A 57,541-nucleotide genomic window follows, 5' to 3' on the forward strand; every position below is an offset into this window, starting at 1 on the left:
TGGCGGCCTGGGTCGAGTGGGAGGAGCTCCCGGCCGCGGGTCCGTGGCCGTGGGCCTCCTCGCTCCTGGGCCACGCGGCCACCCCGCTGCGGGCCCGGATGGGCACGGTGGACGGGCTGCGCGTCGTCGCCGGGGAGATCGTCTGGTCGGGCGACGCGCTGCCCCGCCTCACCGAGCAGGAGGGCACCGGCGTCTTCGCGGCGGTGCGCCTGCCCCGCACGCTGCCCCGGGTGGCGGTGCTGCGCCGCAACCACCCGAGCGGCAAGAAGTTCGAGGACCGCTTCGACATCGTGGGCGAGCCGAGGCTGATCGACGACGTCCTCCGCCACGTCCACTTCGAGGAGACCGTGCCCCCGTGGTCGATGGGCGGCGACGAACTCGTCCTCGTCCTCCGCATCAAGGAGCCGATCCGCCCGAGACACATCCGCGACGCCGCCCAGCGCGCCGCCTGGGTCGCCCAGCTCCTGCTCCTCAACGACTCCCGCCTGCGCCTCCCCGAAGCGCCCGGCCCCCCGTCCCACCGGCCGCACTCGCCCACCCCGCAGCCGCCGCGCCCGCCGGCCGGCGCGGGCACCTCGAGGCCGCCGGCCGCCGCGAGCACCCCGGGCCCGCCGGCCGCCGCGAGCACCCCGGGACCGCCGGCCGGCGCGGGCGCCTCGGGACCGCCGGCCGCCGCGAGCACCCCGGGCCCGCCGACCGGCGCGAGCACCCCGGGACCGCCGGGTCTGCCGACCAGCGGGAGCATCTCGGGAGGCTGGCCGGCCGGCGCGGGCACTCCTGGGCTACAGAGCCGGTGGCCGGATGCGGACGTCTCGGCGTCGCGGAGCCGGGCCACCGATGCGGGCACGCCCGAGTGGCACAGCCTCTTCGCCGGACCGGGCACACCGGACCCGACAGCTCCGGCCGCCGGCCCGACCGACCCGACCGCTGATCCGGGCGCCGGTCCGATCGCCGGCCCGGGTGCCGACTCGGGCGCCGGAACGGATGCAACGAGCAGAGACGGGACAACGCCGCCCCTGCGGCGCCAAGCCCCGCCCGAGCACGACGATCGCTGAGGCGAGCCGGATGAGCAAGCCGACCGCCAAGCCCGGCCCAGGCGGTGAGCCCGATCGGCGACGGCAGCGGTGCGGAGTTCGCGCTGGGTGGATCGTCTGGGGCTGCTGGGGCTGTCGTGCCGGGTCACCCGTCACGCGCCGGTGACTCCGGCGCCCCACGCCAAGGGCCGGGCGGCGCCGGTGGGAGGCGGGTGACTGAGTGCCACGCGCGCCCCCGGCGCCGCGGGCGGTGTGAGGGGGAGCGAGAGCCGCGGCGGGTCAGCGGCGGAGGTCGGCGCCCACGGCGTGGAGGTGGCGCAGGGCGGTGGCGTAGGACTCGGCCAGGCCGGTTTCTTCGTAGGGCACCCCGATCTCGTCGCAGTAGGCGCGGACGATGGGCTGGGCGCGGCGCAGGTGGGGGGTGGGCATGGACGGGAAGAGGTGGTGTTCGATCTGGTAGTTGAGGCCGCCCAGGGCGATGTCGGTCAGTCGCCCGCCGCAGACGTTGCGGCTGGTGAGGACCTGTTTGCGGAGGAAGTCCTCGGTGCCGGTCGGGTGCGGCATGCCCTTGTGGTTCGGGGCGAAGGTCAGGCCGAGGTACACCCCGAAGAGTCCCTGGTGGACCGCGAAGAACACCAGCGCCTGCAGCGGCGTCAGCACCAGCAGCAGGGCCGCGGCGTAGGCGGCGAGGTGCGCGCCCAGCAGCAGACTCTCGCGGGTGCGGTGCTTGATCGGGCCGGTGAGCAGGGCCCGGATGCTGTCCTTGCGGAGGCTCAGGCCGAGCAGCGTCAGCAACGGGAAGAACAGCCAGGCCTGGTTCCTGGTCAGCCAGCGGTCGAAGCGGCCGCGGCGGGCCCGGGCGGCCTCGGGCGACCAGACCAGCACGGCCGGCGCGACGTCCGGGTCGAGGTCGTCGTGGTTGGGGTTGGCGTGGTGCTTGGTGTGCTTGTCCGTCCAGTAGCCGTAGCTCATGCCGATCGCCAGGTTCGCGGCGATCATGCCCGCCCGGCCGCTCGCCCCGGCGCGGCGGAACACCTGGCGGTGGGCCAGGTCGTGGGCCACCAGCGCCACCTGGGCGTACGCGACGGCGAGCACCACGGCGACGGCCGCACTCCACCAGGTGGCGCCGGCGAGCGCGAAGGCCGTCCAGCCGCCGCCGAGCAGCAGGGCCACGAGACTGAGCCGGATCGTGTAGTAGCCGGGCCTGCGGTGCAGCAGGCCGGCCCGGTTGATGCGCCGGGCCAGTTCGGCGAAGTCGCTGCCGGCCGTACGGGGCAGGGTGGAAGTTGTCATGCCCTTGACGGTCCCGTGCCCGGGGCCGCGCGTCAGGAGTGCGAGGTCCCCGCGGAGAGGGGTGCCAGCACTACCGACCGGGGGCGGGTTCACCCCCCACAATGGCGGCATGGAAACGCGGTCGTGGGTGACGGACGGGGTGCGGGCCGTCGGGTTCGGGGCGCTCGGGATCCTGCTGTCGGTGCTGAACTTCCCGCTGCTGGTGCTCTGGGTGCTGGCGCTGGCGCTGACCCCGGTCGCCGGGGTCGGGATGGTGGCGCTGCCGTTCATGACGTGGGCCGTGCGCGGCCGCGCGAACCTGGCCCGCCGGCTCGCCGCGCGCAGTGGCGTGCCGATCGCCGAGCCGTACGCTCCCCGCCCGCAGAAGTCGCTGCCCGGCGGCTGGCGGCGGTACAAGTGGATCCTCACCGACCCGGCCACCTGGCGTGACCTCGCGTGGCTGATCCCGGGTGCGGTCTCCGGGCTGGTGCTCGGCATCGTCGGACTGGCGCTGCCCCTCTACGGCATCGAGGGGATCACGCTGCTGCCGCTCTGGCTCTACCTGGGCGTCGACTGGTACGGCTACGGGCTCTTCTGGCCGATCCAGTCCTTCAGCGAGGGGCTGCTCTCCCTGCCCCAGGGCGTCGTGATCCTGGCGCTCGGCATCGCCGCGGCGCCGTGGCTGCGGTGGACCGATGCCCACTTCGCCCGGTTGTTCCTGGCGCCGACGCGGGCCGCCGAGCTGCGGCTGCGGGTGGCGCAGCTGACCGAGACGCGGGCCGGCACGGTCGACGCGCAGGCCGCCGAGCTGCGGCGGATCGAGCGGGATCTGCACGACGGCGCCCAGGCCCGGCTGGTGTCGCTGGGCATGACCATCGGCCTGGCCGAGGAGCTGCTCGAACGCGACCCGGCCGCGGCCCGCAAGCTGCTCGGCGAGGCGCGCGAGACGAGCGGTGACGCGCTGACCGAGCTGCGGCATCTCGTCCGCGGCATCCACCCGCCCGTCCTGGCCGAGCGCGGGCTCGACGGGGCCGTCCGCGCGCTCGCGATGAGCCTGCCGCTGCGGGTCGGGGTGGACATCGATCTGCCCGGACGGCCGGAGACGCCGGTCGAGTCGGCGGCCTACTTCGTGGTGGCCGAGGCGCTGACCAATGTGGTCCGGCACAGCGGCGCGCATACCGCGGCGGTCACGTTGCGCCACGCCGACGACCGGCTGCTCATGGTGGTGCTCGACGACGGCCGCGGCGGCGCGGACGCCTCCGGGGGCACCGGGCTGCGCGGCATCGAACGCCGTCTCGCCGCCTTCGATGGCACGATGACGCTGTCCTCCCCGCCGGGCGGGCCGACTGTCGTGACTCTGGAGCTGCCGTGCGTGTTGTCATCGCCGAGGACCTCGCCCTCCTCCGGGACGGCCTGACCCGCATCCTGGAGGCCTTCGACTGCGAGGTGGCCGAGGCGGTCGACAACGGGCCCGCGCTGCTCCCGGCCCTGCTGCGCCACCGCCCGGACGTGGCGGTCGTGGACGTACGCCTGCCGCCGACCTTCACCGACGAGGGCCTGCAGGCCGCGATCGCCGCGCGCGCCGAGCTGCCCGGCCTGCCGGTGCTGGTCCTCTCCCAGCACGTCGAGCCGCTCTACGCCCGCGAGCTGCTCACCGACGCGCGCGGCGGCGTGGGCTATCTGCTCAAGGACCGGGTCGCCAACGTGAGCCAGTTCATCGACGCGGTCCGCCGGGTCGCGGGCGGCGGCACGGCCATGGACCCCGAGGTGGTGTCGCAGCTGCTGGCCCGCCGCGAGCCGCTGGCCGCCCTGACCGTACGCGAGAAGGAGGTCCTGGGGCAGATGGCCGAGGGCCGCTCCAACGCGGCCATCGCGGCCAAGCTCTTCGTCACGGAAAAGGCGGTGAGCAAGCACATCAACAACATCTTCACCAAGCTCGCCATGCCCCCGTCCGACGACGACAACCGGCGGGTGCTTGCGGTGCTCGCCTTTCTCCATGCATGACCATAAAGATTTTGTACGCGTGCCCCCTGCGCCGCGAAGCCCGGGGCCGGAGCATCGGGACGGGCGCGATCCCGCCGGTGGTCCGGCCGCGTGCACGCGACTCCAGGAGACGTCCGGGAAAGGTGACCCATGCGCATCGCGGTCCAGATCGCTCAGGAACGAGCCGATTACCCGGCCATCCGGGAGGCGGCCCGCGCGGCGGACGCCCTCGGCGCCGACGCCATCGTCAACTGGGACCATTTCTTTCCGCTCGGCAAGGACCGGGACGACAAGCACTTCGAGGCGTGGACGATGCTCGGCGCCTGGGCGGAGTCGACGATCCGGGCCGAGATCGGCACGATGGTCAGCTGCGTCTCCTACCGCAATCCCGATCTGCTCGCCGACATGGCCCGCACGGTCGACCACATCAGCGGCGGCCGGCTCGTTCTGGGGCTGGGCGCGGGATTCCGGGCGTGGGAGGCGGAGGAGTACGGATACGCGTTCGGGTCGCCGGCAGAACGCGTACGCGAGCTGGGTGAGGCCTTGCGTCGCATCGAGCACCGGCTCACCGTCCTGAATCCGCCGCCCACCCGCAAGATTCCGATCCTGGTGGCGGCCGACGGGCCGCAAGCGCTCCGGCTCGTGGCCCGGCACGCCGACATCTGGCACACCTTCGCGGAGGGGGAGCAGCTCGGCGCCAAGAGCCGGGAGCTCGACGGATACTGCCGCGACCTGGGCCGCGACCCGGCCGCCATCACCCGCTCGACCTTCGTGCGCGGCGACCCGGAAACGGTCGGTCCCGAGCTCGTGAAGCACGGCGTCGGCATGGCCACCGTCATCACCTCCGGCCCCGATTACGACCTGACCGAGCTCCGCCGCTGGCTGGAATGGCGCGACGCGACCTGAGAAGGAACGGTGCGCGAAGGCGCGCGGCGCCGGGGCCGAGCCGTTACGTTGGTGGTCATGGCCTCGAAGACGCCCGCGGTGGAGCTGGAGGCGGGGGAGCACTCGGTGCGGATCTCCAACCCGGACCGGGTCTATTTTCCCGAGCTCGGCCTCACCAAGCTGGACCTGGCGAAGTACTACCTCTCGGTGGGCGACGGCATCGTGCGCGCGCTGCGGGAGCGCCCGTGCATGCTGCACCGCTTCCCGGACGGGCTGGCCGGCGAGAAGGTGCATCAGAAGCGGGTTCCGAATGGTGCTCCGGCGTGGCTGGAAACCGTGCGGGTGACGTTTCCGCGCTATAACCGGCACGCCGACGAGTTGTGCGTGACGGGGCTGGGGGAGGTGGTCTGGGCGGTGCAGATGTCGACCGTCGAGTTCCACCCGTGGAATTCGCGGCGGGCGGACGTCGAGCGGCCCGACGAATGGCGGATCGATCTCGACCCGATGCCGGAGTGCGGCTTCGACACCGTACGCCGCACCGCGCACGTGACCCGCGAAGTGCTCGGCGAGCTGGGCATCACGGGCTTTCCGAAGACGTCGGGCGGGCGCGGGATGCACGTCTATGTGCGCATCCGCCCGGAGTGGGGCTTCGGCGACGTACGCCGGGCTGCTCTGGCCTTTGCCCGTGAGGTCGAGAGGCGGGCGCCCGGGGAGGTGACGACGACGTGGTGGCGCAAGGACCGGGATCCGAAGGCGCTGTTCGTCGACTACAACCAGAACGCGCGGGACCACACGATCGCCAGTGCCTATTCGGTGCGCGGCAACCAGCGGGGAACCGTGTCGGCGCCGATCCGCTGGGACGAGATCGACGACGCCGAGCCGGACGACTTCACGCTGCTCACCATGCCCGCACGGTTCGCGGCGCTGGGCGATCTGCACGCGGCGATCGACGACACCGCGTACGACCTGGGCCCGCTGCTGGAATGGGCGGAGCGCGACGAGCGCGCCGGTCTGGAGGGGCCCGCCGCCCCCGACTGAGCCGTGTCCACATCGCGCCATGGCTACTTGTGACCAGCGAGACGAAACATGGATGTCAATTCGGGGACCCCATGATGCGTGGCAGTGAACCACGCATGAAGGAGTCCCTATGCTCGGCCGACTGCTAGCCGGCGTCCTGATCGGCGCCGCCGCGATACCGGCTCCCGCCGTCGCGGGCCCCCTCGATGCCGCACCGGCGACAGGCAAGGATGTCGCGCCGGCGACCGACAAGCCCGCCCCGGCCGGGACGATCACTCTGGTCACCGGCGACCAGGTGCGCGTGACGCCCGCGGGCGGGAAGGCCGCCGTCGCGGTCACCCCGGCGCCGGGGCGGGAGCGGATCACGTTCCACACCTTCGAGGGCGACGGCGGCCTGCGGGTCGTCCCGGCCGACGCCATCCCGCTGCTCCAGGCCGGCCGCGTCGACGCCGAGCTGTTCGACGTCGAGCACCTGCTGGCCGAGGGCTACGGCGACGCGGACTCCGCCACGCTGCCGCTGATCGTCAGGAGCGCGAGCGCGACGGCCCGTACGGGCGGTCTCGGGTTCACGCCGGTCGAGCCCGCGAAGACCGAGCTGGCCGCCTGGTGGCAGCGGGAGGGCACGGCCCGCAGCACGGGCCGGACGATCTATCTCGACGGCAAGGTCCGGGCCGTCCTCGACCGCAGCACCGCCCAGATCGGCGCCCCCACCGCCTGGCAGCAGGGGCTCGACGGGCGCGGCGTCAAGGTGGCCGTCCTCGACACCGGTGTCGACGCGACGCACCCCGACCTGGCCGGGAAGATCGCCGAGGCGGCCAACTTCAGCACGAGCCCGGACACCGTGGACCGCTTCGGCCACGGCACGCACGTCGCGGCGACCGTGGCGGGCACCGGCGCCGCGTCGAACAGCTCGCGCAAGGGCGTCGCGTACGGTGCCGACCTGCTGATCGGCAAGGTGCTCGGCGACGACGGCTACGGCCAGGAGTCCGAGATCATCGCGGGCATGCAGTGGGCCGTGGCCGCGGGCGCCAAGGTCGTCAACATGAGCCTGGGCGGCGGCGCCACCGACGGCCTCGACCCCATGAGCCTCGCGGTCGACGAGCTCAGCGAGTCGAGCGGCGCCCTCTTCGTCGTCGCCGCCGGCAACGACGGGGGCGAGTCCACCGTCGGTACGCCCGGAGCCGCCGCCGACGCCCTGACGGTCGGCGCGGTGGACCGCGACGACAAGCTCGCCGAGTTCTCCAGCCGCGGCCCCCGCCTCGGCGACATGGGCCTCAAGCCGGAGATCACCGCCCCGGGCGTCGACATCGTGGCCGCGCGCGCCAAGGACACCGCGATGGGCACCGTGGTCGACGACTACTACACCGCCGCGTCCGGCACCTCGATGGCCACGCCGCACGTCGCCGGGGCCGCCGCGATCCTGGCCCAGCAGCACCCGGACTGGTCCGGCCCGCAGCTCAAGGAGGCGCTGGTCAGCACGGCGAAGACCGGTTCGGACGTCACCGTCTACGGCCAGGGCGCCGGCCGCACCGATCTGGCCCGGGCGACCACCCAGAAGGTCGTCGGGACCGGAATCCTCGACTTCCGGGAGCAGCCGGCCGAGCCGAAGACGATCACCTACCGGAACTACGGCAGCACGCCGGTCGGCCTGAGCCTGGCCGTCCCGGCCAAGGTCAAGATCAGCGCCACGAAGGTGACCGTCCCCGCCAACGGCACGGCGACCGTCACGGCCACCGTGGACACCACCACGCCCGGCCAGGTCAGCGGCTGGATCACCGCGACCGCCGCCGGCGTCAGCGTCACCACGGCCGTCGGCGCGGTCGTCAACGGCCCGATCCACCGGCTGACGGTCAAGGCGATCGGCCCCGACGGCAAGCCGGCCCTGGTCCCGGCGCTCGAGCTGCGCGGCGACGACAGCCGCTTCGACACGCTCACCTCGCAGGGCGGGCAGGCCACGTACGAGCTGCAGGAAGGCTCCTACATCGTCGACGCGACCCTGGAGAGCTCGACCTCGCGGCCGCAGGACGAGCAGGCGTGGTTCGTCGCGCTGCCCGAGGTGAAGGTCACCGGCGACATGACCGTCGTCCTCGACGCGCGCAAGACCAAGCCGATCGTGATCAAAACGCCGAAGCCGTCCGAGCAGCGGGCGGTCCTCAACTATTACTACTACCGGGAGACCGCCACGGGCCGGAAGCTCTCGCACGGCGTCATGCACTTCAGCGCGGTCGAGAAGGTGAACGTCGCCGCGACGAAGAAGGTGACCGAGGGGACGTTCGAGTTCTCCTCGCGCTGGCAGCTCGTCGCGCCGCTGGTCCGCACGAACCAGGCGATCGACGCGAACCTGCTCGGCCTGTCGCCGTACTTCGACGGCACGCGGCACTACCCGCTCGTGAAGTGGGGGACGAAGAACGTCCGGGGCAAGGCCGTGGTCGTCTCGGGCAGCTGGGAGCAGGACGAGAGCGAGCAGGTACGCGCGGCGGCCGAGGCGGGCGCGGCGGCGGTGCTGCTGATCCGGCCGGCGGACTTCACCACGTGGACCGTCTTCGACCCCACGATCGAGGAGCGGCTGCCGATCGTCACGCTGGTGCTCAAGTACGACGAGGGGCAGCGGCTGCTCACGAAGCTGTCGTCCACGCTCGACCTGACCCTCACCCCGTCGAGCCCGTACCTCTACGACGTGCTGCAGGTCTCCTCGGGCAGCATCCCCGACCAGATCGTCTACCAGGTGACGACCGCGAACAGCGCACGGATCACGACGACGTACGCCGACAACGGCGGCTTCGACTGGGTGCGCGAGCAGCGGTACGGCTGGCGCCCGTGGCAGGACTACACGCTCGACGAGTCCCGGCCGGTCCGGACGCCGTCGACGCGCGAGGAATGGGTGACCACCGGCGACACGACGTGGCAGCACCAGGTGCACGACGCGTACCCGCTGATGATGCTCGGCGGCGCGCTGCAGGGCGGCTTCTACGACGAGCCGCGCCGCTTCCGGGCGGGGACGTCGCGTGAGTCGTGGGCGGCTCCCGTCGTACGTCCGGCCGACCTCGGCTCCACGCGCACCGGTGACGTGCTCAACCTCAGCGTCGGGATGTTCGTGGACGGCAGCGGCCACGTGCAGGCGGCGAAGCCGTCCGACACCGTGTCGGCGACCCTGGCCCGCAACGGTACGACGATCGCCGAGCTGCCCACCGGCACGGCGGACGTGACGACCACTCCCGGGCAGGCGAGCTACCGGCTGACCGTGACCACGGCGCGGGGCGGGGACGACTGGGCGTTCGGGACCCGTACCGAATCGGTGTGGGGCTTCTCCTCCGCCCAGGGCAAGCAACCGCACCTGCTCGGGATCGGCTACGAGCCGGGCCCGCTCGGCGTCACGCTGAAGCCGACCGCCAAGCTGGCCTCGCTCAAGGTCGAGTTCTCGGCCGACGGCGGCGCGAAATGGCGGCAGGCGGCGGTCGTCGGCACCACCGCGCTCGTCACGCCGGGCCGGACGCCCGTGTCGCTGCGGGTCACCGCCCGGGACACCGGCGGCAACACGCTCACCCAGACGGTGATCGACGCCTGGGGACGCTGACAGGCCCGAGGTCCGCCGGGGTGGTGAGCCAGCCCCGGCGGGCCGCCTGGAACGCCAGGCCGGTCCGGGTGTCCACCCCGGCCAGGTCCATCAGCCGGTCGATGCGCCGCTGCACGGTGCGCTTGCTCACGCCGAGGTGCGTGGCGATCGACTTGTCCGGCATCCCCGACACGAAGAGCGACAGCAGCAGCACCTCCGACTCCCGCAGGTCCGAACGCGGCGAGCCGTCGGTGGTCAGCGGCGTCGCCCGCTCCCAGTAGCTCTCGAAGAGCGCCACCAGCGCGTCGAGCAGCTCGCTCGACCGGATCAGCGCCGCGGTCGGCTCGCCCACGCCGCGCGACTCGTCCGGCACGAGCGGGCAGATCGCCAGGGACCGGTCGGCGATCGCCAGCCGGACGGGCAGCACGGGCAGCGTGCGCGACTCCTCGCCCGCCGCCACCGACTCGAGGATGCTGTCCAGCTCGCCGGGCCGCTCGAGCAGCTCCCGCTCGTAGATGGCGCGATAGCGCACGCCGCGGGCCAGGGCCGAGCCCTCCTCCGCGTTCTCCGGGCCGGCCATGGCGAGCGGGTTCGCGCGGCAGAACCACAGGATCTCCTCGCGCGCCGAGTCCTGCATCTCCCGGATCCGCTGCCGCAGCGCCTTGGCGCCCACCACGAGCTCGACCAGGTGCTCCGCGTCCCGCCGGCGCGCGTGCGCCCGATAGTCCTCGCTCAGCGCGGCGACCACCTGCCGCGCGTTCTCCAACTCCTGCTGCCGCCGCAGGAGCGAGTCCCCGAGCGCCACGTCGGGCGGCAGCGGGTGGAACACCGGCCCGGGACCGGCCAGGCCCTTGACGCGCAACGCCTCGAGGACGGTCGCGGCCTCGCCGGGCGGCATCGCGTCGTGCGCGGACAGCTCCTCCGCGCCGGCCGCCCCGAGCCGCACGAGCAGGCGGTACGCATGCTGCTCCGCCGGCGACAGCACGCCCAGATCAACGTCCATGCGGCCCACTGTACGAAGCCCCGGCGCTCATATCACATGCGAATTCATCGATCAAGCGGCCGGCGGCCGGGCGGATGTTCCCCCGAACGGGGTACTCGTCCCGCTTCGCCCGGCGCGGGATGGTCCAGGTCAGGGCCACTTTCCGGGCCTGGCCGGGTGCGCCGCGCGGGTGGCCGCGGCCTGGGGGCGGTGCCAGCATGTGTCAATGCGCCCCGACCCCCGCGAGACCTCGCCCGAGCCGCCGTCCTGGTTCGCGCCCGACGCGCCGGTGGCCGGCGAGCCGCCGCCGAGCTGGCCCATCCCCGGCGCGCCCATGTCCCCGGCCGCTCCTGCCGCTGTGTCTCCAGCCGCTCCTGCCGCTGTGCCGTCGGCCCCTCCTGCGGCTGTGTCCCCGGTTACTCCCGCCGCTGTGTTCCCGGCCGGCGGCGGGCGGGTGCGGCCGGCTGCGGGGTCGCGGGCGGCGGCGATCCGCGGGGTGGCCGCGGCGACGGGCGGCCGCCGGGTCTTCGCGGGCGAGCTGCCCGCCCGGCCCCAGCAGCGCCGCATCTCGGAATGGTCGGCGGCCCGCTGCGACGAGGTCGCCGGCGACGTGGCCCGGGGCGGCCTGTGGCGCTTCACCGAGGTGGTCGCCGACGTGCTCTACCCGGGACTCGGCACCGCGGTGGCCGCCGCGCAGCGGGTCACCAAGTGGGGCCCGGAGCTGCTCGGCCTCAACGACGACCGCGGCGCCGACGTCAAGGTCGGGCTGGTCGGCTCGGACAACCTGGGCCTCTGGGTGCTCTTCCGCACCCGCCTCGGCCAGTCCGACCTCGGCCCGCGCCCGCCCTGGTGCACGGACCTGCCCGTCGGCCCGGTGGGCACGCTCGGCGGCGAGGGCGTACGCCGCGACTCCACCGTCATCTCCGGCGTCGAGGACGTCAAGCCCGCCGACGTGGCCGGCCTGCTCCTGGTCCCGCCCGCGGCCGGCGCCGACACCCGCCTGCTCGCCCGCGTCGACGTCGGCCGCCGTGCCGGCATCGTCGCCGTGGACTCCGGCGACGGCTCCTGGCAGCGGCGCCTGTTCTTCACCGTGGTGCACCCGCCTCGCCGCGAGGACGGCCATCACGAGCGCTACCGGGTGGTGTGCCCGACCTGCGGGCGGCGGCGGCTCGCGCAGTTCCGCGGCTTCGACGTCTGCTCCGACTGCGGCTGGCTTTCTCTGGCCGGCTGAGCGTTCGTCGGCCGGCTCTTCCTGGCCGGCTGAGTGTTCGTCGGCCGGCTCTTCCTGGCCGGCTGAGCGTTCCTCGGCCGGCTCTTCGTCGCCGGCTGCGGTTTCGCCGGCGGGCTAGAGGTCGATGACGACCTTGCCGTGCACGTGCCGCCCGGCCTGGAGCTCGACCGCGTCCCGGATCCGCTCGACCGGGAAGCTCGCCGCGATGGGCACCCGCAGCCGTCCCGCCGCTATTAGCCGCGCGATCTCCTCGAGGGCGCCGGGAGCCGCGTTCGCGCCGTTCGCCGGGGTGATCCCGGCGATCTGCGTGGCGATGGTCGTGATGCGCCCGTCCGGGACACCGAGCTCCCGTGCCGCCTGCGCCGTCTCCGTGCCGTGCAGGTCCATGGCCGCGGTGACGCCGCCGGGAGCCAGGGCCCGGACCCGGCCGGCCAGGCCGTCGCCGTAGGTGACCGGCTCGGCCCCGAGGGCGCGCAGGGCCGCGGCCGACGCCGCCGATCCGGTCCCGAGCACCCGCGCGCCCGCGAGCCGGGCGAGCTGCACGGCGAACACGCCGACCCCGCCTCCCGCCCCGCCGACGAGCAGCGTGTCGCCCGGGCCGGGTGCGACGACGGCGAGCGCGGCCGACGCGGTGGATCCCGCGATGGCGAGGCCGGCGGCGGTGCGGTCGTCGACGCCGTCGGGGGTGTGGTGCGCGTCGCCGCCCACCGCGATGGTGCCCGCCACGTCGATCACCACGTGGTCGGCGACCGTGCGGGAGAGGGCGCCGCCGAACACCCGGTCGCCGGGCGCGAACCCGGTCACCCCGGCGCCGGCCTGGTCCACGACGCCGGCGTAGTCGGTGCCGAACCCGCACGGCAGGCTCAGGCCGAAGCGGGCGGCGGTCGCGGCGTCGGAGGTCATGAACCAGTCCATCGGGTTCAGGCCGGCGGCGGTGACGCGTACGCGGATCTGCCCCGGGCCGGCCTGCGGCGCGGGCACCTCGCGGAGGATCAGCATCTCCGGGCCGCCGAACGACTCGAACTGGACCGCGCGGCTGGTGGTGGTCTGGTGCATGGGCACGTGTCTCCTCGGCGAAACGCTCTGGCGCAGGAAATGGACTATGCTCCGTTTCCGTGGGCCACCGTAACACAGAAACCGGAGCGTGATCCGTTTGTCGGCAGCAGAGCCCCGCGAGCAGCGTGCGGACGCCACCCGCAACCGCAACCAGCTCCTCGAGGTCGCGACCCGCGTGTTCGTGTCCGCCGAGACCGAGCCCTCGATGCGCGCGATCGCCCGCGAGGCCGGAGTGGGCATCGCCACGCTCTACCGGCACTTCCCGACCCGCGAGTCCCTCGTCGACGCGGTCTACCGCGACCAGGTCACCCGGCTCACCGACGGCGCCCGAGAGCTGCTCGCCGAGCTGCCCCCGCCCGCGGCGCTGCGCCGCTGGGCGGAACTCTTCGGAGACTGGATCGCGACCAAGAGCGGCATGCTCGACACCCTGCTCGCCATGATCGAATCGGGCGAGATCGCCCACGCCGAGACCCAGGCCGCGCTGCTCGCGGCCATCGACGCCCTCCTCGACGCCGGCCGTACGACGGGAGAACTCCGCCCCGACGTCACCGCCGAGGACATCGCCGCCGCCCTCATCGGCATCGTCACCGTCGCCCACCCCCGCACCCACGCCGCCCGGGCCGCCCGCCTCCTCGACCTCCTACTGGACGGCCTCCGAACCCGATGATCCGCGACCTCGTCACCCCCTTCGCCGGCCTCGACCCCGATCAACCCGGCGACCGCCTCGTCTCTCAATGGCGTGACAAGGTCGTCGGCCCACACGCCGCACTCTTCCGCTCGGTGGAGGCGTGGATCGACCCGGCCGATGCCGGAGAGGCCCTGCCCGGGCTGGTGGCCCGGCGCGAGGAACTGCTCAGCCGGGCGCCGCGCGCCCGCGATGCCGTACGCAAGGCTCACGAGCTGCTGAGGCGCCTGCTCCCGGACGCCGGACCGGTCGACGCGGTGGTCCTCGCCGGGCTCGGCAAGGCGAACGGCTGGGCGACCCGCGTGGACGACGTACCCACGCTCTTCCTGGCCGTCGAGCATCTGCCCGGGCCGGGGTTCGATGTCGTGCTGGCCCTGCACGAGCTGCTGCACGTGGAGCACCTCCGGCGGGCCGCACGCGACTGGCCCCCGGACGGGTTCGCCGCCGACCTCTTCCGGGAAGGGCTGGCAGTCCACGTCACCACGCGTCTGCTGCCCGACATCGATGCGAGTGGTCATTTGTGGTTCGCTCCGGGCTACCACGAGTGGCTCGCACGATGCCGGCAGCAGGAACCGGCGCTGCGGCGGCGGGCGGCGGCCGAGCTGGGCCGGGAGGAGGTCGCACGCGAGTGGTTCGCCGGCGGCCCCGACGGGCGTGGCGAGCTGCCGGGCCGTTGCGGCTACTGGCTGGGCCGGGGCCTGGTCGGCGAACTGATGGCGGACACCTCCTTGGAAACCGCATTGCACTGGTCCCTGGCGGAGGTGTCGTCGAAGCTCCGCCGTCTCCTGGCGTCCTGACTGCCCGACCCGGACGCGGCGCGCCCCGAGCGGCGCGCCCCGGACGCGGCCCGCCCCGAGCGGCCCGCCCCGAGCGGCCCGCCCCGAGCGGCCCGCCCCGGACGCGGTGCGCCACGGACGCGGCCCGCCCCGGACGCGGTGCGCCACAAGCGGTGCACCGCGTGGCCGTGGCAGGCGTCGGCCAGATGCGCGCCGCCTCGTCGGCGGGGTCGCGCGGGGACTGCCGAGACGGCGAACCGGCGCCCCGGTCAGACCAGGGTGACGGCTCCCGTGTCGAGGTCGTAGCGGGCGCCCACGACGCGCAGGGTGCCCGCGCGGACGTGGGTGGCGATCGGCTCGCTGCGGTGCAGGAGGGCGTTCACCTGCGCCCGGATGTTGGCGCGGACGGCGTTGTCGACGACGTCGCCCGGGTGGTGCAGGACCGGCTCGACGATCGGGCGCAGGGCGTCGACGATCGTGCCGATGTGGCCCGGGGCGGCGGCGCCGGTCTCGATGGCGTCGATGGTGGCGTTGATCGCGCCGCAGCGTTCGTGGCCGAGGACCACGATGAGCGGGGTGCCGAACTCCTCGACCGCGAACTCGGTGCTGCCCAGGAGCAGGTCGTCCACGATGTTGCCGGCGACGCGGTTGTCGAAGATGTCGCCGAGGCCCTGGTCGAAGAGGACCTCCGGGGACACCCGGGAGTCCGCGCAGCCGACGGTGATCGCGAACGGGTGCTGGCCGGCGGCGAGCTCGTGCAGGTCGGCGAGGGTCTGGTGGGGGTGCCGGGCGTGCCCGGTGACGAAACGGTGGTTGCCCGCGAGGAGCCGGTCGAGGGCGGCGCGAGGCGTGACGGCCTCGGGGTCCGCGGCCGCTGCGGGTGACGCGCCGAGGAGCAGACCGGCGCCGGCGGCACCGCCGGCGAGGAGCAGGGAGCGACGGGAGGGGTGCACGACGGTCTCCTTGAGAGAGAGGGATGGCCGTCGATCTGTGTAGCAGACCCGGGCACGGGCCGCGCGACCGAATCGGCCGCGCGGCCCGTGGGTCACACCGCCGGATCCAGGTCGCGGCCCGTCGGCGCCGGGGACACCGGCACCGGGGACTCCGGGCGCCGGGCGAGCCTGCTGGGCCACCACATCACCCGGCCCAGGTCGAGGGTCAGGGCGGTGACCAGCACCGAGCGTACGATCAAGGTGTCGAGCAGCACGCCGAAGGCCACCGCGAAGCCGATCTCGGCGAAGGCCACCAGGGGCAGGCTGCCCAGCGCCGCGAAGGTGCCGGCGAGGACGATGCCCGCCGACGTGATCACGCCGCCGGTCGCCCCGAGGCCGATGAGGGCGCCCCGGCGGGTGCCGTGCTTCTGGGCCTCCTCGCGTACCCGGGTCATCAGGAAAATGTTGTAGTCGATGCCCAGGGCGACCAGGAACACGAAGACATAGAGCGGGAACGACGTGTCCTCGCCCGCGAAGTCGAAGACGTACCGGAACACCAGGGCGCTCACGCCCAGCGCCGCCGCGAAGGACAGCACGACCGTGGCGATCAGCAGCAGCGGCGCGACGATCGCGCGCAGGAGCAGGCCGAGGATCACCAGGACCACCAGCAGTACGAGCGGAATGATCAGCCGGTTGTCGTGCGAGTTGCTGGTGTTGATGTCGAGCGTCATGGCCGTCATGCCGCCGACCTGCGCGTCGCCGATCGGGTGCACGGCGTCGCGGACGCGCTCGACGGTGGCCATGGCCTCGTCGCTGTCCGGGGCGGAGGCGAGCACCGCCTCGTACATGACGAGGTCGCCGTTGGTCACGGGCTGCCCGACCTCGCTGATGCCGGGTGTGGCGGCGACCGCCTCGCGGATCTGCGCGCTCTGGCCGCTCGCGCCGATGACGACCAGCGGCTGCCCCTGACCGGCCGGGAAGTGCCGGGCGAGCGCCTCCTCGCCGGTGACCGACGACGGCGTGTTGACGAACTGCTCGGCCTGCGGCAGCCCGTCGGCCTTCAGCTGGAACAGCCCCAGCGACATCGCGCCGAGCGCGAGGGCGGTGACGATCCACACGGTACGTGGCCGGCGCGCGATCCGCGTCCCGAGGCGCGCCCAGAGGCCCGTCGCCGTCGGTTCCGGGGTGCCCTCGCGCGGCCGGATCGGCCAGAAGATCCACCGGCCGAAGATCACGAGCAGCGCCGGCAGCAGCGTGATCATCGCGAGCAGCCCGACGACGATGCCGAGCGCGGCGACCGGCCCGAGCCCGCTGGTCGAGTTGACCTCGGCGAGGACCAGGCAGGACATGCCGATCGCGACGGTGGCGGCGCTGGCGATGACGGCGGGGCCGGCCCGGTGCAGGGCGAGGGCCATCGCCTCGTGCCGGTCGTGGTGGCGCCGCAACTCCTCGCGATAGCGCGCCACGAGCAGCAGCGCGTAGTCGGTCCCGGCGCCGAAGACGAGCACGGTCAGGATGCCGGCGCTCTGGGCGTTGACGACCAGGCCCGCGTACTCGGCGAGCAGGTAGATCACCGCCTGTGCCGTGATCAGGGCCACGCCCGCGGAGACGATGGGCAACAGCCACAACACCGGGCTCCGGTACGTGATCAGCAGGATGATCGTCACGATCGCGAGCGTGGTGTAGAGCAGCGTGCCGTCGATGCCCTCGAACGCCTCGGCGCTGTCCGCGGCGGTCGCCACCGGGCCGGCGAGGTGCATGTCCAGCCCCTCGGTGCCCGTACCCGCGGCGGCCTTGATGTCGTCGGCGACGTCGGCGAGCTTCTCCCAGCCGTCCTCGTCGAACTTGACCGGCACGATGATCTGCAGCGCCCTGCCGTCCTGCGCCGGCACCGGCCCGGTCACCTGGCCCTCGACGCCCGGCACCCGCTGCAGCCGCGCGACGGCCTCCTTCGCGGCGGCCTGGTCCGCGGGCGTGATCGCCGACCCGCTCTCGTAGACGACCACCGCGGGCGCGACGTCGTCCGGCCCGAAGCGCGCCTGCAGGTCCGCGACCTGCGTCGCCTCGGCCTCCCCGGGCAACCACGCCTCGTTGTCGTTGCTCTGGACCCCGGTGAGCTTCCCGGCCAGCGGCCCGGCGATCGCCAGCACCACCACCCACAACCCCAGGACGACCCACTTGGTCCACCGTCCACACACCAGCCAAGCCATGACGCGCTCCCCCGAGCTAGTCCGAAGGGGCCGAGCCTAGGGGCGGCACGTGTCCGTTCCTGGCCGGAAACCGACAGCTCAGGGGTAATTCAGGGGCGTTGATCTCCGACTCGCCCCGATCATCGCCGGGCGTTCCCCCGAACGGCCGATGCCCCCCTCACGACCCGCCCCGCCGATCGCGGCGCGGGTCTCCCACCGCGCGGCTGGGGGCCGGGCCGGCGCAGCGCCGCTGGGATCGGCCCGGCGCACCTCTCGCGCCGCTGGGGTGAGGGCCGGCGCACGTCTCGCGCCGCTGGGATCGGGCCGGCGCAGGTCTCGCGCCGCGCCTCGGGGGCTGGGTCCGGTGCGGGCGGTCGTGGCCGGCGGGGCAGGACCTATGCTGCGGCCATGGGCAGCAGCTATCAGACCGTGCTGGCGACCGGCGAGCTCGGCGACGTCCGCGCGGCCGTCACGGCATCGGGCGGCGAGGCGGTGGTCCGGGCCGTCGCCGCCGGGCGCTGGGCGGTGGTCCCGCGCCCGCAGGAGGGGTACGCCGACACGGCCGCCCTGGCCCGCCTCCTGACCCGGGCCCCGGACGCCGTGGCCGCGACCTTCGACGTGATCGACTCGGACCTCCTGGTCGCCGGCGTCTTCCGCGCCGGCCGGTCGGTGCACGACTACCTGAGCGAGCAGTCGATCGTCGAGGAAGGCTGGGACGAGAACGACAACGAGATCCTCTTCGACGGGCTGGGCCGCACCTACCCGCCGGGCGCCACCGTGCCGTCCGGCCCCTACGGAGCGGACGCCGCGGTCTTCGCGCCCCTGGCCGCCGCCCCGGTCGACGAGGCGAAACTGACCGCCGTCCTGGCCGCCACGGATCTGCGCGGCGAGGACCGCCATCACCAGCTGCTGCACCTGCTGGCCGTCGACCCCGCGCCGCTGCAGATGTCCTACGAGGAGGCGCTCGCCCTGTGACGGGGGCCGGCTCCCGGCTCCGTCACGGCATCGCGCCTCAGCCGACGCGCTTGAGGGTGGTGCCGACGAGCTTCTGCCAGTCGGCGGAGAACTGGGGGTTGGCGCTGGCGTCGGACTTGCCCAGGCGGTAGATCGCGTACTGGTCGACGAGGACGACGTTGGCGCGGCTCAGGACGGCGACGGCGGTGTCCGCGGTGGCGGGGTGGGCCTTGTCGTACTGGCGGTTGCGGGTGGTGACGAAGCCGAGCCAGGCGTCCTGCTCGAGGCTGGAGGTGGCCGCCGTCTCGGTGAAGGCGGGCTCCTCGCGGTCGCCGGTCTTGGCGGGGCGCTGCGCGCTGGCCGGGCAGGCGTCGGCGACGGCACGCAGGGTGGCCACGGCGGTGGTGGCGCTGACCTCGTCCTCGTAGACGAGGCCGTACTGGGTCAGGCTCTGCACGCCCTGGGTGCCCTCGTCGGACAGCGGTGCGGCGACCACCTGCGGGCTGCCCGGGATGCCGGCCGGGGCGGTGTCGGCGCCGCAGATGCTGACCAGCTGGTTGGGGGCCGCGGACTCCTGCGGGGCCGCCCAGGTGGGGCCGATGTCGGCGGCCTTGAGCAGGGCGTTGCGGACGGTGTCGACGCTCACCGTGGTGTCGGGCGCCGGGGGGTCGTCGTCCGACGAGCAGCCCGCGAAGGCGGCGACGGCGACGATGGCGACAGCGCTGCGGATGATCCGACCTGACTCGAGCACCCGGCCATGATGGCAGACCCCGGGCCCGCACCCCCAAAGACCTTCCGAGGGTACGCGCCCCACTACGACGAGTAGATGCCGGCGGGCCGGAAGCGCCGTTGCTCCCGGCCCGCCGGACGACCGGCCGCGGGCGGCCCGGAAGCGCTCCGGGCCGCCGGACGGCTAGCTCTGCGCGGTCGCGTTCGCGGTCGCCGGGTCGGGCACGGCCGCGGACGCGGGGTCGGCCGCGGGCGCCGGGTCCGGCACGGCGGGCGCCTCGTCGCCGAGCGGCGCCAGCAGCTCCTTGCGCCCCTCGAACGCGGTCAGCAGCAGGTCGACCATCCGGAACGTCCGGTCGTCCGGCCCGAGCGACGGCCGCCAGCCCGGCTCGCGCACGATGGAGATGCGGCTGCCCTCCATCGCCCGGTGGAACACCTCGGCCACGATCCGGCCGCCCACCCCGGTCATCCGGCCGCCGTTGAGCTCGGCCTCGCGCAGCACGTAGAACCACAGCGGCGTACGCTCCGCGAACGCGGTCTTCTCCTCGTCGGTCAGCGCGTCGAGGACGGCCCCGCGGTCGCCGCCCAGGATCTGCTCGCGGGTCAGCGGCTCGAGCCCCAGGAACTTGGCGAACTGCTGGCCGCTCGCCAGGTTGACCATGTTGGCGCGCACGAGGTTGCGGAAGGCCAGGTTGAGCTGGATCGGCGGCGGGTTGGTGCCGACGCCCCCGAAGGAGCCCTTCGGCAGGGTCGACAGCGGGTTGACCAGCAGGGTGTCGATCCGCTGGGCGTTGTTGACGCCGGCCGGCGGGGCGAGGTCGGCCCGGCCCGCCTCCGCGAAGTCGTACATCCGGCGCCAGTCCACCGCCCAGTTGGTGGGCAGCCGCTCGAACAGGCCGGTCTCCGGGTCGGACGGGTCCGGCCCGAACGGATCGAAGTTGCCCGACGTGCCGCTGAAGGTGAACAGCAGCGCCAGCGTCCCGGCCCGCCCGGCGAAGATGCGGTTCCAGTCGTACGCGGCCCGGACCATGCTGTGCCCCAGCCTGTACGCCGCCACGGAGAACTCGATCGGCATGGTGGGCGTGTCCCCGGACTTGCTGTGCTGGTACGGCCCCGAGTCGTTGCCGCTGTAGGGGATCTCGAAGAACTTCCGCCCGGTCGTGAACACATCCTCCACGATCGCGGGATCCACGAGCCGGGGCAGGAAGTCGGTGCGCAGCATCCACTGGTAGTGCCGCACCACGAGCCCGCGCGCCCGGCGGAACAGGATCTGCCCCGGCACGCCCTGGTCGGCCAGCCGGTCGACGACGGCGTTGTGGAACCGGATGAACGCCAGGTGCGTCTGCGCCACGACCAGGTTCTCGTCGTTACGGGCGTCGGGGATCAGCGCCCGCTGCCGCTCCGCCTTGGTCGAGCCCTGGGTGACGCGCGGCAGGTCGTACCCGTTGAGGTTGATGTTGGTCCCGGCCCCGTCGATCGCCGCGGTGATCCCGACGCGCAGCTTGAGCTTGTCCGGCGCGTAGAACCGGTCGTCGTCGGCGTCCTCCGGCCCCCGCCCGTAGAGCGAGTCGAGGTCGAGCGCGGGCGACCGCCCCTGCAGCAGCTCGCTGACCGTCACCCGGTCGCCGAGCGCGGCCGCCGTGTTGTCGAGGGTCAGGTCGTGGTCGACGAACTGCCCGAGATAGGTGAACCCGGCCGGCACCGGCGGATCCGCCACGGGCTGCACCGGCGGCGTCCCGGTCGGCGCCGCGGTCATCGCCGTTGCGACCTTCTCCAGCAGGCCCGGATCGACGGCCTCCCCCTTGGGCCCCACCCGGGAGAACCGGAACTTCCGCAGCGACGCCTCGGTCGACGGGCGCTCGCAGATGCCGGTCTTCCCGTCCGTGGTCAGGATCCCCTCACCGACCACGTAGTAGTTCTCGCGCTTGTGCCGCTTCAAGGTGCGCACCTTCCCGCCGTGAATTGACGCCGCCCGCCCGGCGCCGCGGGCGGGCGGCTGGACGCGTCCCCCTCGGTCGCGTCCACACAGGAAGATGGCCGCGGCCACCCGGGAGATACGAGGCCCGGTGTCGGCAAGCCGACCCGGGCCGCGATCACGCCTCCGGTGCTCCGGCCGTCAGCTCCACGTGGTCGTCCAGCAGCAGTTGGGCGCCTGCTGGGTCTTGTAGTGGTACCTCGAGTCGGGGCCCCAGACCGCGATCGCCAGCGTGCCGCCGCTGTTGACCTGGGTCCAGACGCCTGGCTTGCTGGTGCTGATCACGCCGCTCAGGCTGTACCAGCTGCTCCATCCGCTGTTCGGGGCCGTCTGGTAGATGTGGATGGCGTCGTTGTTGCCGGAGCGGTGTGCGAAGACCTCCAGCCGGCCGTCGGCGTTGGCGGCGCCGCTGATGCCGCCGGTCACCGCCGGGCTCCCCAGGCCCAGCCAGCCTGTCCAGGTGCCGTTGACCGTCCGCTCGTAGCGGTGCTCGACCCGGCCGCTCTCCACCCGGAACTCCTCGTCCCGGCCGTCCTTGTTGGTCAGCCGGATCGTCACCGCCGGCGGCGTGTAGGCCTGGATACTGACGCCCCCGTCGGCGGTGCCGGGATCGGCCTGGGCCGGCCCCGCAAGAAGCGAGCCGGAGACCGTCAGGATCGCGCCGGCCAGCACTGCACTCATCAGTTTTCTCATGCGCCGAGCATGCGGCGCGGCCGCATATTCTGCGCATAGCAGATACCTTCGTCGATGGGTCGCCGGGGTCTGGGGGAGACGTGCGGGTGGCGATGCTGGGAGAGCTCACGGTGCACGGGCCGGGTGGCCGGATCGCGCTCGGTGCCGGCAAGCAGCGGACGGCGCTGGCGTTGCTGCTGGTCCGGGCCGGCACGGTGGTGCCCGACGACGATCTGGTGGACGAGCTGTGGCCCGACCGTCCGCCCGCGTCGGCGGCGGCGAATCTGCGGCAGTACGCCGCCAATCTGCGCCGCGTCCTGCCGCCGGGGCTGACCATCGCCCGGACCGGCCCCGGCTACCGGCTCGACGTGCCGCCGGAAGTGCTCGACGTGCGCTGGTTCCGGGAACGGATGACCGCCGCACGCGCCTCGGCCCGCGAGGGTGTCCTGGACGCCGCGCTCGCCGCCTACGACGACGCGCTGGCGGTCTGGCGGGGTCCGGCGCTCGCGGACGTGTCCGGAGGCCCGGTCCTCACGGCGTGGCGGGTGGCGCTGCACGAGGAACGGCTCGGCGCCCTCGACGACCGCACCGAGGCCCTGCTGGCCGCCGGCGTCTACGACCGGGCCGCGATGGAGACCACCGCGCTGCTGGCGGAGGAGCCGCTGCGCGAGCGGACGCATGCCCAGCTGATGCGCGCCCGGTACGGGTCCGGGGACACGAGCGGAGCGCTGACCGCCTATCGGGACGCCCGCGACGCCCTCGCCCGGGAGCTCGGCGTGGAGCCCGGCGAGGAGCTGCGTCGCCTGCAGCGTGCCGTGCTCGACCGCGACGCCGGCGCCCTGCTGCCCCGGCTCGGCGCGGGCCGGGACGACGCGGTGCCCCGCCAGCTGCCGGCCGGCCTCGCCGGCTTCCGGGGCCGGAGCCGGCAGCTGGCGTTCCTCGACGGGTTGCTGGACCGGACCCGGCAGCCGACCGGGCCGGTCGTCGCCGCCCTCTTCGGCACGGCCGGGGCGGGCAAGACCACCCTCGCCCTGCACTGGGCGCACCGGGCCCGCGACCGCTTCCCGGACGGCCAGCTCCACCTGGACCTGCGCGGGTACGAGCCGCACGCCGGCCCGCTGGACGTGGCGGACGGCCTCCGGTCCCTGCTGACCGCGGTGGGTGTCCCGCCGCAGCGGATGCCGGTCGACGTGGACGGGCGCTCGGCACTGCTGCGGACGGTCCTCTCCGGCCGCCGGGTCCTGCTGTTGCTCGACAACGCCCGGGACGCGGGCCAGGTGCGCCCATTGCTGCCCGGCACGCCGGGAAGCCTGGTCCTGATCACCAGCCGGCCCGCCCTGGCCCCGCTGGTGGTCGCGGGCGCCCATCCCGTCCGCGTGGGTCCCGTGAGCACCGCCGAGGCGACGGAGCTGATCGAGGCCCGGCTCGGCGCGGATCGGGTGGCCGCCGAGCCGGCCGCGGTCGGCGAGATCGTGGCGAGCTGCGCGAACCTGCCGCTCGCCCTGGCCGTTGTCGCCGCCCGGGCCGCGATCCGGCCGGAGCTGGGATTGAGCGCGCTGGCGACGGAGTTGCGCGGCAGTCCGGGCGCGCTGGCGACGGACGGTTCGGGCGAGCTGAGCGCTGCCTTCTCTTGGTCGTACCGGCAGGTCAGTGGGGCGGCTGCCCGGCTGTTCCGGCTGCTGGGCCTGCATCCGGTGGCGGAGTTCGGGCTGCTCGCCGCCGCGAGCGCAGCCGGCCTGCCCGTGGCCGACACGGCGCGGCTGATCGGGGAGCTGCGGGATGCGGAACTGCTCAGCGAACCCGCGCCGGGCCGGTACGCGGCCCACGACCTGCTCCGGGTGTACGCGTACGGCCTCGCACACCAGCACGACAGCGCCGCCGACCGGGCCGGGGCGATCGGCCGGCTGCTGGACCACTACCTGCTCACGGCCTACGCGGCGGCGCTGGTGATCAATCCGGTCCGGGCGCCGCTGCGTCCGCCGCCCGCATCGCCGGTCGCCGGGGTGACAGTCGCCGCGCCGGCCACGCTGGCGGAGGCCTCGGCCTGGTTCGAGCGGGAGTTGCCGGCGCTGCTCGCCGCGGCCGCGATCGCCGCGGCCACGGGCCGGGACCGGCACACCTGGCAGCTGCCCTGGTCTCTGACCGAGTTCCTCGACCGGCGCGGTCACTGGGAGGACGCTGTCACCTGCTTCCGGGCCGCGATCGGGGCCGCGCATCGGCTCGGCGACCACGCGGCCGAGGCCGAGTCGCTGCGCTGCCTGGCGCGGGCTCAGCGCGGCCTGGGCGATCCGGAGGCGTACGCGAGCTTCGGCCGGGCGACCCGGCTCTTCGAGGAGCTCGGTGACCTGCCCGGAGCGGCTCGCACCCAGCTCGGCCGGGCCCTGACGTACCAGTACGCCGGCGACTTCCGCTCGGCGGTCCGCGATGCCGCGGAGAGCCTCGAGCGCTACCGTTCCGTCGGGCACCAGGCCGGCATCGGCGCGTCGCTCAACGCGCTCGGCTTCTACCGGGCCCAGCTCGGTGAGTACGAGGAGGCGCGGCGGTTGTGTGCCGAGGCGCTCACCCACTGCACCGCCGCCGGGTACCGCTCCGGGATGGCCGCCGCGCTCGACAGCCGGGGCCACATCGAGCAGCTCTGCGGCCGGCACGAGGAGGCCCTGCGGTACCGGGAACGATCGCTCGTGCTCTTCCGGGAGATCGGCGACCGCTGGCACGAGGCGGACGTTCTCACGTGCGTCGGCGACAACCACCGCGCCCTCGGCCGCCCCGCAGCAGCGGCCCGGGCCTGGCGGGAGGCCTTCGAGATCTTCCGCGACCTGCGCCATCCGGACGCGGACAAGGTTGCCGCCCGGCTGGATGAGTTCGACGGCTAGCGGCGGCCGAGCCTGGCGGGGACGGGCGACCGGCGCGGGACGCGGAGCGGCGGCCGCCACACACCCTGGACGGCCGCCGCTGATCCCGTACCCGGGTCAGGCGAAGGTGAGGGGCACGCCCGCGCTGGTGCCGCCCGGGGTGACCACCGCGATGGTCGTGGTCGTGGCGGCGCGCGGCGGGATCGTCACGCGGAGCTGGGTGTCGGAGAGCTTGGTGAAGCCGACGGACGCCGTGCCGACCAGGACCTTGGACGCTCCGGTCAGGCCGGTGCCCGTGACGGTGACGGTGGTGGCCGACTTGGTGGAGGCGGTTGTCACGCTCAGGCCGGTGATCTCCGGGACGGGCGGCGCCTCGTAGGTGAAGGGCGTGCCCGCCGCGGAGGTGCCGCCCGGGGTGGTGATCCGCAGGTCGGCGGGGCCGGCGGCGCGGGTCGGGAGGGTCAGCTTGAGCTGGGTGTCCGAGACCTTGGTGTAGGGGACGGTGACGCCGGCGAGGGTGACCTTGGTGCTGTCGGTGAAGCCGGTGCCGGTGACGACGACCGGGGTGCGGACGTAGGTGAGGCCGCCGGCCGGGGCGATGTCCGTGACGACCGGGACCGGCGGGGCCGTCCAGGTGAACGTGCCGGCGGTGCTGGTGCCGCCCGGGGTGGTGACCTGCAGGGCGCCGTCGCCCGCGGCGTGGGCCGGGAGGGTCAGCTTGAGCTGGGTGGGGGAGACCTTGGTGAAGCCGACGGTACGCCCGTCGAGCGTCATCTTCGTCGCCCCGGCGAAGTCGGTGCCGGTGAGGGTCACGGCCGTGGACTTGTAGGTGAGGCCGCTCGCCGGGGTGACCGTCGTGATGACGGGTGCGGGCGGGAGCACGTACGTGAGCTGGCCCGCGGGGTTGGAGGTGCCCCACGCGTTGGTGACCGTGACGGGGTAGGTGCCCGCCGGGCGAACCGGGGCGGCGAAGGTCAGCGATGTCGCCGTCACCTTGGTGGCCGGGGCGGTGACCGTGCCCACCTTGACGGAGGTGACGCCGGCGAGGTCGGAGCCCGCGAGGGTGACCGGCTGGCCGCCGAGGACCGTGACGGTCGCCGGGTCGAGGCGGGTGATGCCGGGCGCCGGCGGGACGTACGTGAACTTGCTGGTCTTGACCGCCGCGCTGGTGCCCGCCGCGTTGGTGACCGTGACGTCGACGAGGCCCGTGGCGTGCGCCGGGGCGGTGGCGACCAGCTTGGTGACGCCGTTGGCGACCAGAGGCTGGAACGTCGCCTCGGTGCCGCCGAACTTGACCGACGTCACGCTCGCCAGGCTCGACCCGGTGATCGTCACCGACGTGCCCGCGGGCGCCTTGGTCGTCGACAGGGCCGCCACCGAGGGCATCGGGACGGTGGGCTGCGCCGGGGTGGTGACGCCGCTGACCGCGTACGCGCCGGTGGCCGCCTTGGTCACGAACGCCCACGAGAGCTTCGCGTCGCCGCCGTTGCCCCAGCCGGTGCCCCACGAGTTGCGGATGTAGACGCCCTGGGCGTCGTAGCCGTACACGGCGATCATGTGACCGCCCAGGTTCGTGCCGGTCGTGGTCGTGTAGAGCGAGTGCTGCCGCAGGTACATGAAGTCGCGGAACACCGGGATGCCCAGCGCCACCGGGTTGCCCGACGCCAGCGACTGCATGACCGCGGCCTGCGCGCCGGCGCCCTGGTTGGCGCCGTTGAAGAGGCGCGTCCAGCCGCTGACCCGGTAGTTCTTCGCGTTGTCGATCTGCGCCTGGCTCGGGGCGTCCTGCCAGTTGGTGGTGCCCTGCCAGTAGTCGTCCTGCGTGTCGATGCCCGCGGACTGCGCGTTGGCGAGCACGTAGTCGGGGACCAGCCCGGCGGACGGCGCCCCGCCCTTGGCGACGTTGCGCATGTAGAGGAAGAGCGGCGCGTACGGGGCGCCGGCGCCGCCGGTGTGCTTGGCCCAGTAGCCCATGATGCTGTAGCCGACGGTCCAGGCCACGCAGGCGCCGATCTGCCCCTGGTCGCCCGGGGCCGGGGCGTCGGCCCGCAGGTCGACGCTGTCCGGGAGCACATCGAGCGCCCGGACCTTCGGCACCGTACGCCCGGCGGCCGGCACGTAGCCGCCGACGGTGTGCGGCAGCGGCTTGTTCGCCGGGGCGGCGAGGGCCGGTGCGGGGAGGGCCGCCGGGAGGGCGACGAGGACGGCTGCGGCGAGCAACAAGCGGCGCATCGATGGGTCCTTCCGTTGATGCGAAGGACCGCCTCATCGGCGGGGTGTGCGCCGGGTTGAGAGAAGTTCAAGATCCGGTGTCGTCGCGGGCGTCGGATAGCGTTGCGGGCGATGCGTCCCGTCCTTCGCCTTCTGGCCGTCCCCGTCCTGCTGCTGGCCGGGGCGTGCTCGCCGCGCGCCGCCGCCCCGGCGGCTGCTCCTTCGGCCGTCCCCTCGCCCGTTTCGTCACCTTCGCCGTCCTTGACGCCGTCCTCGGCCGCGCCGGACTGCGTGGGCCGGATCCTGGGCGGCATGTCGGTGCCCGAGCAGGCCGGTCAGGTGCTGATGATCGGCACCCCCGTCGCCGCCCCGCGGGAGATCACGGGCGACCTCACCCGCCTGCACCTCGGCGGCGTCTTCCTGGCCGGCCGCAGCACCCGCTCCGCCACCGCCCTGCGCGCCGACATCGCGGCCCTGACCAGGTCGGGAGGGGCGGTCCCGCCGCTCGTCTCGCTGGACCAGGAGGGCGGCAGCGTCCAGACCCTCAAGGGCGACGACTTCCCGATCCTGCCGTCGGCGCAGCGCCTGGGCGCCCGCTCCGCCACCGAGCTGCGCGACACGGTCAGCGGCAGCGCCCGCCGCCTGGCCGCCATCGGCATCACCCTCAACCTGGCCCCGGTCGCCGACACCGTGCCCGCCGACATCGCCGAGGCCAACCCGCCCATCGGCGCCTTCCGCCGGCAGTACGGCTCCCAGCCCGCCAAGGTCGCGGCGGCCATCCGCACGGCCGTCCCCGCCTCCCAGGACGCGGGCGTGCTCACGGTCCTCAAGCACTTCCCGGGGCTGGGCCGCGTGCGCGCGAACACCGACGTGACCGCCGACGTCATCGACGCCCACACCACCGCGGACGACCCCTACCTCGAGCCGTTCCGCGCGGGCATCGAGGCCGGCTCCGCCGCGGTGATGATGTCCTCGGCCCGCTACCCGCGGCTCGACCAGGAGACGATCGCCGCCTACTCGGAGCCGATCATCACCGGTCTCCTCCGCGAGAAGCTCGGCTTCCGGGGCCTGGTCATGTCCGACGACCTGGGCGCCGCGGACGCCGCCGCCATCGCCCCGGTCGGCGAGCGCGCGGTCCGCTTCATCGCGGCCGGCGGCGACCTCGCCCTGACGATCCGGCCCGAGGACGCGAAGCCGATGGCGGAGGCGCTGACCGAGCGGGCGGGCAAGGACGAGGATTTCGCCCTGCGCCTGAAGGACGCCGCCAGCCACGTCCTGCGTGTCAAGGACCGCGCCGGGCTGCTCTCGTGCGGGTGACCCGGCGCGTGCGTCGCCGACTGATTCTCGCGGTGATGGCCCTGGTGGTGCTGGTCAGCGTGCCGTGGCTGTGGACGACCGGCGCCGCGTGGGGCCACGTCCACGACGCCGCGGACGCGCCGGCCAGGGACGTGGTGATCGTGCTGGGGACGCAGGTGGGGGCGGACCGGCGTACGCCCGAAGCGCGTCTCGCCGGCCGGCTGCGCACCGCCGCGGCGCTGGTGACCGGCGGCCGGGCCCGGGCGATCCTGGTGTCGGGCGACGGCGGCGGGGAGTCGGGCGACGAGACCGCCGCGATGACCGGCTATCTGACCGGGGAACTGGGCATCGATCCGGCGCGGGTGGTGGCCGACCCGCACGGCCTCGACACGTACGACAGCTGCCGCCGCGCCCGTGACGTCTACGGCGTGCGGTCGGCGCTGATCGTCACGCAGGCCTATCACCTGTCCCGGGCGGTGACCGTGTGCCGGCAGCTCGACCTGGACGTGGACGGCGTGAAGGCGGACTGCACGGGCTGCGGGGCGCGGCTGCTCGCGGAGAAGTGGGTGCGGGACTACTTCGCGAGCGGCAAGGCGGCGTGGGACGTGCTGCGCGACCGCCCGGCCGCGGTGACCTCACCGGCCACCACGGCCCTGTCCGACGCGCTCGGCTAGGGCAACGGCGCCGCGCCAGCGCATGCCGGGCACGAGGACGTGTTTCCCGCGCAGCTCGGGGCGGGTCATGGCCTTCTACCCCTTGACCGGAGGTCAGCGTCGGCCGAGCGTCGGCAGCCCGCCCGATACGGCGCGCACAGATTCGCCGGGCGCCCGGTGGCAGACTTCGCAGCAGAGCCGGCCCGAATCCCCCCGCGGCGGCCGGTAAAGGCGGCCGCATTGGGCACATTTCCGTTGCTGCACGGTTGTCGGTTTTCCGGCGCTCTGGTGACGAGTGCCACCGGCCTCCGAGGCAGACCGGGATGTGCCAACCGATGCGGCCCCGCGACGATTCTTCCTCGCAGCGCGCAGACGGAGTCGGCAGTCATCGAGAAGCGCCTCGGCCCGATCGCGATCCTGGCGCGCCATGGTGGTAAGCGTCAACGATTTGGCTGCCCTGGACAAGAGTCTGCCCGCCCCACTCAAGTCACTGTCGCTCATCGCGGCATCAAATTCCAGTCGGAAGACGAAGTCCGTCTCGCGGGTGCTGTCGGGTTGAAGGCGCCACCAGCGGTCGCCACGCTTCGCCTTCGCCTCGCCCGCGCGTCTGCTCTTCGCCAGCCGGCGCGCTCGGCAGGTGCGACACTCCAACACTTGAAGTGGGTCGCGCTCCAGCTGAGCGGCAGAGACCGTGAAGGCGCTGGGAGGCAGGTTCGGATTGCCCTCGTGCCTCTGGTCATCGCAGCGCCACAGCGACCTGGTCATCGCCAATCCTCACTCAGTGAACCTTCACTGGGAGATTCGGCAGAGTTCTTGCGTTCTTGACGAACCTGGAACCCAGCGCATAGCTGGACATGGGCTGCCGGGCGAGGGGAGTGCGGCCCGGCTACATCCCATGCCGGGCCGCGCTTCGGTCGGGCGCCAGCAGCTTCAGCTCCTAGCGAAGGACATCCTTCAAGAACCGTAGAAGGAGATTCAACGCTTTGCGCGCGTCGGCACGTCGATCCCGGTCGCGGTCGAAAAGCGCCACTGCCAACGCGAGCGGCACGCAAAGCGTGACTGTCCCGACGGCGACAGCGATGAGCATGACGGCGAGGCTTTGCATTATTTCGGTCACTCCGCCGTCGTGTTGCGTTGCAGCGTGGCTGCACCTGTCGGTCGGGCGAGGCCCGACCGGCAGGAACAACAGCGCGGTTCATATGGTCGCACAACCTTGCAATGAACCGGGTGCTCTCGTCGGCCGCCGATCAGGCGCGGAGCTGGCCGTGCTCGGCCGCTTGACGGCCGGCCGAGCACCGGCCGAAGTGTTGCCCGCCTGCGAGGAGCCACGCGAAGTCACCGCGGCTCCTCGCAGGCGGAGCGCGGGCATGACTGTCAGACGGGGAACTCGAAGTGCTGGTAGTCCTTGAGTGACTTCCAGTCGCCGCCCCAGGTGAAGCCGTGCGCCGTGAAGGCCCGCCACACCTTGTCGCCGTGTTTGATCATGCCGGGGCGGACCTTGGCGCGGTTCGTGTACGCCTTGCCGGCCGGCGGCTGCACGACGGTTCCCTTGACGTACGGGTTCTGCACCGTGTTGATGTCGATGGCCTTGCCGTACGAGTGCACCGAGAAGCCGGTCGTCGAGCCGGTTATCGGACGGCAGTTGAAGGCCGAGGTGTTGTTGGCGGCCATCGAGGCGTTGTCGTCGGCGTCGAAGCGGTCGACGGGCAGCATCTTCCTGATCGGGAAGCGGATCGAGTAGAGCCGGTGGAAGATGTCCGCCACGCTGCGCGCCACGTCCTCGTGGACGATCAGCTCGCCGCGGTGGCGGGCGCGGTCGAAGCCCCAGTACGTCAGCTGGACCCGCCGGAGGTCCGCGATTCTCACCGGGCACCCCCGATGCCACGACACGCCGGTCATCGCGGCCGCCGTCGCGGCGTCGACGGTTCTGACAGAGGATCGGTAGCCGTCGTCGGCCGCGGCGGGGACGGCCGGGCCGACAGTGCCGAGCAGCACACCGGCCACGGCCGACCTGATCAAGACAAGGAGAGAGGGACGCATCTCCGGATCCTGTCAGCCGGGTAACGCCCTGATCTCGCCCTGCGGGGCAGGCGTCACCCGATCGGGTTCCGGTGATCCAATGGGGGATGCGGCGGACTGTGGTGGTGACGGGGGCGAGTTCGGGCATCGGGCTGGCCGCCTGCCTGGCGTTCGCCCGGGCGGGGGACGATGTCGTGCTGCTCGGGCGGGATCCGCGGCGGCTGGCGGCTGCCGTGGCGCGGGTGCGGGAGGCGGGTGGTCGCACCCCGGCTTCCTATCGGGCCGACTTCGCGGTGCTGGACGAGGTCCGGGCGGCGGGCGCGCGGATCGCGGCCGGGCACGAGCGCGTGCACGTGCTGGCGAACAACGCCGGGCTGCTGACCTCGGTGCGCCGGCCCACCGTCGACGGCCACGACGCGACCGTGCAGATCAACCATCTCGGCGGGTTCCTGCTCACGCATCTGCTGCTGGATCGGCTGCGGGCCGCGGCCACGGCGGAGGCGCCGGCCCGGGTCGTGACGACGTCGTCGCTGGCGGAGGCGTGGGGCACGCTCGACGTGGACCGGCCGGGGCGCCGTCAGGTCAGCCGCTGGCTCGCGTACGGGGCCAGCAAGCAGGCGAACATCCTCATGACCGTCGAGGCGGCCCGGCGCTGGACCGGTCTCGGCGTCGTGGCGACGTGCTTCTTCCCCGGGCTGATCCGCAGCGGCTTCGGGCGGCGGAGCCCGGCCTTCAGCATGGGCAAGCTTGCGCCCGGCCTGTTCCGCTCCAGCGAGGAGGGCGCGGACACGCTCGTCTGGCTGGCCACCGACCCGCGGGCGCTGGTGCCGGGGGGCTATTTCGCCTGGCGTACGCCCTTCGCCGCGACCGGCCGCGCCACGGACCCGGCCCGGGCCCGCCGCCTGTGGCAGTCCAGCCTGGCGGCCGTGGGCGGGACTCCGGAGGCGGTCAGGTGACCAGGCCGTTGCGGTACGCGTAGACCACGGCCTGGACGCGGTCGCGCAGGTCGAGTTTCGTGAGGATCCGGGAGACGTACGTCTTGACGGTCTCCTGGCTGATGACCAGCGTCGCGGCGATCTCGCTGTTCGACATGCCGTTGGCGATCAGGCGCAGCACCTCCAGCTCCCGGGCCGTCAGGGCGCTGTTCCCCGGCCCGTCGCCGGCCGGGCGGATCCGGGCCGCGTACCGGCCGACGAGCTGACGGGTCACCTCCGGGGCGAGCAGCGCGGCGCCGGTCGCCACGGTGCGGATGCCGTGGAGCAGCTGCGCGGGCGGGGCGTCCTTGAGGAGGAAGCCGCTGGCTCCGGCGCGCAGGGCCTCGTACACGTACTCGTCGAGGTTGAAGGTGGTGACCACCAGCACCTTGACGGGATCGGTGACCCCCGCCCCGGCGAGGTGGCGGGTGGCCTCGATGCCGTCGAGCACCGGCATGCGGACGTCCATGACGACCACGTCGGGGTGCAGCTTGCCGGCGAGGTCGACGGCGGCGCGGCCGTCGCCGCACTCGCCGACGATCTCCATGTCGGGCTGGGCGTCGATGATCGTGGCGAAGCCGGTGCGGATGAGGGCCTGGTCGTCGGCCACCAGGACCCGGATGAGATCGCTCACGCCGGGATCCTCGCACGCACCTCGAAGCCGCCGTTCGGCCGCCGGCCGGCGCCGAACTCGCCGCCCAGCGCCTCCACGCGCTCGCGCAGCCCGGCGAGCCCGCGCCCGCTGCCGCCCGGCGACGCGGCCCCGGAGCCGGTCCCGTCGGTGGTGACCTCCACGGTCAGCTCCTTCGGGCTGTGCCGCACGCGGACCGTGGTGCGGCCCCCGTGGTCGTACTTGAGCGCGTTCGTGAGCGCCTCCTGCACGACCCGGAACGCGGTGAGCTCGGTGCTGCCGGCGCTCTCCGGGCGTACGCCCTCCTCGCTGAACTCGACCGGCTGCCCGGCGCGGCGCGTCTGCTCCACGAGCGCGGGCAGGTCGCCGGCGGAGGGGGCGCGGGTCTCCGTACCCGGATCGGGGTTGAGCAGGTCGAGCAGCTGCCGCAGGTCGGCGATGGCCCGGCGGCCCGTGTCGGTCACCGCACTGAGGGTGTCGTCCAGCTTCTCCGGTACGGCCGTCAGGTACCGCGCCGCCTCGGCCTGCACCACCATCGCCGTGACATGGTGCGTCACGACGTCGTGCAGCTCCCGCGCGATCCGGGTCCGCTCGGCCGTGCGCGTGGCCTCCGCCACCCGCAGCCGCCGCTCCGCCTCCGCCAGCCGGGTCTGCCGCACCCACGAGCCGATGCCCCACGCCAGCGCCATCACCAGGTAGAACGTCACGAACCCGAGCACGCCCTCGGCGGAGCCGAGCCGGTCGAGCCCGAGCGCCACCGGCACGTACGCCAGGGTCAGCAGCGCCATCACCGTGCGCCGCCGGTGGCCGATGTGGACACTTGCGCTCACCAGGGCGATCGGCAGCGCCCAGCCCCCGGCGGTGTGATAGGCCCGCAGCTGGTCCACGGCGAAACCCGCGACCACGAGCGCGAGGCTGAGGGCGGGCCACCTCCGGCGTACGGCCAGGGGCAGGCACTCGAGCAGGACGACCGCGACGGTCAGCAGCTCGTACGGCCGGTCGGGCAGGTCACCGACCTGCGTGGTGTACGGATGCAAGGCCGGGACGAACGCCGCGAGAAGAATGAAAAGGGCGAGCGGCGCGTCCCGGACCAGGACGGGCAACCGCCGGGAATCGATCACCGGGGAAGAGTAGCGGCCGGGGTCCCGCCCCCGGGTCACCCGAGCGCGGACACCTCGCGGTAGCTCGCAGGGGGGACGAGCGCAACGCCCGACCCTGCTCCCCCGCCGCGACGGGGACGTGCGATCCTCTTCCGACCATTGATCAACATGCGGGGGCGTGCGATGCGGCGAATTGTCTCACTGGCGGCGGCGGCGGTGGTGGCTTGCGGGGCGGCGATCGGGTTCGCGGCCGGCGCCGGGGCCGAGGTGCGCGGGCCGGACGTGTTCTCCTCGGCATACCCGTCGACGCAGGTGAACCTCGACTACAACGTCGGGGTGCCCGGCGAGTTCGACCTCCAGTCGTGGACTGAGGACACCGAGTGGATCGACTGGTGGATCGACGGCGGGCCGTCCGGGCGGGCCGCCGCCGATGAGCGGGACGACGCCACGGTGACGATCGCGCCGCCGCGGGCCGGGTGGCTCACGCTCTTCGCGCGCAGCGTCGAGCGGGACGGCACGACGAGCGCCACCAGCACGTACGACTTCTTCGTCGACAACGGGCCGACGGTGACCGGGCCCGTCGAGGACCTGACCCTCGGCATGGAGCTGCACTACAGCTTCCAGCCGCGCCGGGCGGGCGTCACCGAGTACGTCTTCGCACCGTCCGGGCTGCCCGAGGTCGTCGTCCCGGCGCGCGCGGACGGCACCGCCGAGCTCGACTGGATGATCCCCGGCAAGTTCGAGTTCCTGTACGTCCGGACCCGCACCGCGGACGGCGTCCTCTCCGAGCCGCGCGTCTTCCGGGTGGCCGTCGGCGGCGTGTGGCCGCTGATCACGCAGACGGGCGGCGTCGGCGTCAACATGCCGATCAGCTTCCGGGCGGTCTCGGCCCTGCCCGGCGTCAAGGAGTACGTCGCGGTCCTCGACCGGGACGAGTCGACCCGGCAGGTCGTCGCCGCGGGGGCGGACCGCAGCGCCACCTTCGTCTACTCGGTGGCCGGGCGCGGCCAGCACAGCGTGGTCGTCCACGCCGTGAACGCCGCCGGGGTCAGCTCGGACAGCAACATCCGGCAGTGGACGGCCTCCGACCGGCCGCTCGTCACGTCGGAGGACTTCCCGGACGACAGCGCCGGCCGGTTCGCCCCGGGCACGTTCACCATCACGCCGCGCCTGGGCGGGACGACGGCGTACGAGTACTCCTTCGACTCCGCGCCCACGGCCACGCTGCCCGCGCGGGCGGACGGCAGCGCGACGCTCGACTGGACGCCGGCGACGACCGGTGAGCACCACCTGTCGGTGCGCGCGGTGACCGCTTCCGGGGCGCGCTCCGAGCTGACCGCGGTCTACGCCTTCACGGTCGAGAAGCGCACCGGGCTGCTGCGGTCGATCCAGCCGAGCCAGGTCGCCGCCGGAGCGGTCCGGACCTTCACCGTCGGCGGCACGGAACTGCACCCGGCCGACAGGATCACGATCACGGACGCCGGCGGCAAGGCGGTCACGGCGCAGGTGAAGTCGGTCGCCGCCGATCTGACGTCGTCGACCGTCACGGCCGACCTCACCACGGCGAAGCCGGGCGCGGCCACGGTCACCCGGCACTCCGGCGCCACCGGCGGGCTCGCGGGCACGATCAGCCTGCTCGTCGGCCCGCCGCCGGCGCTCAAGCTCACGAAGGCACCCGCGATCACCGGCACCGCCCGGGTCGGCGGCAAGGTCACGGCCACGCCCGGCACGTGGTCGCCGGCGGCCACCTCGGTCAAGTACCAGTGGAAGGCGAACGGCACCGCGATCAAGGGCGCGACCGCCGCGACCTATGTGATCCCGGCGTCGCTGGCGGGCAAGAAGCTCACGGTGACGGTCACCGCCGCGCGTACCGGCGCCACGACCGCCACGGCGACCTCCGCCTCGACCGCCGCGGTGGCCAAGGCGGCAGCGGCCAAGGCGACCAGGAAGCCGGCGATCACGGGCACGCCCCGGGCCGGCCGCACGGTCACCGCGACGGCCGGGACCTGGTCGCCCAAGGTCACCTCGTACGCGTACGAGTGGCGCCTGAACGGCACGCTCGTCAAGGGCGCGACCGGCAGGACCCTCAAGCTGACCACCGCGATGCGCGGCAAGAAGCTGACCGTCACCGTCGTCGCCCGGCTCGCCGGCCACCTGGACGGCCGGGCCACGAGCGCCGCGGTCAAGGTGCGCCCCTGACCCTGCTCACCACGGCCCCGCTGCCCGAGGAACTGTCGCCGGCGCGGGGTCAGCGCTCGCAGTCGAGCCGGGTGTCGGCCTTCGGGGCGACGGTGCTGCAGAGATCCCCGGCGGCGGTGCGGTTGGCGCCGCCGTCGAGAAGGTTGGGGCGGGACGCGCCGGTGTTGGTGCCGGTGATGCGGAGGGTGTCGTCGCCGCGGCCGCCGAAAAGCTGCACCTGCCGGCCGTACACGCCGCTGAGCCGGTCGTCGCCGGACCCGCCGACCAGCACGTTGACGTCGACGTCGACGGTGTCGCGCTCGCCGCTCACGCCGTCGTCACCCTTGACCCCGTCGGCGTCCGCGGTGACCGGGCCGGCCTGGTCCGCGAAGGTCACCGTGTCGGTCCCGAGGCCGCCGGAGTAGTAGTCCGAGTCGGCCATCCCGGGGTAGGGGCGGGAACGCAGCAGGTCGGCGCCGTCACCGCCGTAGAGCTTGTCGTTGCCGCTGCCGCCCTCGAGGTTGTCGGGGCCGTCCTCGCCGTAGAGGAAGTCGTTGCCCGCCGTGCCGACCAGGTAGTCGGCACCGCTCTGACCGTGCAGGTAGTCGGTGTTCTCGTTGCCGACCAGCCCGTCGTTGCCGGTGCCGCCCCAGACGTGGTCGACGCCGGCGCCGCCGAGCAGTTGATCGTCGCCGGCTCCGCCGTACAGGGTGTCATTGCCGCCGTCGCCGTGGAAGAGGTCGATCCCGGGGCCCCCGTACAGGGTGTCGGTGCCCGCGCCGCCGCTGCCCCAGAACCGTACGCGGATCTTGTTGGTGAGCGTGTCGTTGCCGTCGCCGAGGGCCGCGATGATGTCGTACCAGAGCGGGCGCGTGCACCGCACCTTGGTGCTGTCGCCCTTGACCGCGACGCACCCGGCGCCCGCCTTGAGGGGAACCCGGTCGTCGACGATCAGAGTGGTGCCGGAGCGCGTGAACACCGGGGTGTTCCGGGTGCCGGCGGCCGCCTCGAAGTGGAGGTAATAGGTGCCGCTGCCGTCGCCGTTCAGCTGGGTGTAGACCTTGGCGGGCGCGGCCGCCCGGGCCGGTGCCGCGCCGACGCCGGTGGAGACAACGCCGATCAATGCTGCCGCCGCAACGGCGGGCCGGAAGGTACGTCGCATGACCGCACGGTAGGACGGCCCCGCGCCGCCCGGCCCTTCCGTCGCCCAATGTTCACTGAGGACGGACCCTTCCGGCGACCGTCCACAGGCGGCGTGACGCAACCGCTTCGTCCGTTCGGCCGAGGCGGAGGTGTTCGTGCCGGGAAGGCGCGCACCGCCCCGGAGACCGTCGCGGCGGCCGGCGGCAGCGCCTCAGACCGTGAGCACGATCTTGCCGCGCACGTGCCGCTGCTCGATCAGGCGGTGGGCCTCGGCGGCGCGGGCGAGTGGCACCTCGCGCGCGACCTCGACGCGCAGCTTGCCCACGATGGCGAGATCGGCCAGGCCCTCGAGCATGAGGCCGTCGGGGCGGACGAAGACGTAGCGGCCACCCTGCTCCTTCACCGCGGGGTCGACGATCGACGCGTGGCGGGCGGTGCTGCGGACCAGGCTCGCGGACTGCTTGAGGGCCGCGCCGCCGACCAGGTCGAGGGCGGCGTCGGCGCGGCCGTCGCCGCCGATCAGGTCGGCGAGGTCCCCGGGCAGCGTGTCGCCGTAGGGGATGGGCTCGCAGCCGAGCCCGCGCAGGAAGTCGTGGTTGGCGGCGGAGGCCGTGCCGATGACGCGGGCGGCGCCCAGGGCGCGGGCGATCTGGACCGCGAGGTGGCCGACGCCGCCGGCCGCCGCGTGGACGAGGACGACGTCGCCGGGGCCGACGCGCAGGGCGGCCAGCGCCTGGTAGGCCGTGAGCCCGGCCAGGGGCAGCCCGCCGGCCTGCGGGAAGGTCAGCGCGGCGGGCTTGTGCGCCACGGCCGGCTCGGCCACGGTGACCAGCTCGGCGTAGGTGCCGTGCTGCACGGTGTCCTTGCGGGCGTAGGCCATCACCTCGTCGCCGGGCTTGAACCGGGTGACCGCGGGGCCGACGGTGTCGACGACGCCCGCCACGTCCCAGCCCGGGACGAGCGGGGTGTGGTGCGGATAGGCCGGCCGGAGGGCGCCCGCCCGGATGCCCGCGTCGACGGGGTTGACGCCGGCGGCGCGGACGCGGATGCGGACCGAATCCGGACCGACGTGCGGGTCGGGGAGGTCACGCAGCTGCAGGACGTCGGCGTCGCCGAACTCGTCGAGCGCGATGGCTTTCATGCCGGAAAGTCTAGATCAGGAGCTTTCCTGCGCGGCGTAGCCGCGGGAAAGTGGGTGGAGCGGACGACGGGATTCGAACCCGCGACCCTCACCTTGGCAAGGTGATGCGCTACCAGCTGCGCTACGTCCGCGTGCCGCCGTGGCGACGAGACAAACTCTAGAGGATGTCCGGCCCCGGCCACAAAACGGGGTCCGCGAGGCCGCGGATCAGCCGCGCGGCGATCGTCTCGAAGACCGGCGTCCGCGTGCCGCCCTCCGCCAGCACCGCGGCCAGGTGCGGATAGTCGCCGCTGCGCACCGCCTCGCCGATCAGCGCGACCTGCTCGCCGGTCGGCGGGGCCGCCAGCTCGCTGGTCACGAAGTTCGCCACGAAGCCCGTGAGCAGGGCGATCACCTCCATCTTGGCGGGACCGTCCAGCCGGGTGGGCGCCAGCGCCGCCAACCCCTGTTCGAGGTACGCCACCATGTGCCGGCCGGTGATGCGCCGCGCGGCCAGGGCCCCGGGCAGCCAGGGGTGCGCGAGCATCGAGGCCCGCTGCCCCCGGCAGAGGGCGAGCAGATCGGCCTGCCAGTCACCTGTAGGGGTGATCGGCGGCACGTCCGCCCCGACCCGGTCGACCATCAGGTCCACGAGCCGCTCCTTGTCCGGCACGTAGGTGTAGAGCGACATCGCCCCGGCCCCGATCTCGGTGGCGATCCGGCGCATCGTCACGGCGGGGAGCCCCTCCGCGTCGGCCACCGCGATCGCGGCCTCGACGACCTGCTCCACCGTGTGCGCGGGCGGACGGCCCCGGCTCATCGACATCTCCTGATAGCATTTCCGGTACAACGTACGGGAAAGGGGTCCCGCGATGCGTAAGCTGCCACTTCTCCTCCGCGCGCTGCGACGCCGGCCACGCAAGGACCGGCTGTCCGCACGCTACGACGTCCGCCGCGAGGCGGCGCTGCCGGTGCCCGCCGCCGACGGCGTGATCCTGCGCACCGACCACTACGCCCCCGTCACCGCCGAGCCCTGCCCGACCGTGCTGATCCGGGCGCCCTACGTGCGCAGCGGCTTCCCGTTCAACTACCTCTACGGCGTGCTCGTCGCCGAGCAGGGCTTCCACGTGATCCTGCAGAGCAGCCGGGGCACCGGCGGCTCCGAGGGCGTCTACCGCTGGGTGCGCGACGAGGCGGCCGACGGGCAGGCCACCGTCCGCTGGCTGCGCGACCAGCCCTGGTTCACCGGCGATCTCTACACGCTGGGCGCGAGCTACATGGCGTACACGCAGGCGGTCCTCGCCCACGACCCGCCGCCCGAATGGCGCGGCGCGGTGCTGCAGGTCGGCTTCAACGACACCCACCGGTTCTTCTGGGGCGGCGGCGTCTTCCACCTCGAGCGGGCGCTGATCGGCGGCGCTCTGCTGTTCCTCGACAACGCCCGCACCCGCGACTACTTCCGCGGCACCCTGCGCCTGATGCGCAACCTCAAGCGGATCACGCACGACGTGCCGCTGCTCGACGCCTATCAGCGCGGCCTGGGCGGGCACCGCCCGGTCTTCGAGGAGTGGCTGGCCCACCCCGAGGCGGAGCACTGGGCCGACACCGACGTCGCCGGCCTCGTGACGAAGCTCCCCGTCCCGGTCAGCCTCTGCACCGGCTGGTGGGACCTCGAGCCGGCGCAGATCATCGAGCAGTACACCGGCCTGCGTGCTGCCGGCGCCGACGTCGACCTGCTCATCGGGCCCTGGACGCACACGTCGGCCCTCGACAAGGGCTGGACCGAGACCTTCCCCCAGGCGCTGCGCCGGCTGCGGGGCGAGCCCGCGGCCTATCGCGTCCGGGTCCATGTCGGCGGCGTCGACGAGTGGCGCGACCTGCCCGACTGGCCGCCCCCGCAGGCCACGCGCGACCTGAGCCTCGCGGAGGACCTGTCCGCGGGACCCGGCGCCAGCACGTTCCACTACGACCCGGCCGACCCCACGCCCTCGTACGCGGGGGCGCTGCAGTCCCCGACGCAGGGGCAGCGCGACAACGCACCGCTGGAGAAGCGCGCCGACGTCCTGCTCTTCACGAGCGAGCCGCTGACCGCGCCGCTGGAGATCATGGGGTCCGTACGGGCCACCTTCGACGCCACCACCACGGCCGCGAGCGGCGACGTCTTCGCCCGCCTCTGCGACGTCGACCCGTCCGGGCGGTCGATCAACATCTGCGACGGCCTGACCCGCATGTCCGGCGGGCGGACCGTGGTGGAGCTGGGCCCGGCCGCGCACCACTTCAAGGCCGGCCACCGGGTGCGGCTGCAGGTGAGCGGGGGCGCGCATCCCCGCTTCCTGCGCAACTACGGCACGGGCGAGCCGCCGGGCCGCGCCACCCGCATGGTCGCGACCGACACCACGATCCAGCACTCGTCAGTCCTGACCCTGCCCGTCGTCGCGCGCGGCGACAGCTGACGGCGGTGGCGCCGGGGTCCCGCGGGGGCGGATCCCGGCGCCACCTGTCCACGGAGTGGCCTTATGGGCGGCGGCCGGACTGCTCGGCAGTCCGAAGCACGCGTCCGAAGAGTACGAGCCGGAACCGGCTGCGTCGCAGAGCCGTTCGCGCCCGTGGCGCGCCACCGTTTATTTCTTTGCCGCGTATGGACCTTGCCTGTCGCATTCCTGATCGCGGTGCCGTTCGTCGTCTCCTGGTGCTGCACCGCGTCGGCAGGCGTGGCGCTCGATCAGCTGCGGACGGGGGAGGACGAATGACTCTCTCCCGATCATGCCCCGCAACGAGAAACGGGCCCCGACCCGTGTGGGCGAGACCCGCTCTGACCTGCGGTGTTGCTTGGTGGGCGATACTGGGATCGAACCAGTGACCTCTTCCGTGTCAAGGAAGCGCGCTCCCGCTGCGCCAATCGCCCTCGCTGTACTGCCGAGGTGGAGACGGGATTTGAACCCGTGTAGACGGCTTTGCAGGCCGTTGCCTCGCCTCTCGGCCACTCCACCGAGTCGGCCCCGCACGTTCCTGCTGTGGCGGCCTCTCCGAGCGGACGACGGGATTCGAACCCGCGACCCTCACCTTGGCAAGGTGATGCGCTACCAGCTGCGCTACGTCCGCTTGTCCTTCCGGGTTCCCCCGGCGACGGATGAAACATTAGCTGGTCGCCCCACCCCTTGCCAAACCGGGGTACCCCCGCGCGTCGTGGCGGCGGGAAACTGCAGGTGAACGCGGGTGGCCCGAGTTATCCACAGGCCCGGCGAAACCGGTGGGCAGCCGGCGGCCGATCCGAGTTGGATGGGGCCATGCAGATCCGACAGGTCTCCGCCGCCGAGCGGGCCGACACGTTCTTCCCGATCTCGACCTATGCGTTCATGCCGTCGCCGTGGGAGGCGGGGGCGCAGGAGAAGTATGCGCAGCGCATGCGGTTCTTCGAGACAGCGACCAGCTTGATCGCCGAGGAGGACGGGCAGGCGCTGGCCGGGGCCGCAGCGCTCGCCATGCGGCAGAACGTGCGCGGGGTCGTGCAGGACATGGCGGGGGTGTTCTCGGTCGTCAGCCATCCGGATGCGCGGCGCAGGGGCTATGTGCGGCAGCTCATGACCCGGCTGCTGCGGCAGACGCGGGAGCAGGGCAGCACGGTGAGCGCGCTCTACCCGTTCCGGCCGTCGTTCTACGAGCGTTTCGGCTTTGTCGGGGTGCCGCGCCACCGCCGGGCGACGTTCGAGCCCGAGGGGCTGAAGCACCTGCTCAAGGCGGAGCTGCCCGGCGAGGTGCGGCGGGTGCACATGACGGAGGGCTTCGACGACTACACCGCGCTGACGCTGCGGCTGCTGGGGGAGCGGCACGGCTTCGCGGTGTACGACGAGGTCAGGGCGGGCGAGTTCCGCGAGACGCCGGCGCCCTGGGTGGCGATCGCCCGGGCGGGTGGCGAGGTCGTGGGGGCGGTCACCTATCGGGTCGATGGCTACGGCGGGGAGCTCGTCGCCGGTGACCTGCTCGCGACGGGGTCGCTGGGGCGCGCGCTGCTGCTGCAGTTTCTCGCCCGGCATGTCGACCAGGTGGCCAAGATCGTGGTCCAGATCGGCACCGACGAGGTCCCCGAGCTGTGGGGCACGGACTTCGTGGTCACCACGGAGGGCCGGGTCGACCATCCGCGGCGGGGCGGCCCCATGGTGCGGCTGCTGGCGATCGAGGCGCTCAACGGGCTGCACACCCCGGCGGAGCTCGGCGTGACGGTGGAGGTGACCGGCGACGAGCTGCTCGCCGGGCGCTACCGGATCTCGGGGGAGGCGGGCACTCTCGCGGTCGAGGAGAGCAAGGACGAGCCCGCCGCCACCCTGACCTGCGCCGGCCTCAGTGCGCTCGCCTACGGCGTCCTGGACCCGGTGGAAGTGGTCGTCCGGGGCTTCGGCCAGGTGGACGGGGCGGCGGTGGAGGCGCTGGGCGCGCTGTTCCCCAAGCAGATGCCCTACCTCTTCGCGAACTTCTGAGCGACAAGGCGACTTCGAGAGGACGGCGGGACGGTGACGAGGAACTGGTCAGACGGCGACGGGGAGGCCGGCCGTGGTGAAGGCGCGGGTGTCCTCGGTGACGACCGCGGACTCGTAGCCGTCCGCGACGAGCTTGGCGAGCCAGGCGATGCCGGGCTCGCCCATGGCCAGGGCGGCCGTGGCGTAGGAGTCGGCCAGGGCCAGGTCGGGGCCGGTCACCGTGACCGAGCGCAGGCCGCGGGCCGGGGCGCCGGTGCGCGGGTTGCGGACGTGGTCGCCGCGCTCGTAGGTGCCGGAGGTGGCCACGGCGCCGTCCGTGATCGCCAGCACCCAGCTCAGCTTGTCCTGCTGCCAGGGGTGGCGGATGCCCACGCGCCACGGGGCTCCGGCGGCGGTGCGGCCCCGGGCGCGGATGTCGCCACCGGCGTTCACGCAGTGGTTGGTGGAGCCGGCCGCGGCCAGGCGGGCCGACGCGACCTCGACGGACCAGCCCTTGACGTAGCCGGAGGGGTCGAGCGGGCCGCCGGCGTAGGCGTCGAAGTAGCCGTCCGTGGTGCGCCACAGGCCGGCGCACGCGTCCAGGACGTGGCGCAGGTCGGGGGAGCAGTCGCTCAGGGCCAGCTCGCCGCGGTGGAAGCGGTTGACCTCGCTGTCGTCGCGATAGGTGCTGAAACGCGCGTCGACCTCGTGCAGCCACGCGCACGTGTCGGCGATCAGGGTCCGCAGCGTGGGCTCGGGGAGGTCGTCGGCGAGGTCGATGCTGACGACCGTGCCCATCACGTGTTCGGCGTGCCGCATGGGCCGAACCTACGCGCCCGTGCCGCCGGGCGGCATCCGGCGGGAGTCGCCCGGCGGCCTGCGGCGGCGCGGGCGCGGGTGGTGGCCGGCGTTGTCCCGCGAGACGTGCCCGGGGCGGCCGTCCGGCGCGGGCTGGCTGCCGAGCTCGAAGAGGCGGATCAGGTCGGCCTCGGTGAGCCCGAGCAGGGTGCCGAGCTCGGGGTTGACGAGCCCGAGGAGGTCGTCGAGCACGGGGTGCGCGAGGCGCGGGGGCCGGTGCAGCGCCGCGGTCCGTGCCCGGGCGTTGGCGATGAGCGGCGGGTGGCCGGCGGGACCGGACGGGCGGGTGCTGTTCGCGGGTCCGGCAGCCCGCGCGAAGCGCCCGGCCGTCACGCGCCGGCCCCTTCCGAGGAGCCCCGGGAGGGTGTCACGCGCCGGCTCCTTCGGAGGCGTGCCGCGGGGTTGTCACGCGCCGGCCTTGTCGAGGGCGGCCTGCAGCGACTTGACGTAGGACTCGCTGGTGAAGGTGGCTCCGGAGACCGCGTCGATGTCGGCGCTCTGGGCCTTCAGCGTCTCCTGCTTGAGGGTCGCGATCGCCGGCGGGTTGATCGTCGCGCTCTCGCCGGTGGTCGGATAGGTGGCGCCCGCCGCGGTGATCTTGCCGCCGGAGACGCGGATGGTGACCTGGATCGTGCCGTAGGGGTTCTTGACCGCCTCGCCCTGGTGGTCGCCGTTCTTGAGGCCGCTGTCGGCGCCTTCGTCCGCGTCGCTCTCGTCCGAGCCGCCGGCCGCCTCCCCGGCGGAGTCCGAGCCCTTCGAGGACGACTTGCTGCCGGACTTGCCGGGGGCGGGCGTCGCGGCCGGCTCCTCGTCGAGGTTCGGGTCGGAGAGGTCGACCGCTGCGGGGGCGGCGATGGGGGCCGCCGGGGTCGCCACGCTCAGCCGGACGCCGATGATGAGGGCGGCGCCCGTCAACGTGCCGACAGCTGCCGCGGTGCTGCGTCGCATGGGATGACTCCAATGATGAGGGGATCAGAACTCGAAGGGGTCCAGGTGCAGCTGGCTCTCGGGCACGTCCAGCCCCTTGAGCGTCGTCACCGCCGCGCTGACCAGCCCGGGCGGCCCGCAGAGGTAGACGTCGCGCCGGTTGACGTCGGGGACCAGGCCGAGCAGGCCGTTGGGGGTGAAGAGCCGGCGCGGGCCCGGGTCGTTGCGGGAGCCGACGATGTAGCGGACCCAGGCGTCGCGGCGCTCGGCCAGGTCCTCGAGCTCCTCGCGGAAGACCAGCTCGTCGGGGCGGCTCGCGCGGTAGATGACGATCGTGTCCGGCGGCATGTCCTCGAGCAGGGCCCGGATCGGCGCGATGCCGCTGCCGCCGGCGATCAGCAGGGCCCTGCGCCGCGTGCGCCGCTGCGCCGTGAACGTTCCGAAGGGGCCCTCCGCCCAGATCCGCGTACCGGGGCGCATCTGGGCCAGGCGCAGGGTGTGGCCGCCGACCGCCGTCACCGTGAGGCGCAGCCACTGGGAGTTGGGCGCCGCGGAGAGCGAGAAGGGGTGCGACTGCCACCAGCCGTTGCGGGTGAAGAAGCGCCAGCGCATGAACTGGCCGGCCTTGGCGGGCAGCTTGTCCAGCCGGTTGCCGTCGATGTAGATCGAGAACGTGTTCGCGCCCTCGCCCACCACCTCGGCCACCTCGAAGCGGTGCCGCATGTTGAGCCAGAGCGGCTCGATCAGCCGGCCCCAGACCAGGGCCGCGATGACCAGGGCGCCGAGGCCGGGCCAGAAGATGTCGGCGAAGCGCCCGGAGAGGTTGGCGCCCGTCGCGACCTGGTGGCCGTAGCCGAGGACGAGCACCAGGTAGCCGGTGAGATGGATCAGGTGCCACAGCTCGTAGGGCATCTTGGTGCGCGCGGCCCGGATCGAGATCAGGCTGATGAAGACGAGGATGCCCGTGGCGACGGTGGCGCTGATCATGTCCGGGAGCGTCGTGATGATCGAGATGCCCTGGTCGACGACGCCGGTGCCGGCGGTGAGCGCGTAGCCGTAGGTGATGAAGACCGCGTGCGCGCCGACCAGCAGGACCAGCGACGTGCCCAGCCAGCGGTGCCAGCGCAGCAGGTCGCGGGCGCCCACCCAATCCTCGAGGAAGGAGACGCGGCTCATCATCAGCAGCTGGATGAAGAGCACGTAGCCGCCGGCGAGGCCGGTGAGGCGGCCGATCGCCATCATGAGGGTGGCGGTGTCGTTGACCGCGCCCGCCTCGGTCTCGAAGAGCCAGAGCGCCAGGCTCGTGGCCAGCCCGGAAAAGAACAGCAGGATCGTGAAGAGGCGGTTGCCGGAGGTCGCCTCGGCCGGCGGGCGGTCGTCGACCGCGACCGGCGGGCCGCTGCTCTGCCAGCCCGAGGTCGTGTCCGGGTCCTCGACCACGATGTCGCCGCGGGGCACGCCCCTGTTCAGCTCCGGCTCGTCCCAGAAGCCGGGGGCCGGCCTCTGGTCCTCGAAGGTCTGGAACGTCGCCATCGACCTCACCCGTTCGGCAGTCGTCCTCGGCGTCTGCCACCCCCCAGCGGCCGACGTGACGACCGGGTCTCGGGTGGCCGTCGAGGGGTACTACGCGACGGGCCGGGCAAAGGCTCAACGGCCGTGCAAAAAACTAGTCGTAGGAGATGATCTTCTCGATGAGTCCGGCGCCGGGAAAGTCCAGCATGATCGCGCCCGTCCGGGTGATCCCGTGGCCCTCGTTCAGATAGGTGAGCAGGAACGGGTTGACCCCCTGCACCCCGAGTGCGCCGCCCGCCACCTGCTGCGGCTGCGCGAAAATGCTCGACCCGCTCGCGAAGTTCACATAGATCTTGGCCGGATCCCCGGCATTCGTCGCGTCCAGGAATCGGCGCACCTGATCCCTTTTCGTGGCGATGGCGCCGATATTGGGTACGGAATAATTGTCCTGGACATACGCCGACGAACCGTCCGTCCACGTCGCGAACTGCGCCAGCCCGTAGTGCTCGATCGGGCTCCCGTGCGCCCCGTGCAGCACCGCCAGCACGACCTTGCCGCGCACCGCGCCGAGCGTGGGCGTCGCCGCGGCGGTTCCCCGGGTGACCGAGGGCCGCCAGAAGAGGTCGCCGGCCGCGTACGCGTCGAAGATGTCCTGGAAACTGCGCTGTCCCGTGGCATCGGTGCAGGACCCGAGCTCGCCGGTGCACTCCTGCTTGAGCCGCATGACGACGGTCTCCCGCGGATGTGCGGTCAGGAAGGCCGCCAGCGTGGCGAGCACGTCCGAGAAGTTCGCGTTCTGGTACGAAGCGCCGTGGTGGATCGTGAACGTGTTCCCCTCGTTCACCCGCGCCCGGATGTCGATCATCCGGATGCCCGCCGTGAGCTGCCGCGCGAGCGTGCCACCGCTGTCGCCGAAGTCCTCCTGCGTCTGCGTGAGCGCCCCGCCGTGGATCGACATGGTCTCGTGCGTGCCGGGGATCGACAGGGCGGCCAGGCTGGTGGCGTCGCTCACTCCGCCGAGCCAGTCGGCATGGCTCGCCGCGCTGAGCGTGCGATAGGACGAGTCGGCGGCGAACGCCGGTGTGGGCGCCGCCACCAGGCACAACGCCGCCGCGAGCGCGATCACTGATCTCTTCACAAAGCGAACAGTATCGATGAAAGGGGGACGGTGGAAGAACATGAGACGGCGTCCGGCTAACGTCACGGAGTGACTGACAACCCCGCCGCGCTCACTGTCGTCGGCATCGGCGCCGACGGGTGGGCGGGACTGGCGGGTACGGCCACCGCCGCGCTGGCCGCCGCCGAGGTGATCATCGGCAGCTCGCGGCAGCTCGACCTGCTCCCCGGCCACGTCCGTGGCCGGCGGGTCCCGTGGCCCTCGCCGCTGCTCCCGGCGATCCCCGGCCTCCTGGCGGCCCACGCCGGCCGGCGCGTCGTCGTCCTGGCCAGCGGCGACCCGATGTTCCACGGCATCGGCGCGACGCTCCGCAGACACGTCGCCGATCTCACGGTCATCCCGCACCCGTCCTCGGTGTCGCTGGCCGCCGCCCGCCTCGGCTGGCCCCTCGCGGACGTGGAGACGGTGAGCCTCGTCACCGCCCCGGTCGAGGAGCTGCACCCCCTCATCCACCCCGGGCGCCGCATCCTCGTCCTCAGCCGCGACGCCGGCACACCCGCCCAGGTCGCCGAACTGCTCGTCGAACGCGGCTACGGCGACAGCACCCTCACCGTCCTCGCCCAGCTCGGCGGCCCGGCCGAGGCAACGATCTCCGGCCCCGCCCAGTCCCTCGACCTCTCCGCCGTGGACCCCCTCACCGTCATCGCCGTAGAGTGCGGCCCAGGGGGCCGAGCGTTTCCCCGAGTCCCCGGCCTCCCCGACGACTCCTACGACAGCGACGGCCAGCTCACCAAGCGTGAGGTCCGCGCGGTCACGCTCGCCATCCTGGGGCCGCAGCCCGGCGAGCTGCTCTGGGACATCGGCGCCGGCTCGGGCAGCATCGCCATCGAGTGGATGCGGACCCATCCGGCCTGCCGTGCGGTCGCCGTCGAGTCCGACCCCGTCCGCGCCGCGCGCATCGCCGGGAATGCGCGCGCTCTGGGCGTACCGAAGATCAAGGTGGTCGAGGGACGCGCACCCGCCGCCCTGACCGGCCTGCCCGCGCCCGATGTGATCTTCATCGGCGGCGGCGTGACGCGCGACGGCGTGCTGGACACCGCCTGGGCCGCGCTCCCCGCGGGCGGGCGGCTGGTCGCCAACGCCGTCACGCTCGAGTCCGAGGCCGTGCTCGCCGCCTGGTACGCCCGGCTCGGCGGCGACCTCACCCGCGTCGCGGTCAGCCGCGGCGCGCCGGTCGGTGGCTTCACCGGCTGGAAACCGATGATGCCCGTCACGATCTGGTCGGTGACAAAACCATGACAGTGCACTTCATCGGCGCCGGCCCGGGTGCGGCCGACCTGATCACCGTACGCGGCCGGCGCCTGCTCGCCGCGTCGCCGGTCTGCCTGTACGCGGGCAGCCTCGTGCCGGTCGAGCTGCTCGACGCCTGCCCGCCCGGCGCCCGCCTGATCGACACGGCGAACCTCGACCTGGACCAGATCGTCGCCGAGATGGTCGACGCCACGTCGTCGGGCGCCGATGTGGCCCGGCTGCACTCCGGCGACCCGTCGGTGTTCAGCGCGGTCGCCGAGCAGATGCGCCGCCTCGACCTGGCCGGGGTCCCGTACGACGTCACGCCCGGCGTCCCCGCCTTCGCCGCGGCCGCCGCCTCCCTCGGCCGTGAGCTGACCGTGCCCGAGGTGGCGCAGACCGTCATCCTCACCCGCACGGCCGAGCGGGCCACGGCCATGCCGCCGGGCGAGGACCTCGCCACGCTGGGTGCCAGCCGCTCCACGATGGTGCTGCACCTGGCCGTCCAGCGGATCGACGCGGTGGTCGCCGAGCTGCTGCCCGTCTACGGCCCGGACTGCCCGGTCGCCGTCGTCGCCCGCGCCAGCCGCCCCGACGAGGTCATCGTCCGCGGCCCGCTGAGCGACATCGCCGCCGCCGTCAAGGCCGCCGGCATCCGCCGCACGGCCGTCATCGTCGTCGGGGCGGCGCTGACCGCGTCCCAGTTCCCCGACAGCCACCTCTACTCGACCACTCGCGCCCGGCCGTGAGCTCACGGCGGGTCCTGCTCCTTTCCGGTACGACGGAAGGCCGCCGGCTGGCCGGCCGGACGCCCGTGATCAGCTCGCTGGCCGGTCGCACCCGGTCGCCGCTGCTGCCCCCGGGCGAGGTCCGCATCGGCGGCTTCGGCGGCGTCGAGGGCCTGATCGGCTATCTGAGGTCGGCGCGCATCGACGCCGTGATCGACGCCACGCACCCGTTCGCCGCGGCCATGACCTCGCACGCGGCCGCCGCCTGCGCCGCCACCGGCGTCCCGTTGCTGATCCTCCGCCGCCCGGGCTGGACTCCTGTCCCGGGCGACCGGTGGCACCGCGTGCCGTCGCTGCCCGCCGCCGCGGCCCTGCTCCCGTCCCTGGGCGAACGCGTGTTCCTCACCACGGGCCGCCAGAGCATCGCCGCGTTCGCCGGCGTCCCCGGGTGCTGGTTCCTGTCCCGCTCGGTCGAGCCGCCGGAGCCCCCGATGCCCTCGCGCCTCGAAGTTCTCCTCGACCGTGGGCCGTTCACTCCGGAGTCGGAGCACGCGGTGCTGACCTCGCACGCGATCGACGTCCTGGTCACCAAGGACAGCGGCGGCTCGGCGGCCAAGCTCGACGCCGCCCGCGCGCTCGGCATCCCGGTCGTCGTGGTCGACCGCCCGCCCCTGCCCGGCGGCATCCCCGTGGTCCCGTCCGTGGACGCCGCCCTGACGTGGCTCGACGAGCTGACCGCCTGACCGTCCGCGGGGTCAGGCGCTCCGCTCCGGCGTGCCGCCCGGGTAGGTCCTCGGCGTGTAGACCTGGGCGTCGCCGGTGCCGCGGCCGACGACGCGGGTCTGGCTCGAACCGATGATGAGCAGGCAGCGCATGTCGATCGTCGCCGGGTCGAGGTCGCCCAGCGTCGTCACGGTGACCGTCTCCTCGGGGCCGCCCACGTCCCGGCCGACCACGACCGGCGTGCTCGCCGCGCGGTGCCCGAGCAGCAGTTCCCGGGCCCGGACCAGCTGCTCCCGCCGGCTGCGTGAGGCCGGGTTGTAGAGCGCGATCACCAGGTCGGCGCCGGCCGCCGCCTCGAGCCGGGCCGCGATGACCTCCCAGGGCTTGAGCCGGTCGGAGAGCGACATGATGCAGAAGTCGTGCCCGAGCGGCGCCCCTGCCCGGCTCGCCACCGCCTGGGCGGCTGTGAGCCCCGGCACGATGCGGACCGGCACGTCCTTCCACTGCGGGTCCTCGCTGACCTCCAGCACCGCGGCCGCCATCGCGAACACGCCCGGGTCGCCGGACGACACCACGGCCACCCGCCGGCCCCGCTTGGCCAGGTCCAGCGCGAACGCCGCCCGCTCCGCCTCGACCTTGTTGTCCGAGGCGTGCCGCCGCTGCCGCGGGTTCGCGGGCACCCGGTCCACGTACGTCGTGTAGCCCACCACGTCGTCGGCCTCGGCCAGCGCCGCCTGCGCCTCCGGGGTGAGCCATTCGCGGGCGCCCGGTCCGAGCCCCACCACCGTGACCCGGCCGGCGCCGCCCGGCACCTCTTCCGGCCCGGCCGGCGTCTCCTCCGCCCGGGCCGTGCCGGTGGGGCGGGGCTCCACGCCGGGTGCGAGCTCGTCCTCGGCCAGCGCGGTGGCGGCCTTGCTCGGCAGCAGCGCCAGCGAGAAGTACGGCACGGTGGCCGGGTCGATCTCCGCGACGCGCCCCTGGCGTTCCTTGTCGGTGGTCGCCCGCTCGACGTACCAGGCGTCGTCGAGCCGGCCGGCCCGCTCCAGCGCCTCGCGCACCCCGGCGAACGTGCGGCCCAGCTTCATGACGGCGGCCGAGTCGGTCGTCGCCAGCCGCGCCGCGAGCTCGTCCGGGGGCAGGGTGCCCGGCAGGACGGTGAGCGTCTCGTCGCGTTCCATCAGCGGTCGCCCCAGCACCGCCGAGGCCGCGCTCACCGAGGTCACGCCGGGGACGACCGCGGTCTCGTACCGGTCCGCCAGGCGCTTGTGCATGTGCATGTAGGACCCGTAGAAGAACGGGTCGCCCTCCGCCAGCACGACCACGTCCCGGCCCGCGTCGAGGTGCGCGGCCAGCCGGGCGGCGCTCTCCGCGTAGAACTCGTCGATCGCGCCCTGGTAGCCCCCGGGGTGATCGGTCGTCTCCGTGGTCACGGGGTAGATCAGCGCCTCCTCGATCTGCCCCTCCCGCAGGTAGCCGGCCGCGATCGCCCGCGCGTTGGAACGCCCGTGCCGCGCCGCGTGGTAGGCGACCACGTCGGCCGCCGCGATCAGCCGGGCCGCCTTGACCGTGACCAGCTCGGGATCGCCCGGTCCGAGCCCCACGCCGTAGAGCCGCCCGGGCGCCGGCACGGCCGCCCCCTGCGCGTCGCTTGCGACCTGCCCCGCCACCGTCACTCCTCCTCCGAGGCGAGTGCGTTGACCGCCGCCGCCGTGATCGCACTGCCGCCCCGCCGCCCGCGGACGACGAGATACTCCAGGTCCGAGGCCGCGAGCGCGTCCTTCGACTCGGCCGCCCCGATGAACCCGACCGGGATGCCCAGCACCGCCGCGGGCCGGGGCGCCCCGGCCTCGATCATCTCCAGCAGCCGGAAGAGTGCCGTGGGCGCGTTCCCGATCGCCACCACAGCGCCGTCGAGCCGGTCGCCCCATAGGTCCAGGGCGGCCGCGCTGCGCGTGTTGCCGATCTCGGCGGCCAGGCCGGGCACAGCCGGGTCACGCAACGTGCAGATGACCTCGTTGCCGGCCGGGAGCCGCTTCCGGGTCACCCCGGACGCCACCATCTCCGCGTCGCACAGGATGGGCGCCCCGGCGAGCAGCGCCTTCCGTGCCGCGGTCACGACCCCGGGACTCCAGGCGATGTCCTGCACCAGGTCGACCATCCCGCAGGCATGGATCATCCGTACGGCCACCCGCGCCACGTCGCCCGGCAACCGGGACAGGTCGGCCTCGTCCCGGATCGTCGCGAACGACCGCCGGTAGATCTCCGCGCCGTCCTTCACGTACTCCATGTCAGCCTTCCCTCGTCCTTGCCGTGCCTTCACCCATCGCGCCGCGCCTGGCCGCCGCCACCGCCCGCGCCAGCTGATCCCCGCGCAGCCGGCCCGGTGTCACCTCGTCGCTGCCACTGCCGCTTCGGACGCTCACCGAGTAACCCTGCACGGTCGCCTCGACCCGCACGTGCGGCGCCGCCGGACTGCCGCAGCCCCGGGCACATCCGACCCAGTGCACGGGCAGCCCGTCGACGGCCACGGTCGCCGCGTCGGCGTCGCGCCGCACGTCCGCCAGCGACTTCGCGCACCCCGGCCGCCCGGCACACGCGGTGACTCCCACCCAGCGCGAGCCCGCGCCGACCTCGAGCCCGGCCCCGGCGAGCACGCCCAGCCACTCGTCGGCGGCTTCCGGCGCCACATCGGGCAGCACGACTCCGCGCCACGGGGTGAAGACCAGCTCGCCTGCTTCGGCGAGGACCCGCAGCTGCCGGTCGTCGAGCCGGCCCAGCGGCACGAGCGCCGCCACCGCCACCCGCCCATCGCGTTGCGGGATCACCCCGATCGGCTCGCGCACGGCTGGCCGCCGCAGCCCCGGATCAACCTCACCCAGCGTGACGCCCAAGGCCCGTGCCGTGTCATGCCCCAGGGGCGCCGCCCCGTCCGTCAGCTCCCGCACCCGCCACGCGCGACGCGCCCCCGCGCTTACCGCGCGCTCGACCTGCGCCAGGAAGGCGTGAGCCCCCGCGAGCAGCGCGGACACCACTGTCTGCCGCTCCACCCGCAGCCCGACGTCGCGCCCCGCGAACAGCACCGCGAACCGCCCCGCCGCGCTTGGTCCGAGCCGCAGCGCCGCGACGTCGGCCGCATACGCAACGTCACCGGCGCCGTCGTCGATCGCGAAGAGGAATCGCCCGGGCAGGGCCACCAGCCCCGCGTCCGCGCACAGCGCCTCGTCCAGCTCCCGGACCAGCCCCGCGTCACGACCGCTGATCAGGGGCGAGGCCGCGATGTTGCGGACCAGCTCGTGGGTCTCGGACGGCAGCAGCCCGGCGGCGGCCAAGCGGTCGCCGAGCTCGGCCGGTGGGGCGTCGGTGAGGGCCCGGAGCTGCAGGTTGGCCCGGCTGGTCAGCTCGACGTGCCCGTCGCCCCACTCGGCGGCCAGCTCTCGCAACGCCCCGAGCTGGGGGCCGGCGATGTGCCCGCCGGGCACGCGGACCCGGGCGAGCGGCCCGTCGGCGGCCTCGTGCAGCCTGAGCGCTCCCGGGCAGGCGTCGCGCTCCGCCCGGCCGCCCATGACCCGGATCCCGGCGGCCGCGACCGCCCGGACGGCGGGACCGTTCGGGGAGGCGGGGACGAGGCCGGGGGAGGACACGGCCCGGATACTACGGATGGACGCCGACATTTTTCTTCCAGCGGTCGGCATCGTCACACCCGCCGTCCCACGTTGACGCGGGCGACGTCCGGTCGGCAGAGTGGGAGTCCACGTGCGGCGACGCCGCGGAGGAAGCCGGTGCGAGTCCGGCGCGGTCCCGCCACTGTCACCGGGTCTGGCAACAGTCCGGGAGCCAGGAACTCCGGTCGCCGTGATCCTTCGACCCGGGGCGCGGACCCCGAGGGGAGAGCCGTGTTTCTGCTGCTGTCGACGTCCGACACCGACCTGCTGAGCGCTCGTGCGAGCGGGCGCGAGTGGCGGCTGGGCAACCCCGCCCGCACCGCCGTCGAGGACCTGCCCGCGCTGACCGAGGGTGTGGACCTGGTGGTCGTGCGCATCCTCGGCGGCCGCCGCGCCTGGGAGGAGGGCCTCGACGCCCTGCTCGCCGGGCCCGTCCCCGTGGTGGTGCTGGGCGGTGAGCAGGCCCCCGACGCCGCCCTCATGCAGCTCTCCACCGTGCCCGCCGGAGTGGCGGCCGAGGCGCACGGCTACCTCGCCTACGGCGGGGCGGAGAACGTCGCCGCGCTGCACGACTTCCTCTCCGACACGATCATGCTGACCGGCAACGGATTCGCCGCGCCGGTGCCCGCGCCCGAGTGGGGCGTGCTCGAGCGCACGGCCGCCGAGGTCACCGGTCCGACCGTGGCGGTGCTCTACTACCGGGCGCACCACATGGCCGGCAACACGGCCTTCGTGGACGCGCTGTGCCGGGAGATCGAGGCCAAGGGCGCCCGTCCGCTGCCCATCTTCACCGCCTCGCTGCGCACCGCGTCGCCGGAGCTGCTGGCCGAGCTGCGCAAGGCGGACGCCCTGGTCGTCACCGTGCTCGCCGCGGGCGGCACCAAGCCGGCCACCGTCTCCGCGGGCGGCGACGACGAGGCCTGGGACGTCGGCGTGCTCGCCGACCTCGACGTGCCCATCCTGCAGGGCCTGTGCCTGACCAGCAGCCGCGCGGCGTGGGAGGCCAGCGACGACGGGCTCTCCCCGCTGGACGCCGCGACGCAGGTGGCCATCCCGGAGTTCGACGGGCGGATCATCACGGTCCCGTTCAGCTTCAAGGAGATCGACCCCGACGGCCTTTCCGTGTACGTGGCCGATCCCGAGCGCGCCGCCCGCGTGGCCGGCATCGCCGTGGCGCACGCGCGGTTGCGGCACGTCCCGCCGGCCGAGCGCCGGATCGTCATCATGCTGTCCGCCTACCCGACCAAGCACTCGCGGATGGGCAACGCCGTGGGGCTCGACACGCCCGCCTCGACGGTGCGGCTGATCCAGGCGATGGGCGAGCGCGGCTACCGGGTCGGCGGCTTCCCCGGCGTCGCGGAGCAGGACGGCGACAAGCTGATCCACGCGCTGATCGCCGCCGGCGGCCAGGACCCGGACTGGCTCACCGAGGACCAGCTGGCGAGCAACCCGGTCCGGATCAGCGGCGACAAGTACGCCGCCTGGTTCGCCACCCTGCCCGAGGACCTGCGCGAGGCGATGACGCAGCACTGGGGTCCGCCCCCGGGCGAGCTCTACGTCGACGGCGGTGACATCGTGCTCGCCGCCCTCCGCGACGAGAACACCGTGGTCATGGTGCAGCCGCCGCGCGGCTTCGGCGCCAACCCGGTCGCGATCTACCACGACCCGGACCTGCCCCCGAGCCACCACTATCTCGCGGCCTACCGCTGGCTGGCCGACGAGTTCGGCGCGCACGCGGTCGTGCACGTCGGCAAGCACGGCAACCTCGAGTGGCTGCCCGGCAAGAACGTCGGCATGTCCGCCTCGGACGGCACCGACGCGGCGCTCGGTGACCTGCCGCTGATCTACCCGTTCCTGGTCAACGACCCGGGCGAGGGCACTCAGGCCAAGCGGCGGGCGCACGCGACCCTGGTCGACCATCTGATCCCGCCGATGGCCCGCGCCGAGTCCTACGGCGACATCGCCCGCCTCGAGCAACTGCTCGACGAGCACGCGAACATCGCCGCCCTCGACCCCGCCAAGCTCCCCGCCATCCGCGCGCAGATCTGGACGCTCATCCAGGCCGCCAAGATGGACCACGACCTCGGCCTCGCCAGCCGGCCCGGCGACGAGGAGTTCGACGAGTTCATCATGCACGTCGACGGCTGGCTGTGTGAGGTCAAGGACGTCCAGATCCGCGACGGCCTGCACATCCTCGGCCAGGCGCCCACCGGCGAGCCGCGCGTCAACCTGGTGCTCGCGATGCTGCGCGCCCGGCAGATGTGGGCCGGCCAGGTCGCCGCCCTCCCCGGCCTGCGCGAGGCGCTGGGGCTGTCCGAGGACGCCTCCACGGCCGAGACGGACGCCGTCGAGGAGCAGGCCCGCGCGCTCGTGACCGCCATGGAGGAGGCCGGCTGGCCCGCCGCCGTCCCCGACGGCCTCACCGACAACGCGGACGTCCGCCGGGTGCTCGAGTTCGCCGCGGCGGAGGTCGTCCCGAGGCTGGCCCGGACCACCGACGAGCTCACCCACGTCCTGCACGCCCTGGACGGCGGTTATGTGCCGGCGGGTCCCAGCGGTTCGCCGCTCCGCGGACTGATCAACGTGCTGCCGACCGGCCGCAACTTCTACTCGGTCGACCCGAAGGCCATCCCGAGCGCCCTGGCCTGGGAGACCGGCCAGGCGATGGCGGAGTCGCTGCTCAAGCGCTACCGGGAGGACTACGGCGACTGGCCCCGGTCGGTCGGCCTCTCCGCCTGGGGCACCAGCGCCATGCGCACCGCGGGCGACGACATCGCGGAGATCCTGGCGCTCATCGGCGTACGCCCGGTGTGGGACGCCGCCTCCCGCCGGGTGACCGGCATCGAGCCGATCTCGCTCGACGAGCTGGGCCGCCCCCGCATCGACGTGACCGTCCGCATCTCCGGCTTCTTCCGCGACGCCTTCCCGCACGTCGTGGCGATGCTCGACGACGCGATCCGGCTGGTCGCCGAGCTGGACGAGCCCGACGAGGTCAACTATGTCCGCGCGCACGCCCGCGCCGACGAGGCCACCCACGGCGACCACCGGCGGGCCACCACGCGCATCTTCGGTTCCCGCCCCGGTGCCTATGGCGCCGGCATCCTCCCGCTGATCGACAGCCGCAACTGGCGCGGCGACGCCGACCTCGCCGAGGTCTACGCGGTCTGGGGCGGCTTCGCCTACGGACGCGGCCTCGACGGCGTGCCGGCGCGCGGCGACATGGAGAACGCGTACAAGCGCATCGAGGTGGCGGCGAAGAACATCGACACCCGCGAGCACGACATCGCGGACTCCGACGACTACTTCCAGTACCACGGCGGCATGATCGCCACGGTGCGCGCGCTGACCGGCCGCGCCCCGGCGGCCTACATCGGCGACTCCACCAACCCGGACGCCACTCGCACCCGCAGCCTGACCGAGGAGACCGCCCGCATCTTCCGGGCCCGCGTGGTCAACCCGCGCTGGATCGCCGCGATGCGCCGCCACGGCTACAAGGGCGCCTTCGAGCTGGCGGCCACCGTCGACTACCTCTTCGGCTACGACGCGACGGCCGGCGTGGTCGCCGACTGGATGTACGAGCAGCTGGCCGCCAGCTACGTGCTGGACCCGGAGAACCAGAAGTTCATGACCCAGTCCAACCCGTGGGCGCTGCACGGCATCACCGAGCGCCTCCTCGAGGCGGCGGACCGCAAGCTCTGGGAGTCGCCCGACCCGGACACGCTGGCCGCGCTGCAGCAGATTTATCTGGAGACCGAGGGCGATCTGGAGGGCGACGAGTAAGGCGACCGCCCGCGCACACAGCACCGTCGCCCTGCCGGGCCGCCCCGGGCCGGCAGGGCGCTGGAGGCGGTGATCCGGGCGAGTCAGAAGTCGACGAGCTCGACCGTCACCGTCGTGGTGTCCCCGGGCTCGAGCTGCTCGGCAGTGCGGACGGCGCGCTTGACCGGCAGCACATAGGCGCCGGTGGTCTTCTCCGGGAAGATCGAGGTGCGCCAGGTGCTGGAGCCCAGCGTCACGCGGACCCGGACGGAGCCGAAGCCGCGGCGCAGGCCGTCGGCCACGTCGCGGATCTCGTCGGAGGCGTCGATCGGCAGACGCACGAAGGTCCAGGTGTCGAGGCGCCGGGCGTCCCACAGCCACAGCTCGGCATCGAATGCGACGATCACCC

General features: G+C 73.6%; 44 protein-coding genes, 4 tRNA genes, 1 pseudogene and 1 riboswitch. Of the genes and pseudogenes, 21 read left to right on the top strand and 28 right to left on the bottom strand.

Annotated elements, in window-relative coordinates:
- Positions 1 to 1,055 (top strand): annotated as a pseudogene (locus RBH18_RS06420) (hypothetical protein); the annotation flags it as partial.
- Positions 1,056 to 1,313: 258 nt separating this feature from the next.
- On the opposite strand, the gene RBH18_RS06425 reads toward RBH18_RS06420, so the two are convergent.
- Entirely contained in the window at positions 1,314 to 2,327 is a 1,014-nt protein-coding gene (locus RBH18_RS06425; RefSeq protein WP_306205018.1) for a fatty acid desaturase family protein, read from the bottom strand.
- A gap of 109 nt (positions 2,328 to 2,436) precedes the next feature.
- Here RBH18_RS06425 and RBH18_RS06430 point away from each other — a divergent pair, with 109 nt between their 5' ends.
- From RBH18_RS06430 to RBH18_RS06450, 5 genes are all read left to right on the top strand, one after another.
- Positions 2,437 to 3,723: a sensor histidine kinase gene (locus RBH18_RS06430; RefSeq protein ID WP_306205019.1), complete on the top strand. Its 1,287-nt coding sequence runs from the start codon at positions 2,437 to 2,439 to the stop codon at positions 3,721 to 3,723.
- The gene (locus RBH18_RS06435; protein WP_306205020.1) at positions 3,675 to 4,310 is read left to right on the top strand and encodes a response regulator transcription factor; all 636 of its coding nucleotides are present in this window, start codon (positions 3,675 to 3,677) and stop codon (positions 4,308 to 4,310) included. Before RBH18_RS06430 ends, RBH18_RS06435 begins: the two co-directional genes overlap by 49 nt.
- 129 nt (positions 4,311 to 4,439) lie before the next feature.
- The gene (locus tag RBH18_RS06440) at positions 4,440 to 5,195 is read left to right on the top strand and encodes an LLM class F420-dependent oxidoreductase (RefSeq protein WP_306205021.1); all 756 of its coding nucleotides are present in this window, start codon (positions 4,440 to 4,442) and stop codon (positions 5,193 to 5,195) included.
- 57 nt (positions 5,196 to 5,252) lie between these two features.
- The gene (ligD, locus tag RBH18_RS06445) at positions 5,253 to 6,212 is read left to right on the top strand and encodes a non-homologous end-joining DNA ligase (protein ID WP_306205022.1); all 960 of its coding nucleotides are present in this window, start codon (positions 5,253 to 5,255) and stop codon (positions 6,210 to 6,212) included.
- Between the two features lie 109 nt (positions 6,213 to 6,321).
- A complete protein-coding gene (locus tag RBH18_RS06450; protein WP_306205023.1) occupies positions 6,322 to 9,765 on the top strand; it encodes a S8 family serine peptidase in 3,444 nt (1,147 codons plus the stop codon).
- Here RBH18_RS06450 and RBH18_RS06455 read toward each other — a convergent pair.
- Positions 9,731 to 10,747, bottom strand: a complete 1,017-nt coding sequence (locus RBH18_RS06455) for a helix-turn-helix domain-containing protein (protein WP_306205024.1) — start codon at positions 10,745 to 10,747, stop codon at positions 9,731 to 9,733. The genes RBH18_RS06450 and RBH18_RS06455 overlap by 35 nt on opposite strands.
- A gap of 409 nt (positions 10,748 to 11,156) precedes the next feature.
- On the opposite strand from RBH18_RS06455, the gene RBH18_RS06460 reads away from it, so the two are divergent.
- Positions 11,157 to 11,957: a hypothetical protein gene (locus RBH18_RS06460; protein ID WP_306205025.1), complete on the top strand. Its 801-nt coding sequence runs from the start codon at positions 11,157 to 11,159 to the stop codon at positions 11,955 to 11,957.
- A 114-nt stretch (positions 11,958 to 12,071) separates the two neighbouring features.
- Here RBH18_RS06460 and RBH18_RS06465 read toward each other — a convergent pair whose 3' ends face one another.
- Complete coding sequence (locus RBH18_RS06465; protein ID WP_306205026.1) at positions 12,072 to 13,013, bottom strand: NADP-dependent oxidoreductase; 942 nt, start codon at positions 13,011 to 13,013, stop codon at positions 12,072 to 12,074.
- Between the two features lie 88 nt (positions 13,014 to 13,101).
- On the opposite strand from RBH18_RS06465, the gene RBH18_RS06470 reads away from it, so the two are divergent.
- Positions 13,102 to 13,680, top strand: coding sequence for a TetR/AcrR family transcriptional regulator (locus tag RBH18_RS06470; protein WP_306205027.1), 579 nt, complete (start codon positions 13,102 to 13,104; stop codon positions 13,678 to 13,680).
- A complete protein-coding gene (locus RBH18_RS06475; RefSeq protein ID WP_306205028.1) occupies positions 13,677 to 14,495 on the top strand; it encodes a hypothetical protein in 819 nt (272 codons plus the stop codon). The genes RBH18_RS06470 and RBH18_RS06475 overlap by 4 nt, the downstream gene beginning before the upstream one ends.
- A 248-nt stretch (positions 14,496 to 14,743) precedes the next feature.
- Here the strand turns inward: RBH18_RS06475 and RBH18_RS06480 are convergent, their stop codons facing one another.
- Both RBH18_RS06480 and RBH18_RS06485 read right to left on the bottom strand, forming a co-directional pair.
- Positions 14,744 to 15,427: a carbonic anhydrase gene (locus RBH18_RS06480; RefSeq protein ID WP_306205029.1), complete on the bottom strand. Its 684-nt coding sequence runs from the start codon at positions 15,425 to 15,427 to the stop codon at positions 14,744 to 14,746.
- Between the two features lie 92 nt (positions 15,428 to 15,519).
- The gene (locus RBH18_RS06485) at positions 15,520 to 17,616 is read right to left on the bottom strand and encodes an MMPL family transporter (protein WP_306205030.1); all 2,097 of its coding nucleotides are present in this window, start codon (positions 17,614 to 17,616) and stop codon (positions 15,520 to 15,522) included.
- A 387-nt stretch (positions 17,617 to 18,003) separates the two neighbouring features.
- Between RBH18_RS06485 and RBH18_RS06490 the strand changes: the two genes are divergently transcribed.
- Complete coding sequence (locus tag RBH18_RS06490; protein ID WP_306205031.1) at positions 18,004 to 18,570, top strand: hypothetical protein; 567 nt, start codon at positions 18,004 to 18,006, stop codon at positions 18,568 to 18,570.
- A 37-nt stretch (positions 18,571 to 18,607) separates the two neighbouring features.
- Here the strand turns inward: RBH18_RS06490 and RBH18_RS06495 are convergent, their stop codons facing one another.
- The 3 genes from RBH18_RS06495 to RBH18_RS06505 form a co-directional block, all read right to left on the bottom strand.
- Positions 18,608 to 19,300, bottom strand: a complete 693-nt coding sequence (locus RBH18_RS06495; protein ID WP_306205032.1) for a hypothetical protein — start codon at positions 19,298 to 19,300, stop codon at positions 18,608 to 18,610.
- 162 nt (positions 19,301 to 19,462) lie between these two features.
- Entirely contained in the window at positions 19,463 to 21,217 is a 1,755-nt protein-coding gene (locus tag RBH18_RS06500; RefSeq protein ID WP_306205033.1) for a peroxidase family protein, read from the bottom strand.
- A gap of 177 nt (positions 21,218 to 21,394) precedes the next feature.
- Positions 21,395 to 21,946 (bottom strand): hypothetical protein, encoded by a 552-nt coding sequence (locus tag RBH18_RS06505; RefSeq protein ID WP_306205034.1) that lies wholly within the window; start codon positions 21,944 to 21,946, stop codon positions 21,395 to 21,397.
- 92 nt (positions 21,947 to 22,038) lie between these two features.
- Here RBH18_RS06505 and RBH18_RS06510 point away from each other — a divergent pair, with 92 nt between their 5' ends.
- Positions 22,039 to 24,798, top strand: coding sequence for an AfsR/SARP family transcriptional regulator (locus RBH18_RS06510; RefSeq protein ID WP_306205096.1), 2,760 nt, complete (start codon positions 22,039 to 22,041; stop codon positions 24,796 to 24,798).
- Positions 24,799 to 24,894: 96 nt separating this feature from the next.
- On the opposite strand, the gene RBH18_RS06515 is transcribed toward RBH18_RS06510, so the two are convergent.
- Entirely contained in the window at positions 24,895 to 27,009 is a 2,115-nt protein-coding gene (locus tag RBH18_RS06515) for an IPT/TIG domain-containing protein (RefSeq protein WP_306205035.1), read from the bottom strand.
- Between the two features lie 111 nt (positions 27,010 to 27,120).
- Between RBH18_RS06515 and RBH18_RS06520 the strand changes: the two genes are divergently transcribed.
- Both RBH18_RS06520 and RBH18_RS06525 read left to right on the top strand, forming a co-directional pair.
- Positions 27,121 to 28,305 (top strand): glycoside hydrolase family 3 N-terminal domain-containing protein, encoded by a 1,185-nt coding sequence (locus RBH18_RS06520; RefSeq protein WP_306205036.1) that lies wholly within the window; start codon positions 27,121 to 27,123, stop codon positions 28,303 to 28,305.
- An 8-nt stretch (positions 28,306 to 28,313) separates the two neighbouring features.
- On the top strand, positions 28,314 to 28,958 hold the full coding sequence (locus RBH18_RS06525; protein ID WP_306205037.1) for a SanA/YdcF family protein: 645 nt from the start codon (positions 28,314 to 28,316) through the stop codon (positions 28,956 to 28,958).
- A gap of 1,353 nt (positions 28,959 to 30,311) precedes the next feature.
- Here RBH18_RS06525 and RBH18_RS06530 read toward each other — a convergent pair.
- Positions 30,312 to 30,977, bottom strand: a complete 666-nt coding sequence (locus RBH18_RS06530) for a M15 family metallopeptidase (RefSeq protein ID WP_306205038.1) — start codon at positions 30,975 to 30,977, stop codon at positions 30,312 to 30,314.
- A 98-nt stretch (positions 30,978 to 31,075) separates the two neighbouring features.
- Between RBH18_RS06530 and RBH18_RS06535 the strand changes: the two genes are divergently transcribed.
- Positions 31,076 to 31,912, top strand: coding sequence for an SDR family NAD(P)-dependent oxidoreductase (locus tag RBH18_RS06535; protein ID WP_306205097.1), 837 nt, complete (start codon positions 31,076 to 31,078; stop codon positions 31,910 to 31,912).
- On the opposite strand, the gene RBH18_RS06540 is transcribed toward RBH18_RS06535, so the two are convergent.
- Both RBH18_RS06540 and RBH18_RS06545 read right to left on the bottom strand, forming a co-directional pair.
- Complete coding sequence (locus tag RBH18_RS06540) at positions 31,905 to 32,564, bottom strand: response regulator (protein WP_306205039.1); 660 nt, start codon at positions 32,562 to 32,564, stop codon at positions 31,905 to 31,907. The genes RBH18_RS06535 and RBH18_RS06540 overlap by 8 nt on opposite strands.
- Positions 32,561 to 33,682, bottom strand: coding sequence for a sensor histidine kinase (locus RBH18_RS06545; RefSeq protein WP_306205040.1), 1,122 nt, complete (start codon positions 33,680 to 33,682; stop codon positions 32,561 to 32,563). The genes RBH18_RS06540 and RBH18_RS06545 overlap by 4 nt, the downstream gene beginning before the upstream one ends.
- A 162-nt stretch (positions 33,683 to 33,844) precedes the next feature.
- Between RBH18_RS06545 and RBH18_RS06550 the strand changes: the two genes are divergently transcribed.
- Entirely contained in the window at positions 33,845 to 35,860 is a 2,016-nt protein-coding gene (locus RBH18_RS06550; protein ID WP_306205041.1) for a hypothetical protein, read from the top strand.
- A 49-nt stretch (positions 35,861 to 35,909) separates the two neighbouring features.
- Here the strand turns inward: RBH18_RS06550 and RBH18_RS06555 are convergent, their stop codons facing one another.
- The 4 genes from RBH18_RS06555 to RBH18_RS06570 form a co-directional block, all read right to left on the bottom strand.
- Complete coding sequence (locus tag RBH18_RS06555) at positions 35,910 to 37,001, bottom strand: calcium-binding protein (RefSeq protein ID WP_306205042.1); 1,092 nt, start codon at positions 36,999 to 37,001, stop codon at positions 35,910 to 35,912.
- 192 nt (positions 37,002 to 37,193) lie between these two features.
- Positions 37,194 to 38,123, bottom strand: a complete 930-nt coding sequence (locus RBH18_RS06560) for an NADP-dependent oxidoreductase (RefSeq protein WP_306205043.1) — start codon at positions 38,121 to 38,123, stop codon at positions 37,194 to 37,196.
- A gap of 55 nt (positions 38,124 to 38,178) precedes the next feature.
- A tRNA-Gly gene (locus tag RBH18_RS06565) sits at positions 38,179 to 38,254 on the bottom strand.
- Between the two features lie 26 nt (positions 38,255 to 38,280).
- The gene (locus RBH18_RS06570) at positions 38,281 to 38,922 is read right to left on the bottom strand and encodes a TetR/AcrR family transcriptional regulator (protein ID WP_306205044.1); all 642 of its coding nucleotides are present in this window, start codon (positions 38,920 to 38,922) and stop codon (positions 38,281 to 38,283) included.
- Positions 38,923 to 38,974: 52 nt separating this feature from the next.
- Between RBH18_RS06570 and RBH18_RS06575 the strand changes: the two genes are divergently transcribed.
- Positions 38,975 to 40,555, top strand: coding sequence for a CocE/NonD family hydrolase (locus RBH18_RS06575; RefSeq protein ID WP_306205045.1), 1,581 nt, complete (start codon positions 38,975 to 38,977; stop codon positions 40,553 to 40,555).
- Between the two features lie 377 nt (positions 40,556 to 40,932).
- Here the strand turns inward: RBH18_RS06575 and RBH18_RS06580 are convergent.
- The 3 genes from RBH18_RS06580 to RBH18_RS06590 all read right to left on the bottom strand — a co-directional run bounded on the left by RBH18_RS06580 (position 40,933) and on the right by RBH18_RS06590 (position 41,204).
- Positions 40,933 to 41,007 (bottom strand) — tRNA-Val (locus tag RBH18_RS06580).
- A gap of 14 nt (positions 41,008 to 41,021) precedes the next feature.
- Positions 41,022 to 41,092 (bottom strand) — tRNA-Cys (locus RBH18_RS06585).
- Positions 41,093 to 41,131: 39 nt separating this feature from the next.
- A tRNA-Gly gene (locus tag RBH18_RS06590) sits at positions 41,132 to 41,204 on the bottom strand.
- Between the two features lie 185 nt (positions 41,205 to 41,389).
- On the opposite strand from RBH18_RS06590, the gene RBH18_RS06595 reads away from it, so the two are divergent.
- Entirely contained in the window at positions 41,390 to 42,577 is a 1,188-nt protein-coding gene (locus RBH18_RS06595) for a GNAT family N-acetyltransferase (protein ID WP_306205046.1), read from the top strand.
- 48 nt (positions 42,578 to 42,625) lie between these two features.
- On the opposite strand, the gene RBH18_RS06600 is transcribed toward RBH18_RS06595, so the two are convergent.
- From RBH18_RS06600 to RBH18_RS06620, 5 genes are all read right to left on the bottom strand, one after another.
- Positions 42,626 to 43,375, bottom strand: a complete 750-nt coding sequence (locus RBH18_RS06600) for an FAD:protein FMN transferase (protein WP_306205047.1) — start codon at positions 43,373 to 43,375, stop codon at positions 42,626 to 42,628.
- A 9-nt stretch (positions 43,376 to 43,384) separates the two neighbouring features.
- Entirely contained in the window at positions 43,385 to 43,747 is a 363-nt protein-coding gene (locus RBH18_RS06605; protein ID WP_306205048.1) for a hypothetical protein, read from the bottom strand.
- Between the two features lie 72 nt (positions 43,748 to 43,819).
- Entirely contained in the window at positions 43,820 to 44,362 is a 543-nt protein-coding gene (locus tag RBH18_RS06610) for an FMN-binding protein (RefSeq protein WP_306205049.1), read from the bottom strand.
- A 24-nt stretch (positions 44,363 to 44,386) separates the two neighbouring features.
- Positions 44,387 to 45,874, bottom strand: a complete 1,488-nt coding sequence (locus tag RBH18_RS06615) for a ferredoxin reductase family protein (RefSeq protein ID WP_306205050.1) — start codon at positions 45,872 to 45,874, stop codon at positions 44,387 to 44,389.
- 133 nt (positions 45,875 to 46,007) lie between these two features.
- Positions 46,008 to 46,991: a phosphatidylinositol-specific phospholipase C gene (locus RBH18_RS06620; RefSeq protein ID WP_306205051.1), complete on the bottom strand. Its 984-nt coding sequence runs from the start codon at positions 46,989 to 46,991 to the stop codon at positions 46,008 to 46,010.
- Positions 46,992 to 47,060: 69 nt separating this feature from the next.
- Between RBH18_RS06620 and cbiE the strand changes: the two genes are divergently transcribed.
- Genes cbiE through RBH18_RS06635 form a run of 3 tightly spaced genes read left to right on the top strand, consistent with a single transcriptional unit; the run spans position 47,061 to position 49,731 of the window.
- Positions 47,061 to 48,269, top strand: a complete 1,209-nt coding sequence (cbiE, locus tag RBH18_RS06625) for a precorrin-6y C5,15-methyltransferase (decarboxylating) subunit CbiE (protein WP_306205052.1) — start codon at positions 47,061 to 47,063, stop codon at positions 48,267 to 48,269.
- The gene (cobM, locus tag RBH18_RS06630) at positions 48,266 to 49,009 is read left to right on the top strand and encodes a precorrin-4 C(11)-methyltransferase (RefSeq protein WP_306205053.1); all 744 of its coding nucleotides are present in this window, start codon (positions 48,266 to 48,268) and stop codon (positions 49,007 to 49,009) included. The genes cbiE and cobM overlap by 4 nt, the downstream gene beginning before the upstream one ends.
- Positions 49,006 to 49,731 carry a cobalt-precorrin-6A reductase gene (locus RBH18_RS06635; protein WP_306205054.1) on the top strand — a complete coding sequence of 242 codons (726 nt, stop codon included), beginning with the start codon at positions 49,006 to 49,008 and terminating at the stop codon, positions 49,729 to 49,731. The genes cobM and RBH18_RS06635 overlap by 4 nt, the downstream gene beginning before the upstream one ends.
- 12 nt (positions 49,732 to 49,743) lie before the next feature.
- On the opposite strand, the gene RBH18_RS06640 is transcribed toward RBH18_RS06635, so the two are convergent.
- From RBH18_RS06640 to RBH18_RS06650, 3 genes are read right to left on the bottom strand one after another with little or no spacing between them, the layout of a single operon-like run.
- Positions 49,744 to 51,378, bottom strand: a complete 1,635-nt coding sequence (locus RBH18_RS06640; RefSeq protein ID WP_306205055.1) for a precorrin-2 C(20)-methyltransferase — start codon at positions 51,376 to 51,378, stop codon at positions 49,744 to 49,746.
- 2 nt (positions 51,379 to 51,380) lie between these two features.
- Positions 51,381 to 51,998 (bottom strand): precorrin-8X methylmutase, encoded by a 618-nt coding sequence (locus tag RBH18_RS06645; RefSeq protein WP_306205056.1) that lies wholly within the window; start codon positions 51,996 to 51,998, stop codon positions 51,381 to 51,383.
- Position 51,999: 1 nt separating this feature from the next.
- Entirely contained in the window at positions 52,000 to 53,352 is a 1,353-nt protein-coding gene (locus RBH18_RS06650) for a precorrin-3B synthase (RefSeq protein WP_306205057.1), read from the bottom strand.
- Positions 53,353 to 53,480: 128 nt separating this feature from the next.
- A riboswitch (cobalamin riboswitch) is annotated at positions 53,481 to 53,555 on the top strand.
- 49 nt (positions 53,556 to 53,604) lie between these two features.
- On the opposite strand from RBH18_RS06650, the gene cobN reads away from it, so the two are divergent.
- A complete protein-coding gene (gene cobN / locus RBH18_RS06655; RefSeq protein ID WP_306205058.1) occupies positions 53,605 to 57,153 on the top strand; it encodes a cobaltochelatase subunit CobN in 3,549 nt (1,182 codons plus the stop codon).
- Between the two features lie 83 nt (positions 57,154 to 57,236).
- Here the strand turns inward: cobN and RBH18_RS06660 are convergent, their stop codons facing one another.
- Positions 57,237 to 57,539, bottom strand: a complete 303-nt coding sequence (locus tag RBH18_RS06660; protein ID WP_306205059.1) for a DUF1905 domain-containing protein — start codon at positions 57,537 to 57,539, stop codon at positions 57,237 to 57,239.
- Positions 57,540 to 57,541: the final 2 nt, after the last annotated feature.

The sequence above is a fragment of the Actinoplanes oryzae genome, assembly GCF_030757795.1.
Lineage (GTDB): Bacteria > Actinomycetota > Actinomycetes > Mycobacteriales > Micromonosporaceae > Actinoplanes.

What these genes read in the sequence shown, in the direction of transcription:
- RBH18_RS06490 (WP_306205031.1), top strand. Translation starts at nt 18,004, where the DNA reads ATGGGCAGCAGCTATCAGACCGTGCTGGCGACCGGCGAGCTCGGCGAC.
- RBH18_RS06610 (WP_306205049.1), bottom strand. Translation starts at nt 44,362, where the DNA reads ATGCGACGCAGCACCGCGGCAGCTGTCGGCACGTTGACGGGCGCCGCC.
- RBH18_RS06430 (WP_306205019.1), top strand. Translation starts at nt 2,437, where the DNA reads ATGGAAACGCGGTCGTGGGTGACGGACGGGGTGCGGGCCGTCGGGTTC.
- RBH18_RS06510 (WP_306205096.1), top strand. Translation starts at nt 22,039, where the DNA reads ATGCTGGGAGAGCTCACGGTGCACGGGCCGGGTGGCCGGATCGCGCTC.
- RBH18_RS06615 (WP_306205050.1), bottom strand. Translation starts at nt 45,874, where the DNA reads ATGGCGACGTTCCAGACCTTCGAGGACCAGAGGCCGGCCCCCGGCTTC.
- RBH18_RS06465 (WP_306205026.1), bottom strand. Translation starts at nt 13,013, where the DNA reads ATGCACCAGACCACCACCAGCCGCGCGGTCCAGTTCGAGTCGTTCGGC.
- RBH18_RS06475 (WP_306205028.1), top strand. Translation starts at nt 13,677, where the DNA reads ATGATCCGCGACCTCGTCACCCCCTTCGCCGGCCTCGACCCCGATCAA.
- RBH18_RS06560 (WP_306205043.1), bottom strand. Translation starts at nt 38,123, where the DNA reads ATGAAAGCCATCGCGCTCGACGAGTTCGGCGACGCCGACGTCCTGCAG.
- RBH18_RS06595 (WP_306205046.1), top strand. Translation starts at nt 41,390, where the DNA reads ATGCAGATCCGACAGGTCTCCGCCGCCGAGCGGGCCGACACGTTCTTC.
- RBH18_RS06570 (WP_306205044.1), bottom strand. Translation starts at nt 38,922, where the DNA reads ATGAGCCGGGGCCGTCCGCCCGCGCACACGGTGGAGCAGGTCGTCGAG.
- RBH18_RS06505 (WP_306205034.1), bottom strand. Translation starts at nt 21,946, where the DNA reads ATGAGAAAACTGATGAGTGCAGTGCTGGCCGGCGCGATCCTGACGGTC.
- cobM (WP_306205053.1), top strand. Translation starts at nt 48,266, where the DNA reads ATGACAGTGCACTTCATCGGCGCCGGCCCGGGTGCGGCCGACCTGATC.
- RBH18_RS06485 (WP_306205030.1), bottom strand. Translation starts at nt 17,616, where the DNA reads ATGGCTTGGCTGGTGTGTGGACGGTGGACCAAGTGGGTCGTCCTGGGG.
- RBH18_RS06520 (WP_306205036.1), top strand. Translation starts at nt 27,121, where the DNA reads ATGCGTCCCGTCCTTCGCCTTCTGGCCGTCCCCGTCCTGCTGCTGGCC.
- RBH18_RS06600 (WP_306205047.1), bottom strand. Translation starts at nt 43,375, where the DNA reads ATGCGGCACGCCGAACACGTGATGGGCACGGTCGTCAGCATCGACCTC.
- RBH18_RS06645 (WP_306205056.1), bottom strand. Translation starts at nt 51,998, where the DNA reads ATGGAGTACGTGAAGGACGGCGCGGAGATCTACCGGCGGTCGTTCGCG.
- RBH18_RS06515 (WP_306205035.1), bottom strand. Translation starts at nt 27,009, where the DNA reads ATGCGCCGCTTGTTGCTCGCCGCAGCCGTCCTCGTCGCCCTCCCGGCG.
- RBH18_RS06440 (WP_306205021.1), top strand. Translation starts at nt 4,440, where the DNA reads ATGCGCATCGCGGTCCAGATCGCTCAGGAACGAGCCGATTACCCGGCC.
- RBH18_RS06455 (WP_306205024.1), bottom strand. Translation starts at nt 10,747, where the DNA reads ATGGACGTTGATCTGGGCGTGCTGTCGCCGGCGGAGCAGCATGCGTAC.
- RBH18_RS06555 (WP_306205042.1), bottom strand. Translation starts at nt 37,001, where the DNA reads ATGCGACGTACCTTCCGGCCCGCCGTTGCGGCGGCAGCATTGATCGGC.
- RBH18_RS06575 (WP_306205045.1), top strand. Translation starts at nt 38,975, where the DNA reads ATGCGTAAGCTGCCACTTCTCCTCCGCGCGCTGCGACGCCGGCCACGC.
- RBH18_RS06530 (WP_306205038.1), bottom strand. Translation starts at nt 30,977, where the DNA reads ATGCGTCCCTCTCTCCTTGTCTTGATCAGGTCGGCCGTGGCCGGTGTG.
- RBH18_RS06550 (WP_306205041.1), top strand. Translation starts at nt 33,845, where the DNA reads ATGCGGCGAATTGTCTCACTGGCGGCGGCGGCGGTGGTGGCTTGCGGG.
- RBH18_RS06425 (WP_306205018.1), bottom strand. Translation starts at nt 2,327, where the DNA reads ATGACAACTTCCACCCTGCCCCGTACGGCCGGCAGCGACTTCGCCGAA.
- RBH18_RS06450 (WP_306205023.1), top strand. Translation starts at nt 6,322, where the DNA reads ATGCTCGGCCGACTGCTAGCCGGCGTCCTGATCGGCGCCGCCGCGATA.
- ligD (WP_306205022.1), top strand. Translation starts at nt 5,253, where the DNA reads ATGGCCTCGAAGACGCCCGCGGTGGAGCTGGAGGCGGGGGAGCACTCG.